Below are 52003 nucleotides of genomic sequence, written 5' to 3'. Positions count from 1 at the left end.
TGCGGGGTGCGGGGTGCGGGGTGTGCAGGAAGGAGGGGGGCGGGGGTGGTGGGTGCGGGGGCTGTCAATGAAGGGTGTGTCTGCATCTCTAACCGAGACGATGATGAGCAGGCTAGAAATCTAGGTCATGACTAGAAGCAGCTGGACGTGGAGGGTATCGATACTGCCCCAAAAAAATTTTTTCGCATCCCGATATGTACATAGTGAAGACCTCGACAACCGGTTGGGGTCATGAACAGAAAGTCGGGTATTTCCGATGATTACGACCTTCGCTGTCACTCTAGTGACCATCACTATGCACATCGTCTCCTACATGGCGGCGGCGACTGTCATGCACCTGTACGGCGCATCGATTCCTGAAGACCACCAGGCAGCTCTCAAGCACCTGATGGCGAGCGCGGTACTCTACACCTATCAGATGCCCCGCAAGCTGGCTGAGGCATATGTCCTGATGCCTAAGCGGCACTGGGAGTGGGTACTGCAGGAAGGTATCGACGCCTGCGTGAGCTTGGGGCAGCGTCCTGGGTTGGCGCTACTGCTAGTGGCGGTAGCTGTCCTCGGGGCTGTGCTGAGGTACTGGGTGCTGGTGCCTGTGGTGCAGTGGGAAATGGACACAGCTACGGCTACAGGGACACAAGACACAGCTGCGGTTGGGCGTGTGTGTCGGGTAGCTGTGGTGAGGTATCTACCTAGCGCTGTGGACTGGTTGTTGCCGGTGCTGGTTCAGCTGCTTGTCCTGATGGGATAGGCGCCTTGCCGCTGAGTTTCCTTGCTCCTGAGATAGGGTAGCGTGATAGCTCTGATCCCCTCTTCTTCTGTTAGGGGTTCGGGGCTTTCTCGTGCCCTGAAATACTGTAGAGGCTGTGGGTGTGGAGGCTATGAGCTGGTATAGCAGAGCCTCGGCAAGGCACTAATCAAGTGCGGCTGGGGGGGTGTCTTCTCATGATGACGGATGACAAACACAGCTTAACTATTATCTGCGGATGGGTGAAGGTTTTTGTGCGTAGCTGTCTGGGGTGTGTGGGTTGTAGAAGGTTTGGGTATGCCCTCGGGGAAGCTTACCGTGCTAGGCGACTTCCCCGAGGGCAAAAAGGCTGTGTGAAGCGGCTGTACGGGGTTATTTCAGTGTCAGGTACATCAGGAAGCGTGTGAGTCGGCGCAGATAGTACCAGAGGTTTTTAGGTTTGGGTGGTTGGGTGCTTGCCGGGATGAGGAGACATGTTGCTTGGGTTATGCGCTGGTATGTCGCTGCTTGCCGTGGGGTTAGTTGTGTGGCTGTTTCTGCACGTAAAAGGTACAGCACCAGCGCGTAGCGGATGGTAGCGGTAAGGGCTGCAAGGATGGTGATAGTAGCTAAGGTTGTGGGGTTATGAGCAACCAGCAGGGCGGTTTCGATGGTGGTATAGGTAATGAACTCCCAGTACGGGGTTGGTTGGTAGGCGCCGGTCTCTATGGTGGTGAGGGCTAGCTGCCGGTAGTAGAGGGCTGCTGTGGTTTTGAGGTAGGTGAGGGTGGCGGTTGTGTTGGGTGTGAGAATCCTGGTTTTACCGAGGGTGATGAGGATGATGGTAGCGGCGAGTGCTGAGGTTGCGTGTAGTGCCATCCAGAAGATGATGGTCAGGGGTTTGAGGATTTTGATGGTTGTCCACATTGCTATGGAGGCCTTTCGTTCGTGCCCCTTACTTTTGTTTCGGGGGTTCTACTGTTTCCATAGCAAGCTGTGTTGGTGGTGGGTTTTTTGGGTGGGGTTCCAGGCGCTGGCAAGCAAGACAGGGTGGTTCTTAGGTACTGTGAGCGCCGCTGTGGGCGTTTAGTATTGCCGATGCCCATTTATTCCTTCAGGTCGGGTAGCGGCCTTATATGGCGCATATAGGGCCGTATAGAAGGGTGGTTTGCGGGGTTTGCGTGAGTACAGGAGGGGTGATTGCTATCTTTCAAGAAGGAAGTGACCGGCAGGCAGTAGGCATGGCAAAGCCCCGGTATGCACCATGGGGTAAAGTGCATACCGGGTCTGCCATATAGGTCCTGTGCGCAGACGGTGATGATGGTGGGCGCCATATTGAAGCAATGGCGCAATTGGGTAACGCTTTCAGCGGTGTGGGGGCGGCGCCCTAATCCGCACGGTACTGTAGCGCAGGTGGCTGGTAGCAGCAGCACACAGTACACGACGGCACTGTTCCGGGGCGGGTGGGTCGGTTAGTTCCCACTGCTCAATGGAGGCATCTAGCTGCTCGTTCAGAGTCTGCTCCAGCTGGGTACGGCACAGCTCGATAGCTTCTGCAATGGTTTGCTCAGGGTAGCTATCCAAAGTGGTGTAGGGTCCTTGGGGCACATGACGTCGGGCGGTAGTGGTAATGATGTGTCCGGTGGCAGTCCAGGTACGGCCCCTATAGGTGCGCTCAATCGTGACTTCTTCGCCGGTGTCGGTGTCCCAGGTAACCGGAGATGCAAACTTACCTTCGATAGCGCCAATGTAACGGCGGTTGAAGTCAGCTGACAGTGCAGGCACGATATTCTCGGTGCTCTTATTCGTGGCCTTCTTCTTAGTGGAGAACGTGCTGGCAGGATCGAAGGGCCGGAAGAACATCTGAGTATAGCTGTAGTAGGGCGAGTTACCCGGGGCTTGCGAGTTCAGCTCGATGTGGCGCTTGTACAGGCTGAACCCTGAGGAGTCGTGCCCGGCAGCGTAGCGGTAGTGCGACTTTACATCCAGGTTCTTGAAGAGATACCAGGCAATGTAGTCAGTTTTCTGCTTGAGGTCTTCAACGCTGGAAATTTGTACATGCACGTCAACATTGAGACCAGCCTTAGCGAGCGCGGCGCGGATGTGCGTATCTAGGATGTCTTCGGCGGCGGTGATGGTGGTGTTGGCCGGTAGGTCAAGGGGGTTGATGAGGTGGTAGTGCAGCGAGCCCTGGTTGTTGTTTTGGGCGTGGTGCATGGCGCCGGTGGTGATGCCGTTAGAGTGCGGTTCGATGACACCGATGCACTCTTGACCCTTGGGCAGTTTGGCGGCTTTGATGCCTTTGAGTACTGCGTCCCAGATGGGCTTGAACTGGGTGGCGCCCATGATGCCGGGGATGGTGATCATGGCGCTGTGGGTGTTCATTTCCATGCGGCGTGAGACGGCTGCGACGCAGCGGTGGTGGATGGAATTTTGGCACACGAATTTGGGGCAGCTGGGGCTGTAACAGGGCTTCGGTGAGAGGAAGATGCCGTATTTGTCGCGGAAGGCGAGCGCTTCAGCCTGGACAGTGCTGGGGGTATTGCGTAGCGGGTACACGCCAAAGGCACCTGCTGCAGCTACGGTTTTCAGCAGATGGTTGTAGTCGTCCTCTGCTTGGTTGAGCAGGGTGAGTAGGGTGCGGGGGATATGGTTTTTGGGTGCTTGGTAGTAGGCGGTGATGTCGAGGGGTCCGATGCGGTTGATTCGGACGGTGTAGGAGTGGGTGTCGGGGGTGTTGGTGCCGGTCAGTGCGGTGTTTTTGGCGGCGTTTTGGTCGACTTTGTCGAGGGTGGCTAGGTGGTAGCCGCCTTCTGCCATGCGTTGGCGGAATCGGTGGTAGTCGGCTTCGGTGGGCTGTTCGGCAGGGGGTTGTTCGGTGATGGTGGCTGCAGCACAGAGTTCAGCGATGAGGTATTGCTGAATGCTGGCAGGCTCGGTAGCGACCTGTCGCGGGGTTGTGGATAGCGGATTTGGGTACGACAAATCCTCCCCATGTGCCATGGTGTGGGGAGGTGCAGCGTATTCGCTGTTGTTGCCTTCGGGTCGGTTTAGGTCATATTCGTAAGTAGACATCTGAAAAGGTTGGGGCCGTGGCCCCCGGTGCTCAGGTTCATATCACCCCGCTCCCCGCCTTTTTCTGTGTTCTAGTGCTCTTCATCGTTGGGGCTGTAGGTGTTGTTTAAGTTGCCTCAAGATTGAAGAGGGGGTTATGGGTTCTGAGCTTTGTGCCCATGATAGCAGATGGGGGTTATTGGTGGTGGGTGGTTGGTCATTTGGGTGGATGGTATGACGGGGCAGGGGTAGCGAGCGCGGCGGTTTACCGGCGGGGTAAGAGCAAGGAAAGGGGATGGGCGGGGTGCAGGGTGAGCGGGGTGGGCTAGAGATACTGGGTAGATTAACTACACGTTTTTCATATAACAGTGAACATGTGGTTTTTTATGTGCTCTTTTTATATAAGAACCGCCCACAACACGATACGATAAAGAGAAGGTCCCCGTGCAGGAAGCCCACCCTTTAAAAATCCACGCAGCAGGACGGCACAAGAGTAAGACTGATCTCTTCTTCGAGCTCACGGATAAGGTTGATAATGATGAGTCACGCATATCTGACCGCTGAAGAAGTAGGTCGCCCTGTTCGCGTCGATGAGCGAACGGTTAAGCAGATGTACAGCGCCGGTCTTATTGAATCAGCGACCTGTCGCCAGGGGCAGCCTGTATTTAGTCAAGAAGAAACTGACCGGTGGAGAAAATGGTATTTGAAGGATCCACGGAAGAACCGTAATGCTCCTTCCGTTTCGGCAAAGATTCTCGTCGGTATCTTTACCGCCTGCGCTTCAGTTGCGCTTATGCTCAGTGCAGCAGGAGTTTGGAGGCAAGCTATCCCGATCTTCCTTATCCTCTGCCTCACTCTTCCTGCTATTTTCGTACCCCCTATCCCCCGCCCCGGGCTACGGTTTAAACAGGTCGAAGTTGCAGTCGCAGGCGTGGCAGCCGGTCTTACTATTGCTGACCCTCTGGTCTCACTTTTTGGTGTTGAACATTCTGGATCAAGTGTCATTGGACTCTTCATGGGGCTCAACTGCCTCTTAGGGTACATCTTCGGGTACCCGGAAATGCGAACTATGGAAGGTCGATTCGTTATACCAGAAGGATCATATCTGTTCGTGATGTCCGGTGCTGGAGCCTTAATCCTAGCCTCGATAGGCCCCCGGCTAGGTGCTAACTTCGGTTTCTTCCCGTTAGCCGCTGTTGGCGCTCTGCTTTTTGGTGCGGCGGCACTGACTCAGCTCATAGAACGTAACTACTCGCTACAACGTACCTACTCGCATGTGTTCACTATCGTTGTTCCAGTAACTGCTTTCTTTGGCTGGGAACCTGCATTTATCGCTCTGCTACTCATCTGTGTACTCATGCTTGTCAGACGCCTAGTTCGCTTCTAGGCAGATTCCCAATATGCCGTGACATCCCCTGACCCTGCAGTGCATCATTAGCACCTTGCCCCTCAACTAGCTCATTACCAACCGCATAGAACGAGTAAGCCCCGCTACAGCTTCTAGCTTGAGCGGGGCTTCATGGTATCCACACCACACATAAAGGCAGAACTAGCGAGCGCACGGTGGGTGGGGGGTGGCAGGGTGGGTGCTGTGTAGGCGGTTATGCCCTGTAGGTGGCGACGTCTCCGCACAGGTGGCGGAAGTACAGTTCGGCAGCCCACCATTTTTCTTTAAGTTCTTCTACGGTGGGGTCGTAGCCTTCTTGCTGGCGGATTGCGAAGTCCTCTAGGTCATCAAGGGTGCTTAGGGTGCCTTCGGGGGCGGGGGTGATGGTGAGGGTTTGTGTCTTGGGGAGGTCGAAGGCTTGGGTGAGGAAGTCGTGGACCTTTTCGATGGTGAGCGGTTGGGTGGGGGTTTTTATGTCGTCGCGGGTCATCTGGCCCCATTCGATGAGTCCGGCGAGGGTGTCGGTTGCTTGGGCTGCGATTAGTAGGGTGTTGCCTTTTTCGTCGAGGCGGGCGACGGTGGCGGTGTAGGTGGTCATAGGGGTTCTTTCAGGGGTTAGGGTGCTTGGTTTGAGGATAGCATTTGTGTGCAGGTGGCTAGGTGCGGGGGCGGGGATAATGTAGGCAAGCAGTGTTGCTACTTAGTCCGTACGAAGGGGGAAGGAAATGGGTTATGGCGATTGAGCTTCAGGCGTGGGTGCGCCCTTATAGTGACCAGAAGCGTTACTACTTCAGCGATTGGCGAGAGGCGATTGGCCTTAGCCTCGACTTTTACAACACGGGTAATATCAGTAGCGCCAGTTTCAGGGGTGAGAAGATCAGTAATTCTAGGGCGCGGCAGATTCGGATGGCTTTGTGGTTTGACGAAGAGAAGAGTCTGCACATTGATTATTTCAGTGGTGGGCGGGGCGTCATTACCGAGGATGAAGTGCGCGCGTATGTTGCTGAGTATATTGCAAAGAACGGCGGGTTGGAGTTCGTAAACTAGCAGGTAGCGTCACGACGTATAAGAAAAAGAGAGAAGGGGTGTCCCGAGTGTTTCGGGGCCCCCTTCTGGAGCCTGTTATCCCCGCTTGTGCAGGGAACAATCGAAACCGACCATCGAAAAATGTATCGGCTCATCCCCACTAAAGCGTGGGGAACGTGCCTTCATTCTAATACTTAGCCAGGGTCGGAAGAGGATACAGCGGTCACCGACCAGCCACAGCACACAACGCATGAGCGTCACCACAGGTGCTGGTTACAGAAGACGTAGATCAACCCCGAGAGTAGAGCGGATCTGCATTACCGCGTTTAGCAGCCCTCGGTAGTCAGAGGCGGTTGCAGGAATGGTCACGCTCAGCCCCTGCCCTGAAGTGCCTGAACCCCAAATCTTATGGTGCCCCGAACCAGAGGCAGAGACAGCGAACCCTGCACGGCGAGCGCGGTTCAGTAGCTCGGTGGTGCTAGTTGGCATGGAGCCTATCGGGGTTCCGCCTGAGATGCGGCGGATGCCTTGCTGGTCGGTGCTGGTAAGGGTTCCGGCTGGTTCGATGGAGACGATTTGGTTTTTGGGTTCGTTGGCGAGGACGTCGTAGGTACCACGGTAGATGGTACGCATGTGCACTGCTGGGTAGGCTTGCGCGTCGTCGATGGAGTCTACGACAGCGGCAGGTGTGGTCTTTAGACGTTTGCAGTCATCCAGGGCATCGGGGGTGAAGTACCAATCATCCAGAGCGTCCGGGTCCAGGTCATATTCGACGCGTAGCACCGTGCATGTATGGGTGTCGATGGTGGCTCTGATGCCCCGGTCGACGTAAGCGTAGATGAGCCCAGAGACGCGCTCGCGGAAGGCGGTAGGTGATGTGAGCATTGCCTGGATGTCGTCGAGGGTGAGGTTCAGGTCGGTGGCGTACTCTTCGGTGTAGCTGGTCCAGGTCAGGTGCATGCTTCTGGTCTCGGGCTTCCTGTTTTGTGGTGGGGTCTTTCTCTATTGTCTTCGCTGTTGTTCTTATGCTGAGTGCGTCATATATATGGCTGCATCGTGCAGGTGCTTGGGTGTTTCCAGGCTATCACGGGGTCTGTTCTGGGCTGTGGGTGGGTGTTGTGTTGTCCATGCACGTGCGCGTTGTGGCTGGGAAGAGTGGGTCTGTGGTGGGTGTGGTGATTGTTTTTCACAGTAAAACATCGATTGTGAATATTGTCACAAATATTTTTTCTCGCACCTGAAACTACTCTACACCCCGGGGTATTTCGATTTTCTAGGCCCCACTGCCCAGAGAGACTATGTGATGTAGTCCGTCGCATAAATCTTCTAATGGCTTCATTATTTAATTTAATGCATTTTAATGCCTTTTGATTTTGCGAGAAAAAATGCGCTTTTTCGATTTTACGCACTCTTTTCGCCCCTGACAAGGAGCTCCGGTCACCAGGTTCCCACCTCACCAATTACAAGATGCAGTACATTAAATGGCACGACGAATTTCACCGTCGCATAAATCTTCTATCCCCCTTCGCACGAGTACACCTTCCGGACCCACTCTGAAGATCGATAGAACCAATAACCGATAAAGGAGGGCCATGCCTTCAAAAGAACCCCCAGACACTCTAGCCACTCTCACCCACTTCCCTACCCTACAAGTAGGCCCCGGCACCAACCTCACCACCTTGTATCGCTCACACGATGCCTACAACACTGACGGCACAGTGCGCGACCCCCGTTTCTTCTCGCCCAGCTACATCACCGGCACAGGGCAGCGACGGGGCGGGCGCTTCGATCTACAGCACCCCTTAGGCACCTGCAATACCGGCACAACAGCAGCGGCAGCCTTACACGAACGCCTAGCCCACAGCTACGCCGCCCTTTCCTCCGACCTGAAAGACGTGCGAGTGTCGAAACTGCGCCTCCGCCGCCGCCTAACCCTCTTGGATGCTCGCCGTGACGGACCCGGATACCGCGCTCGCGACATCAGCAACCGGCACCATAAGGCCACCGGCTACCACCTCACACAGCAGTACGCCCAGAAGGCATATGAAGCTGGAGCCGACGGCATCATCAGCACATCCAGCGTATGCCAGGACGACAACGTTTACTTGTTCAGCGAGCATGGCGTGCACGAAGAGCTCCTTGATGTGCTCGAAACCCGCCTCGCCCTAGAGGTCTACCGTGAGCTGCAGCAGCAGAACGTCCTTCTGCCTACGCTGTACGAGGTCCCCGGCACCTTCGGCTTTGCCTTGCGCGAGAGGCTGGAGGAGGACTAACTACGGTTCAAGGGGGCACTCTCCCCTGCCCCATCTGGAGAGCACACTCTACATGGAGGGTGGGCTCTATCGAGTACCCCCAACCCACCAATAATTATGTATGCCTTACTTTACAGTTAGGCTTTACATGAAATATGATGGTTGTATCCTGTTGCGCTCACCGCCTGTACCCTAGCAGCGGTGAACGCGGCGGGATACAACCATCTGACTAACTATCGAACAACCGCACCAACCAATCACATCATGAATACCGACGCCTTCCTCCACCGTGTCCTCACGCCGGTTCGCGAACACATCGAAGCGCTCATCAAGACTGGCAACATCACTGCTGATGAAGCCCGAGCCCACGATTTGTCCTTTACCCTTCTAGCAGCAGTGCAGAAGCACCTGAAGGATTACAAAGAACCGGAGTCAGCCCTATCCATCATCGGTGACCTCTACTCCACCGCCACCACCTGCGAATACTTAGGAGGCATCACCCGCCAAGCCCTCAACGACCGCATCAACAAGCACACCATCCTGCGCCTGAAGGACGGTGCCGGGCGTAACGGCTACCCCATCTTCCAGTTCTCTAACGGAACCGTAGACCCCCACATCCAGCAGATCGTCCAGACCCTTCTGGACGGCCACTTCAGTGAATGGCAGACAGCCTTGTGGATTACCAGCCCTTCCCTGATGTACAACGGAGCTTCCCCTCTGGAATATCTCAGAACATCGCCTAAGAACTTCGGGCAGGTTCTCGCGCACGCAGAAAACGACGTGAACAACCTGTACGCCAACTCCTAAAGACTGGAGGAATCATGACTCTCAGGACTTTTTTCAAGAACCTCTTCGTGCCCGATATTGCCCCTGACTCAGAAGTGAAGCCCCTGTCCACCCCGCTGGATTTGCGTCTGCTGGAGCACTACGAAACCTGGCAGAAGAACCGCGAGGAAAGCAAACAGAAAGACCGAGTCGAAAGAAATATACTGTATAGCGCCCTCTTTCAAGATACTGACCGTGAGGACGTACAGGAAGAAGAGGAACGGCGATTCTTTGACCATCTCATCACCCAGAGCACTTGCCTACGTGCTGCAACCGTTGAAGACTACGACGAATGGCTGATTGACTGGCTCCATACCGGTGAAAGCATCACCTACTACAGCGCAAATCCCTTCTCCACGTGGCAGCTTCACTATGTGCAGGACCCTGATACCTGGGTCAGCCTCATTCAAGACCGCCGCTACGGTGCCTCTTTCCCGGAAGGTAGCCAGTATCTGTTCATCATCCCGAAACAGTATGACTGTCGGGATTACCTTTCCGCATTCTGCGTAGAAAATAATGCCGTCTACGGCTGGAGCAACAACGAACCGGGGATCTACGGCAAAGGCTCTCCGTCTAACCGCGACAATCCCCATATTCCGGCTTTCACCGACACGGTAGACCAGCAGATGTGCCAGCGAGCGCAGGCTGCATTGGAGGAATGTGCTGAGGGTGAGCACCCTGAGGTGGATGCTCTGGATATTCGGGTGTTCCAGGAGCAGGATGCGTATATGCGTCGGCAGCGTGAGATGCTGGCTCGCCGTACGGCTCGAAGGACTTTTGAGGATCTGGAGCGTGCGCAGCTTATTGCGGCGGTTGAGGAGGCAGAGCGGTTAGAAAAGCTGACGTTGAGCCATGCCGATAGTGCGCGTGTTGCGACCTGTGCTGATTATGATCGGTGGTTGGAGGCGTGGGTGCGGGATGGGAACGAGATCTCGTACTATTCGGATAGTAATTTTAATGAGCAGGATCCCATCTATTACTACGTGGTTGATCCTGAGGCGGCGTTCTGTATCAGTGATAGGACCGTACGCCGCTTCATCATTTCTGAAGAGTACGACTGCTGGGATTACCTGTATAAATTCTGCGTCTCGCCTCAGACGGTGGTGTACGGATGGGACAACAATAAGCCGGTAATGTATGGGCAGAATATGCGTAACACTGCGGATAAGTATCCTCGTGGTTATGCCGATACCGTGGATGCTCGGTTGAGGCAGCAGGCCCGGCTGAAGTACCGTCAGGAGCAGTAATGGATGGCTTTTTCTTTCTGGCGCTGCTTTTCTATTTGATCTATCGTGCGGGGCGGTAGTCGTACCTTAGGGCACGAGGAACGGGGGCTGCCGAGCTACTTCTATGAGTAGTTCGACAGCCCCCGCTTGTCTTTCCTGTGGGTTGCTGAAGGTGCGTTTTATCGGCGGCGTGCTCGGCGAGCGTTCTTCACCCGAACGGAGTAGTCTGCGAAGATCATCAGCAGTGCAAGGATGCAGAAGAGGAAGATGACTCTCGGCGCGTCCAGTGCGATGCCCAAGTCTGGGCTAGAGACCAGAGCGTGCGTTGAGGTGGCTGCCTGGTTATTACTCTCTTCGGTGGTCTGCGGCAGGGTCGGCAACAGAATCCCTGTTGAGATGAACCAAGCTTTAGCCTGCTCCCAGAGGAGGGAAATTCCTGCACTGATAGCTCCGAAGGGGATCATGAAGGCAAGGACGACGGCAGTAATGACCTTGTCGGTCTCTCTATTCGAGGTGTGTTCGTTCATGCGCGTTCCCCCTCCTCTCGGGTGTAAGCTTCGATTTCTTCTTCGCTGCGTGCCCGGCGGATGTTAAGCGGCTGGTTCGGGCTCATGGTCAGAGAACCAGATTCACCGTAGACGGTGCGGTAACCCAGAATCGATTCACCACCGGAACCGAAGGGGTTCTTCAACAAGGAAGTAACGACGACCCACTCTCCATCGATTTCGACCAGATCGCTTTCCTGAAGAGTCTCTGCCCCCCCGTGATGTTCTTCTTCCCAGATGATCTCATCAAAGGCGTTTCCGTCAGGCTCCTGGTGGGAGACTTCAGGCTCCATAACCACTTCAGGGGTGACGACAGGCATGGTCAGCGTGTCCGGCTCAGGCTCGTGCTTCTCCTGTGCTTGAGCTTCCAGGTGCTTGAGCTCAATTTCAAGAGCCTCAGTGCGGATGAACTCGACATCAATCGGCTCATCGTCTTCAGCGAGAATGGGTGCTTCAAGGTAGTCATCCCAGGGGGTAAGTACTTCCTCAAACTCATCCGTCTTCTCGTTATGGACCTGAGTCTTTTCTTCCAGCTCCTTCACATACTTCATGGTGTACAGCTGATGCTGCGGAATGACCTGCTTGAGCTTGTCGATGTCGTAATCAGGGTGCTCCGGGTCAGGGTTAGGCGCGTACACCGTCTGAATCATGGTCGGCCTGCCATTATGGAAAGCCAACGCGCGGCCCTTCACCGGCGGAACAGCACATCCCACAGACGCATCAGACCACATCATCATGGACGATTCCTTACTAATCTGTCCCAGCGTCATACGAGCACCGTAGTTCTCACGGGTTTCACCACCCATGATTTCTGCGTTACCCTGCTGCAAACCAGAGACCATGTGAATCATGGACGAGCGGGACAGGCGGGCAATGGAGCCAAGCCACTTGTCCACCTCGGACTTTGCGGGCATGCCCTTGACCTTGTGGGAGTTGTAGAAGTCAGCAATGTTTGCTTTCAGCTGCGCCAGCTCATCGCCGATGAAGAAGATCGGGTCGTAGTCGATGACGCGGTATCGCTTTCCGCCGTTCTTGGCAGCGCGGACACGGCGCTTGTCGTTGCGTTCATGCATGATGTCGTGCAGAAGCTTGATGGCGCGAATCTGGGAAGGAACGGTGTCTGCAATCAATTCAACGTTGGGCCAGGATTCGTAACCCATGAGCTCAAACTGCTTACCATCACAGAGCCAGACGCGGTATCCGGCCTGGGTAATCTGCTGAATGATGTTGTGCAGGCTGATGGTCTTACCTGAACCGGTACCACCGACGATAAGCAGGTGGGGGTCACTCTTGGGGTGCCAGGTAGCCCACTCACCGTCCTCCGTCAGACCAAGCATGATCTTGAACTGGCAGTAGGCCTCATAGCTTGCCATCTTGTCGGCACGCTGACGCAGCGGCTGGGCATGCGCAGGCAACGTCACAATCGTCGGCATTTCCTTCCGACGGCTGAAGGTCAGCGTATCGTTCGGCAAATCCCAGTTACAACGGAACGCGCCAGGCAAACGAGTCAGCAACCAATTACTAGTATTGACCCTCAAGGAGGGACGCATACTGACTTCCATGCTCTTGGTGTGATGGACAGTGACCTTCGTGATGGCGCCGTCTTCATTGCGTTCAAAGTCAACGGTCGCAGTATCGCCCAAGGCTTTCTGAACGTCCTCGGTGAAGAGGCGCTCGCTCTTTTCGGCCTCGGTTTCGTTCAGTGCCTGCTGTTCGGCGGTGGGTACAGCCTTGAGGACGAGCTTCTTGCGAAGATCGTTGACGGAGTCGATCTTGAATTCCACGGTGCCGTCGGAGAGCTGGCTGTTGGCAAGCGCGAGGAGATTAGCAGTCCACTCGGGGTTGGTGACCTCAACGGTGCGGCCGTAGTGCACGGTCAGGCTTGAAGGATGTCCTGCTTCGGTGAGGTTGTGGCGCACAGTCGCCCCCACCCGGCAGGCTTTCGTCCAGGAGGCAGCACCAAGGCTCTTGACCTTCTGAGCGTTCAAGCGGGCGGGAGACTTAACGGTTTCCTGCGGTGCAGTATTGGTGTTGTCCACATCCGCAGTGTTCTCGGGCGCGGGCTCATTATCGGCAGCAACCTCCTGGCTGGTTGCTTCTTCCTGGCTCTTCCTCTTGCCTTCGTTCTCAGAGCCTTCAGCAGCCGGTGCCGGTAGCGGGGTGCGCTTCCAGCGTCCCGCACTGACCAGGTTACGGCTCAGGCCCTTCACCCTCAACAGAGGGTAGACGGCTTCAACGAAGTTATCGGTGCGCATCTCTCGCTCATCCTCATGACATGCCGAAGCGCTAAAGGCCAGGGCGATAGCGGCAGTCACAGCGGCGGCCAGGATGATGCTAATCAGCGGGGTTCCGGTCATCACCAGCCAGTCCACCACCATAATGGCCACGATAACGGCAGCGGCAGTCACGTGCTTGCCCTTGCGGACCTTAGCAGGCAGAGCGTGCTGCACCTCAGTGAGCAGCGGATCAAGAGTTTTAGGGGTGTTATCCCACCCGGTAACAGGCCCATCGGCGGGACGCTGCGCAGTACGTCGTGCACGCATAGGGGGGGCTCCTCTCACATCAGAAAATCAATAGGTATCTAGGCGGGCACTATCTAGTGATTGTTTCCCAACGCGTCGTAGTAATCAGCGACTTTCCACACCCCCGCTGCATCTCGAATCAGAACAATAGTCTTCACCTCACGCACCGCCTTCACAGCCTCCAGGGCATCCTCAGCATCACGACCAACCATCAGCGTGGCAGTCAGCTTCACCATCGGCGCACCCGAAGCGTCCGTACCCTGGCTGAAAAGAATGTACTCGCCCTTATCCTGCACGGTCATGGCGGTCTTTGCCTTCACGAGACGCTTCCACTCGCGGTCTTCGGCCTTCTGCTGCTGGGCCTGATCAATCATCTTCTGCCTAAATTCAGCGGTACTGAAGGCTCCGGCACGGAACGCCCAGTTCGCAGGGTCCGGATCCTTCCACGACTGCGAATAGTAGGCGGTCACAAACTCATGGGCACGCTCACGCGCACGCTGAATCTCCGCATCATCCAACCCTTCAGCTGAGGCTGAAGGTGAAGCCTGCGAGACGGCACCCTGGCTTGCAGGAGCAGAGGCCACAGCCGGGGCAGAGGTAGCCGCAGCATCTGAATGGGAAGCAGGCTTAGGCATCATCATCCACACAGCAAACACACCCAACCCGATGGCGCCAACAATCAGTGCGATAGTCACCCAATCCGACGAACGACGCGCACCAGCAGCCTGACCTGCGAGCGCGTCGGTAGAGTCGCTAGGGGTATTGGTGGGGATGGTGGGGTGTGCGCTCGCGTTCTGGTGTTCAGGGTTGGGGTTGTTGGGGGTGGTCATGGTGTTCTCCTTGAGAAAGGTTGGTGGGGGTTTGCCCCCTCCCCTATCGTTGGTGCCCTGTGCCGGTGGGCTGTTGTGTTGTTCTCAGGGTGGGGAGGGGGCGGTTATCGGTGGTGGTGGCTATTTTTTGGGGTGGACGATGCGGATGTATTCGGTGTCGCCTGCTCCGTTCCAGTTGACGTCGTGTTCGATGGTGCCTTCGTTTTGTCCCATGACAGAGTACATTTTGCCGTTTCCGGCGTAGATGCCGACGTGGGCGTAGTTGCCTTCGCCGTCTCCGACTTGGGCGACGAGGTCGCCCGGTTGGGGGTCGGTGGTGGTTTCACCGACGGTCCAGGGGGTCTGGCGGGGCAGCTCGATTCCTGCTTGGGTGTAGACCCAGTGCACGTAGCCGGTGGCGTCCCAGTTTTTGAAGTCGTTGCGGCCTTGGGCGTAGGATCCACCGAGGCCGTCGCGGGCTTTGGCGAGGATGGTGTCGCGTACCTGCTGCTCTTTGTCGGTGTGCACGCCATCGGCTTCAACGGTGAGCTTCTGAGGCTTGTCGGAGTCCTTAGAACCTTCGTCCTTGGAATCCTTATCGCCGTCGGAGCTCTTGTGGTTGTTGGGGCAGGACTGCTTACCGTAGCTGGTGTTGCCGTCCACACCGGAGAGTACGGAGTAGAGCTGACGAGCCGTGTTCTCCCACTTGGAGTACTCGTACGGGTACGCGCTGATCTGCACCATCTGTGCGGCTTCGCCTAGTCCCTTGGATTCCCAGCCGGGGTAGTCGAGCAGGCCGGGCGGGTTACCGTGGTTTGGGCCCTCGGGTCCACCGTAGAAGGCAGCCGCTGCGTATTTGGGGTCGTGGACCTGCTCGGCGGTACCCCAACCGGCAGACGGGCGCTGCTGGAACAAACCGACGGAGTCGCGGTCACCGTCCGGGGTGTTCTCCAGGGCGTTTTCCTGTAGTGAGGTCATCAGCGCGATGATGATGCCTCGCTCGGGTACACCCATGCCTTTACCGACGGCGATAATGTCGGCGGCGTTAGCGACGCGCTTTTCGTTCCAGGTGTACTTGCTGCCGCTGGGCAGGTCGGTCTCGATCGGGGTGAGATCCACCTTGGGGGACGGTGCCTCAGTCTTCGGTGCTTTGACCTCCGGGTTAGAGGGTGCGTCGGTCTTCTGCGTATCCGACACCTGATCCGGCGCACCCTGACCGAGGGTGATTCCACGCTCAAGCATGTACGGCTCCGGGTCCGTCGGGATACCCTTACCGTCCGGGTTGTTCGGGTCCGGAAGCATGATCTGGAAGTGCAGGTGAACACCGGTGGCGTAGCCGGTCATACCGGCACCTGCCAGTTCCTGACCAACTTCTACATGGTCGCCGGCCTTCACTTTCGCCGTACCAGTTGCCGCATGCCAATACCAATATCGGACACCGTCATCACCCTGAATAATGATGCCGTTACCACCGGCAGCACCACCAGAATCAACAACCAACACCGTACCGGCAGCCGCCGCATAAAACGGGGTACCCTCAGCCATACCAGCAATGTCAGTACCCGGATGATCCGTCAAATCAGCAAGCGTCGCACCCGGAATCGGGTTCTCTCGCAAACCAAAACGCGACGTAATCGTACCCACCGCCGGGTTAGCATACTTACCATTGGCCGCCACACGATTCACACACGAAGACGAATACTTCGACTCACGCTGCTGAACCAGAGCATCATGACTCGCCTTACCCATCACCATCATGGACGTAATCACAAAGACCCCGAACACAGGCACAGCAAGCAGCAGAAGCAGACAGCCGCAACCCCAAAACCGGGTACGACGCTTCTTCTTCTTCCGCTGCTTCTTCACCTCTTGCGTAGCCTTAGCCTGCGTCTTCTTCAAAAACTCAACGGCACGACCGGCGCTCTGATTCACACTCATCTATCAGGGACTCTCACTCCCCTCACCACCCCCCGTACTGAACAAACAGCACCACAAAGGAGGGGGTATAGGGGTTTCAGGTAGGGTAGATACTTCACTCCTATAAAGGCACCCACCCACCCGGGCTTTACCTCACAGATAACCCAAAAATTTTAGGAAAAAGACCCCACACCAAAGACCCCCACCTATCCCCTAGCATCCAAAGAACACACAACACCCACCCCCTGCAGACCCCACTCCTGCCCCGCCTGCGCTCGCCGCCCCCGCTGGTGAAGAGGACACACAAAAAAAGGGGGGTGGGGTGCCTGGTGGATTCACACCACCAAACACCCCACCCCTTATGGGACCCAAAACAAAAGGGAAATAGAAGAACCGCTAGTCGCTGCGGCGGGTATCAACAATACCCTTACCCTCAGCCTCATAAGCACCCAACTCAGGCACCCATGAAGCACCCCACGGGTTAGCCTCGACACGACACGAAACACGCACCGTAATCGTATTACTCTCAGCCGACAAGTCAGGACGACGACTACCAGCAGCATCAGCATTCAGCACCGTCACCTCAGACGGGCTACACCCGGTATCTTCCAGGTTCTTAGCTACCGCATCTTTCGCTACCTGCACAGCTCGTGAGGGCTCCGAGGTCAACGCCGCATCACGAGCAGCAGCAGCCGCTGCAGCGTCTACTGACGACTGCACATGGGCACGCACACCAAAGAACCATACCGCCGCAACAACCATCAGAAGTAGCGGCACCATGAACAGGAATTCAACGGACGCACTACCATCCTGCCCCCGGCCCTGGTCCTGGCTCTGCTTACGATTGAGCATGTACGCCCTCCTCTCTACAAGCACGTGAGACTATACCGAATTACTAAAGGCGGTGGTGGGTGCGGCACACTCACCAGCCACACCCACCACACACGCACATCACTTCACGTTGACCGCGTAACCATTCTGCACACGAATCAACTGCGTACCGTCCATCGGTTCTTCATGAATCAACACACCGGACTCGTCCCCGGCGGTCCATTCCACCCTGTACAGGATGGAGCTGCGCACCTGGTAAACGTCCTGCTTCTTAGCCTTCCACGAGCAGTTGGAGCCACCACGCGGCTCACCACCGTAAATCTGGCCAGCATCATCACACTGAATGAAACCCTGCGTACCGGTCTTCTGACCATCGAAATACACATTCATGGCCAAGAAACTGATCTTCAACTGAACGTGCGAGCCACCATCAGTCGCCTCAGAGACAAGCGGGTTACGCTTACTGGACGAGCGCGCCTTCGACGGCGGTACCCAAGCCCAGACGTACCCCTGCGTGAACACGAAAGCATCCGAACGCAGGTTCGCATCAGACGGCTGCGTACGCACCGTCAACTTCTCGAAATCGTAATCCGCGAGCGCGTCCTCCGCCAGCTGTGCACCCTTCTTCGCAGCAGTAGCACGAGCCTCAGCCTCACTGGTCGGAACCGTGATGTAGTTATTACTAGCTGCCCCCTTCAGCGAGGGCTGATCTCCCGCCGGAGCACACTCAAACCGGGTGTAATTCTTGGCTACAGCTCCAAAGTCAATCTTCTTACTCGCGTAACAAGAACCCGGCGCATAGAACCATGCATCGTCAGTCTCACAAGGAACCTCAACACCACCGGCAGCGATACAGGTCTGCCCCTTCATCGACGCCACAGGCTGAACCACCGGAGCATCACCCGCATCCCGGTTTTCATTCACCGCTACTGAGCTGTCAGAAGAATCCTGAAACTTATTCTGCTGAACCGCAACACGAGAGTTAGAAATGTTAACATTCACATCCGCGCTCGCTGGCGCAACCATACCAGAGGCCACAAGCATCGCAACCATGACAGCAGAACAAAAATTCTTGCGATATTTCATCTTCCACCCCTCCTCTACGAGGAAGCGCATCCCTTACCAAGAGAGCGTGCGCCGTTATAAACGTAACGACCATCCTGCAAACGAATCACCGACACCTCAACCGTAGTCGTCGACTCCGGGCCGGTCACAGCGCGCTCACCATCAGCAGTACGCAACTGCGTCCAGTCCGAGCAATACTTCACCCGCAACACGGAGTAGGGGTGAGAGGTACCATCAGGGTAATCATAGGAAAAGACATCCGTCACCGACATATCACGAGCGATAACCTCGCCCTTAAAAACACCACCGTTGTTCTTAATGTCATCACGGGTAACCTGAATATTTTCCTTGACCTTATCCAGCTTTTCCGGAGCCACAAACTTCAGCAACTCCTCATCACTGGTGTGCTCAAAATCCCCGTGCAACCACGCATTCAACATGCGGTTATCGTTCACCGCAACGCGCTTAGCCGCCTTAATCGCTGCTTCCTTTGCAATCGCGGCATCGGCATTCGTATCATCAGCCGCACGAACCTCAACCACCTCAGAACCCTTCGGATTCGCCGCCACACTTGCCGAAGCCGAAGCCTTCGCAGCAGAAGCCGAAGGAGTAGAAGCAGCAGACGCGCTCGCTGAAGCAGTTGCAACCGGGGCGTTAGACGCGGATTCGGAAGATTCGCTGGTAGCCTGTCCGCCACCGCATGCAGAAAGCGCAAGCATCAGGGCAACGGACATAGTAGCCAGACCGGTGCGGGTGTTCAGGGTCTTCATCGTGTTCTCCTTTGGAGGGTTCCCCTTTTGATCTGGTGCCTGGTATGTGTAGGCTCCAGTGGGGTTTTATCGGTTGGTTTCACCGTATCACACGGTCTCATCAGAACATCCATCAGACGGTTAGATGCTCAGGGTGACACCGCGTGCGATAGCGAGATTCCGGTAGCGTGCCATTTCGTCGGCAGTGTCGAAACCAGCGTTGGTGAGGTTTTTCAGGCGGGCGGAGACGGCATCCCAGCAGGCCTGTGCTTCGGCGGTGGTGGTGTCAGGGGCCTTAAGCTCGGCGGCGCATTCTCGACAAATCTTGCCGAGGATTTCTCCTCGGTGTTCGGGGCAGGTTGCCTTGGGCATGGTCACCAGAGGTACGGGTGCGGTAGCAATCCTGTGGGTAGGTGCCGGTGCGGTGATGCCTAGCAGGGCAGGCTCACGCACGATAGCGGTAGTGACCAGAGCCTGAGCATTACCGACCGAGCCGACACGACTGAGCACCCTGTCGATAGCAGAGCGCAGAGCACCATCCGATACAGCGCCTACCTGCATACCAGTGGCAGCTAATGCGGCACGTAGCTCCGTGATGTCCACACCCGCGTGGGCTGGGATAGAGACCACCTCAGGGGACGGAGACGCCGGGGCAGGAGGCTCAGGCTGTGATTTCTGACGTGCAGGGGCAGGGCGAGAGCTAGTGCGGCGGCTACGGCGAGCACTCCAGCCGAGCAGCTTACGATGCTCAGCACTCACCGGGGCTAGACGCAGACCACCGGGATGATTGCGAGAGCCCAGGTCATACTCACCGACGTAGACGGTCGAGTCAAAATCCTCGCCCAGGGGTGCAAAATACGCCTTAGTAGCCACGGACAGAGCGGAGCGAAACTGTTGGCGCCAGCGGCGCTCATTGCTCATGCGGCTACCGAACTGGGCGGCGAAGTCCGACCAAGGGATGCGTACCTCGCGGCGGACGCGGCTCATACGGCCTGCCAGCCACAGGTACACGTCACCAGCCAGAGCCTGGTGGGGGTTTTCGCTGACAATCTGACGCCATGAGTCCCGGAGTATACGCATGGTGCCGTGTACCGGGGAGGGGGCAGCCGCAATGCGGTCGAAAAATTCATCCGACAGGATGACGACGCTACGGTAGGCGTCATCGAGGACGCCGTCACGGTCAAAAACCAGGTCCTCGCCGGAGCCGACCAGGCATGCGCGCGAGGAGAGGTTCGTTCCGGAGCCATTCGCAGAGCGGTGCGAGACACGGACGCTCATGTTGAGGATGGCACGTAGCTGACGCTCCACAGCGCGCCGGTTAGCGGAGCTGTAGGGTATGCCCATGTCGCGGAGGAATCCGCGCCAGGTGCGAGAAATTTCGATGGTGGGGGACCCGCTCATCATGGCGGAGGTGACCAGGTACATGATGACCTCACGGGCGATACGTCCGGAGGGCAGGTGGTACTGGGTGGTGCCGTCAGCGTCTTCGTAGGGTGTGGCGGCGAGGATGACGGTGACGTCACCGTCGGTACGTTCCCACATGGTCTCTGAGGTAGCACGCAGCGGCAGAGAGTAGTTAACGAAAATCCAGGGGTAGGTGCTGGTGAGGTAGCTGTCGATGGCCAGCGGACCGGTGCTGTGGGGATGCTGCAGAGTGCCGCCGGTGGGGGCGGCGTGGTCAGCGAGGATGTCGCTGAGAGTCATGCCAGCGTCAGTGCTGGTGGGGGTAGTCCGGGTGGACTGAGGGTGCGCTGGTGCGCTAAAGTTGTTCATTGCGATGCCTAGTTTGTGTAGGTGTTGCCACGGCCCCGGGTGCGCTAACACCGCGGGGTCATTTTTTGTATCTGCACTCACACTAGACCCCGGACAGACGGGCTGTCAACCAGGGGATTTTCCGTCTTCATTGTCGCTGTCATCAGACGCAGTGCGAGTTTTCCAAAGCCATCGCGCACGCACGCGCGTCTGACGACGATAGGAGTCTTATAGGTATATCTTATAGGGGGAAAAATTTGAACACCGATTTTCCCTTGTGATTCCGGGGATTCTTAGGCGTTTTTACCATAGGTAGCGTACACAATTCATCCCAGGGGTGTACACAATTCATCCCGGGAGCGTACACCTTTCATCCCAAAGGCGTACAGAGTTGATCCCAGAAGCGTACACAATTCATCCCACCAGCCCACCTGATAGCCCCACTCAAAAATAAGTTATCCACATGATGCACATCACATAAAAATGTTTCCTGGTCACGCAAAATACCCCCTTATCTTGTCAGGGGTATCCCCTATGGTCATTACAAGAGATTTCCAAACAGCTTATCTCTATAGCTCGTGGAAGAGGAGGAAAGGCCATGGCTGAGAAAACCAGCACCGACGATGGTGTCCTGTACCGTGCCTACAAATTCCGCCTCGACCCCAACCAGGCACAGACAATCGCGCTAGAGCAATGCGCAGGCGCATCACGCCGCACGTACAACCTCCTCACCAGTTATAACCTTCAAATCCTCCACAACAAACAGGAATATCGGAGAACCCGTGCCGCCGAAGGTGTAGATCGCGAGACGATCAACGGCGAGCTTGATGAACTACGCAAGAAAGATCCGGCCTACCAGTTCCTCTATAAGGCTCGTGACAAATATACGCCTGGTTATAGGTCGCTGTATCTGACTCCTGAAGTCAAACGGCACCGTGCTGCAAGCAAAGCCATTGCTGCCGGCGCCGACCCCGCTGTTGTCTGGCCCGAGACCGAAGAGTATTCCGAACCATGGCTACATAACATTAATAGCCGAGTGCTCGATTCGGGTCTGCTGAATGCTGGAAAAGCCTGGAAAAACTATGAAGATTCCCTCAAAGGCCTGCGTGCCGGTGCCCGAATGGGTGTCCCTCGTCGCAAGCGTAAAGGTGTCAGCCGTGACTCTTTTACTGTCGACCGCGACCCGCGTAGTGACGAGGTCGGAGCCTACGGTACCCCTTACAAGCAGGGCGAGCCTGAGTACGTGCGTCGTAAGGCGCAACTTAAGCGCCGTAGCATTAAGGCCAAACCGACCATTGAGGACTACCGCCACGTGCGCCTGGCATCCTTGGGTGTTATTCGTACTCACAACACTACAAAGCCCCTAGTGAAGGCTGTGCGAGCTGGTGCTGATGTCAAATCATTCACTGTCTCCCGTGCTGCTAACCGGTGGTATGTCTCCATCCTCGTGGAGCTCACCCGCCCGTCAGCCACCCCTACCCGTGCGCAGCGTGCCGCTGGCGCCGTCGGTGTAGACCTGGGCGTACGCTACCTCGCCGCGCTCTCTGACGAGCAGGCACCCCAGCGCTTCGCACAGTACCCCTCCCTGGAGTTCACCGGTGACGGTGCCCCTACCCTGGCTAACCCGCGCTGGGCACGTGCCGCCGAGCGCCGCCTGGTACGCCTGCAGCGTGCCCTCGCACGCGCACAGAAGGGCTCTAATCGTCGTGCCCGCATTGTGCGGCAGATTGCACGGCACCACCACCTAGTAGCCTTGCGCCGTGAATCGGGGTTGCATCAGATTTCTAAGCGCCTGAGCACCGGGTATACCCTCATCGGGCTTGAAGACTTGGCTGTAGCGGGTATGACCGCTTCAGCTGCCGGTACCGTCGAGGCACCGGGCAAGCGTGTACGCCAGAAGGCCGGGCTCAACCGGTCCATTCTGGATGCCGCTTTTAGTACGCTGCGCCGCCAGCTGGAATACAAGGCCAGCTGGTACGGCTCACAGGTACAGATTATTGACCGCTTCTTTGCATCCTCTCAGACGTGTAGCGCCTGCGGAGCACGAGCGAAAACCAAGCTCGGACTCCACGTGCGTGTCTTTGAGTGCGCAGCCTGTGGTGTGCGGATTGACCGTGACGTGAACGCGGCACGTAATATCCGTGCGGAGGCTGTACGGATGTATGAGGCGCAACTCGCCCCCGGCACGGGGGAGAGTCTAAACGGACGCGGAGCTACTGACTCTGACGCTGCCGGTTCGGTGGCGTTGGGGGATGCGGCGTTGGATGCGTCAAGGCCAGCCGCCACTGGCGGCGGGTCACCGTAGGCAAGTAATTGTCTACTCATCCCCTTTATATACGTGTGGAAACTGAATATTTTTTTGGTCTTTGGCTAGGTATTGCGACTTGTGGCTGAGTGTGTTCCCCGTATGTGCGGGGATGAGCCGCATGCCAACGCATGTACTACATGTCCCCCAAAGTGTTCCCCGTATGTGCGGGGATGAGCCGACGATTGCCGACTAGCCCTTTCCCCTCCACCTGTGTTCCCCGTATGCGCGGGGATGAGCCGAACGTGGCCTCAACAAGGCGTAGGCACGCTTCGTGTTCCCCGTATGTGCGGGGATGAGCCGCTGGCCCATCAAATCGTCCCACGGGATGTAGGGTGTTCCCCGTATGTGGGGGTGAGCCTAGTACATGCGAGCGCGTCTGCACTGTGTGCAGAGATTATGCGGCTGTGGTGTTCGTGGGTTTTCGTTGGTGGGTTGGATCAGAATATGCTGCTGGAAGCCTTGGAAGCCTCCTGTGTCTTTTGTTGAGTGCTTTGGTGGACCTGCTTGTGTGTTCCATCTGCCGTGCTGAGTCTGTCGGTGTTAAGCTCAATACACCCGTCCTTTACATAGCTTGATGGTGAGAAAATCATGTCCTTCAATCGCCCACTCTGCAGCCCTCAAAGGATCACTCTAGTCCGGGAGCTTTACGGTATCCGTAAGAGTGAATTGTCGATGCGGTTGGGGGTGAGTGCTCGGACTATTACCTGCTGGGAGTTGGGTCTTCAAGTCCCCTCGGTGGGTGATGTTGCTGCGCTTTGCCGTGTCTTTGGGGTGACCCCTGAGTTTTTTGAGCCTCAGTTGGATGGGTTGCCTGTGGCTTCTGGTCTTCCGCATTTTAGGTCTTATCAGGCGGGAACGCAGGTGGCTTATCGTCAGGCGCAGGCTTATGTGCAGGTTACTCAGGATTTGGTGCGCACCCTCAGCGGCTATGTGGACTTTCCTGCGCTGCATCTTCCTGATATTTCGGCGGATCCTGAGCTTGCGGATTCGATTGTTCCGCAGATGGCGGCGCAGCAGGTTCGTCATGAGTGGGGTCTGGGTGATGGTCCTATTGGTCATCTTTTGCGGGTAGTGGAAGATCACGGAATCTGTGTTGTTTTTGCGCCTTTTGAGTTTGCTGGGTTGGGTTCGTATTCAGTCTTCAATGGCGGAAATCCTTTGATTGTTTTGGATCCGGCGAGCGGTAATTATTACCGGCAGCGTTTTAACCTGGCCCATGAGTTGGGGCATTTGGTGATGCATTCAGATGCGGAGCCCGGTAATAAAGTGATTGAAGCACAGGCAGATGTTTTTGCGGCTGAGTTGCTGGCGCCTGGCGATCAAATGTGTGCTGAGTTGCCTGCTCGTATGGGCGGGGCTGGCAAGGTCATACTCAAGGAGCTGAAGGAGCGTTGGGGCGTCGATATGAATGTGATTTTGCGTCAAGCTCATGTATCGGGTCGTTTGACGGATCAGGAGTACCGCAAAGGTTTAGATTTTCTTTCTCGGTCTGGTTGGAAGCTGTTGGAGCCGGGGGCTATTTCGGGGGTTGAGGAGCCCTCGCTGATCCCCCATACTCTTGAGCTTCTGGGTGACGTGGGGGTAAGCCCTGAGGAGGTCCGGGAGAGGTCACGTGTTCCACAGGGCTATTTCAGGGTGATGGCTGCGAGGCGTCCGCTTCTTCCCGTTAGGGCATAAGGGTGAAGGCTTCGGTGTTGGCATGGGAATCCATGTCGGTGCCGAAGCCTTTTGCTGTTCCCGCCCCTTTGTTTTTGGGGTGTTGGTGCTGTCGGGCGGGCCGCCCAATTAGTCGAAAAGTTGGCAAGTCGGCAAGTTGGCATATTGGAAAGCCAAAAAGTCGGCATGTCGAAAAGTCGGAAAGTCGGAAAGTTGGTATACTTATTTCCATAGTCCACCCCATAGAATCTGGAGAGCACACTATGAGCCTTATCATCGGTGTCATTAACGCTAAAGGTGGCGTCGGCAAGACCGTCACCAGCATCTACCTCGCCTGCGCCCTGCACGCCAGCGGACACGAAGTCGAGCTCTGGGACGCAGACCCTCAGGGATCAGCAACCGACTGGGCCCTCACCGCCGCAGAAAACGATTTGGAGCTTCCCTTCCCTGTGTCCTCGGTAAACGTTGCGCAGCTGAAGAGGTACCCTACCCGTTCCGAGATCACCATCATTGACTCTCCCCCGCTGAATGAGTCAATCATGAACGCCATTGCGCAACGAGCTGACGTCCTCATCATCCCGGCAGCACCGGCAGGCCTGGACATCACCCGCGTCTTCTCTACCCTTACCTCCATTCCTGAAGGTAAGCCCGCTGCTGTACTGCTCACCAACGCTAACCCGCGCACCATCCTCTACCGTGAGACCACGGAGCTGCTGAGCGAATCCGGCATCACCTTCCTGGACACCCCCATCCGCCCCAAGCAGTCCATCCGCGCCTCCTACGGTGCGGCACCCCACGACCTTGAAGGATATGATGAAGTAGCATCCCAGCTTCTCACCCTCCTGAACCTGCGAAAGGACTAACCCCCATGCCTCAGAAAAATTCAAAGCTCAACGTCACGGTATCTGACTCCACCGAGCAGGCCATCAAGAAGCGCCCTGGATTTGAGCAGGCTTTCAAGAACACGGCCAAGCCTGCCGAGCCGATGAAGAAGGTGACCGCCACCGTCCCGCTAAGCGCGCAGGTCCGCCTTAAGGTTCACGCTACCCGCACGGGTAAGACCATTAATGAGCTGATCCTCGAATACATCAACCAGCTGGAGGACTAATCCCCTCTGCCATAGCCGGAAGTCGCTGAAGAGATGAAGATGCCCCTCCCCTAACCCGGGGAGGGGCATCTTCATCTACTCACCAGTATCTATAGCGCCCGCCAAAGGCTACGATTTCTTGACGGCAATGCTATAGCGATTAAACAAACGCGTCACAATCGTTTCCTCCGGGCACCCCGGCTCAAGCTTATAAGAAGGTTGGAGGCCCCTTCCCCGGGTGAGGGAAGGGGCCTCTAGCGGCAATTATTGAAAGCGTGGACCTCGTTAGAAGAACAACGGCGCAGCAAGGCCAGCGAGCGTTACCACCATTGAGCCAGCAATGAGGTAAATATTAGGATCAACGCGCTTAGGCTGGCGTGCAGAAAGCCCGATACCGGACATCAAACACACAACGCCCAGACAGAAGATCGCGGCACCATACTCGCCGTAGAACCCATTAGCAGCAGCGGTGGCCAGCAGAAGCTTCAGATTCACCTTCTCCAAAAGGCCAGTTTCATACTTGATGTGCATTCGGTAAAACACCCAGACGACGAACGCGGTAGCAAACATCCAGCCGCCCTTTACCCCGGCGGCAGGTACCGGAGTGAAAAAGTATCCGTTGCCGCTGGCAGCCACCAACCCCAAAGCGATACCTCCCACCACGGAGGCAAGAGCATGCGCTTGAGGCTCCACATCAGAGATAGAGCCCACCAGGATGTACCGTCCGCACAGGATCAAAATAGCTGGCGGCAAAACATACGGGATGACTGAATCTGCAACCCCCATAAGCGTCAGCGCCCACGTGCAGACAGTAACAATCAGCCCAGTAAGTACATAACGGGCTAAGCGGTCCTCTCGCTGAGCATCTTCAGAATCCATGTAGCCGTTCCTCCTTTTCCTTATCTACACGAGCCCCTTGGGTTAGAGGGTGACATACCAAGTGATGTGGTTCCTCGTCTCTTCGAGGGAGCAATCATCGGTGTGCTGGTGTGGCTTCTGCTTCTTAGAATTCACCATCTGCTTCTGGAGGGGGCAGTGCCACTTCTCCCATCCTTCAATGCGCAGGTAATCATGGTCTCGGTCGGTTTCCTTCACCTGCACCTTATCAGGCATGATCGTGTGGTCGAGGTCAGCGTAGTAGCCAAGGCCCCGCTTCCACGTCTTCAGCAGTCCCTGACGCGTGAAGCTGGCAGCCAGCTCGTCCTCGATTTCAGGGGCTGTGCCTTTGATGTCTAGGTGCTCTCGCCCCTGAGTATCAGTCCACGTATGGCAGGTGGTGTCCAGAGGAATCTGCTGATCAACAGGCTTATCGAAAGACCACTGGTAACCGGCCCCGGGGTCATAATCCCGCTGGTAGATGATGTACATGCCCACTAGTACGACTAGATGCGCTACCAGAACGTACAGAATCACCGTTTCGGTGATGACGGCACGCACTGCTTCTGTGCTGAAGATCAGGCGAGCCAGATAGTCCGCACCGAGAAAGAAAGCAACAGAAGCTCCAACGGTGACCAAAAGGATGTTAAAGATTTTGTCAGTGTTATGCATGGATGCCCTTTCCTAAAGCAGGGGCGGGACCCACCTGGGTGGGACCCGCCCCTATTGATGGTGATGCACTACTAGTAGCTGTAGACCTGCGGACCATTCTTGACGTAATAATCCACCATCTCCGGAACCAACGTGGGATCTTCCACCTGGTACGATGCCACCGCTACAGCGTCGCTGTTTACGATCCACCAATCATCAGGCAGAGAGTCAATCCACGCCTCCCAATCCTCAGTACGCCAGTTGCAGAGACGGTCTTCGTACGACTCCCAGCTGCCACCGCCCATAGATTCCGGGAACGACGACAAATCTTCTTCAGGGTTCTGCACGTAGCCCTCCGGTCGGCCTTCATCCCAGCACTTAACGAACTGACGCCAGTTCTTCTTCGTAATGATGAAGGATTCCTCACCATCAGGGCCGAACTGCTCCAAGCCGCGCACATACGAGGAGGCCTCTACACGCTTCCAGAAGGTGGGGACGTCAATCTCACCACGCTGCAGCAGATCAGCCAGGAACTCAATACGGTCATGCTTGGGGGCAAACGCACCGTAGGGCAGACCCTCACCATAGGTCAGCAGATGACCGGCAAGGTAGTCATCCATATTGATGGTCTCCCAGGAGAAGCCGTTGATCTCCTCATACTGGTCTACTTCCAGGCAACGGTACCACTCGTTGTTGTAGACGTACATCAGCAGCTCAGCTGAAGCACGCTCACCCTGACTGGTAAAACGGTCCACCAGGCCAGCACGCACGTACTGTTCCTGTTCCTCGTTCAGGTGGTACTGACCGCCCTTACGGCGGAAGCCCAGATTCTTCGTCTCAGTACCGCGCTTCAGCTTCATCTTGTGAACCATGACGGCATGTTCAATCGTCTCCTGGTCCAAAGGCATGACATCCACCAGGTGGGTCAGAGTCTCGTAAGGGGTGACGATATTGAGCTTACGCAGCTCCTCTTCGCACGCGGAAGGAGAAGTGGGGTACATATCTTCCTTGATGAAAAGGAGCTTTTCTTCAAGGGGCATGACCGGAACTTCTTCACTCAGCTTCTTGGCGTAGTGAACGGCGGAGACATCATCCGGGTCTTCAGCTGCTTCTTCTAGAGCGGCCTGCAAATGCTGGTTGACGTATTCATCGATGTTGAAACGCTCAAAGAAACGTTCGAGAGCGTCGCAACGCTTCTGATTAATCTGCCAGCGTTCTTCCTCCAGCTTTTCGTAGTAATCCTGATCGTGCAGAATCTTCTGCTGCTCTTCGGGAGTGAGACTGTTCCAGTATGCTTCTTCAGCGATACGGTCCCGCTCATCCTCATCAGGGGCAGGCTGCTGCGGCAGACGGAGTGCACCAGGGTTTTCATACTGGCCAGTGCCGAACGCATCCAAAGTGATGGCACCGTGCTCCTTTTCACGCAGCGGGTGGTCGCTGTTGAGCCATGCACGTGCATCACCAAGATTGATGGGCTTGGTCAAACGGTAAAGACGTACTTCCTGGTTGAGGTCGTACAGGTGCAGCTTCTGGTTCTCAAAGGCTTCACGGGCTTCCTGCTCGTTCAGGTAGGTGAACATAGAGTCGCCGCATTCCTGCCAGTAAGGTGCGTCCAGGCGGGGGTCGTTCCAGGTGAGGATCTTGCCGTCCTTACGCTTGTACCACGGGCGACCCGCCGGAGGGTTGTTCAGCTCCTTACGGCCTCGGTTAACGTGCACCAGGTAGCCGTACACGCCAGGCTCACCCTCCAACTCATCGTTCAGAGTGATGTGGTCTCGTTCCTCAGGGCCAGGAACTACCCAGTGCTTCTCGTCGTTGAAGTACTCGATTTCCTCATCGGTCATATTGTCGAAGAGGGAGCAGTCAAAGAGCATACGCGGGTCGATAAAGAGACGCCCAGGTGCTTCGTCACCGAAAGCATTATGCACAGAGCGGGGAAGGTCCTTGGGCATGCCCTGGCGGCGCCACTTGAGAGGATGGATGCTCAGGTCCTTCTCCCAGGGGGTTTCACCGGTGACGCCGGGGGCACGGGTATGCATCAGCTCAGTGGAGAGGTCCTTACCCTTGACGGTGATGCGGTTATCCTTCTCCAGAGTTTCATAAGCGTAGCGAGCGCGAGCGTTTCGGTCAGCGTGGTACTGCTGCTGATATGCCTTGTAGTTGGCTTCGGATTCGGGGTTGCGGTCCATGGTGGTGGTTTCCTTTCTGTGGTGGTTTTTGTTGTGGTTCTACTGTAGGGGTTTTGGGGTGGTGGTTTGGTTGTTTTTTGGGGTTTGTCCTTTTGCTAAATTTGTTTATTTTTTGGCGGTGTTGGCCATGGTTGCGTATTGGCCGGGGCTGAGGTGGATGGTCTGGTTTTGGGGGGTTTTGATGGCGACCATGTTGGGGATTTTTGAGGGTTCGGTGCTGTAGTTTTTGCCGAGTTTGCCTGTCTTGGTGAATTGAATGGTGATGTATTCTTTTCGGCCTCCCTTGACGGTACGGGTTGCGCTGTAGCTGTAGTTTCCGTTGGCGGTGGTTTGGCGGGTGGGGTCTACGCGGGTGCTGTAGGTGAGGTTGCCGGTTTTTTGTTGGAGCTTGGACAGGTGTTCGTTGGATGCGTTGAGGGTCTTTTCTCGGCGGTCGGTAGCTGCTTTTTCCTTGTTGATCTGTGCCATCTTGCGTTCGGTGCGTGCGATGTTGCGTTCGGCGCGGTCCATGCCGCCGCCGTGATTACGCTTTTCGCGCCGGGTTTTGGGCTTGAGGCGGTCGTCTAGGGTCTCAAGGTTTGCTTTTGCGTCGCGCTCTACTTCTTCACGTTCTGCTTTCTTGCTTGCTCCGAATTGCTGCTCGGCGTAGTTGTTGATGGATTGGGTGCGGGCGTTCATGACCAGGTTGGTTAGGAGAGCGTCCTGGTTGGTGAGAACTTTTTTGATGTCATTTTTGGCGCCTGAAATGCTGTTGAAGCTGGTGTGGGCGTTGCTGTCTTTGACGAGTTGGCGGGTGAAGTTGTTGTGTTTTTGGCCTTTGTGGGTGGTGTTGATGAGGTTGTTGAAAGTTTTGCCTTGGGTGTACATTCCTTTCTTATTTTCGTTGTTGTATTCGCCGATTGCTTCGACGTTAGCTTCGTAGGCTGCTTTGTGCTCGGCGAGTTCTTCGTCGGTGAGTTCGTTGACTTCCTGGTAGTGCTCCCAGTCAGTCTTGCGGAGGCGTCCGCCGTCTCGTGCGGTATCGGCGGTGTCGCGGGTTACTGGGCGGTGTTCAGCGACCGCACCGACGCCGTAGAATCCGTCGTGTGCGGTTGAGTTGGGGATGAGGGTTCCGAGGTTTTTTCCGTTGTGGAAGACGGTGTACTCGACGGTGTAGCTTGAGGATCCTTTCTTTTTTTGGATGATGCGTGCTTGTAGGTCGACGTGGACGCGTTCGCCGGTGGGTAGTTCGAGGCGTACTTTTCGGGTGATGGTTGCTTCGCGGTAGATTTTGGGGTCGGAGGATTTTTTGAGTTCGTCCTCGAATCCATGTAGGGTGACGGTGCCGTCGGGGCAAGCTCGGTCCCACGTGTTCAGGTCGACGTCTTCGAGGTCTTCGGCGGTGTATGCGGCTTGGCTGAAGATGCCGCGTTCCAATGCGTTCTCGTTGCGGCGGGCTGCCAGTTCAGAGGCGAGTTTTGCTTGATCCCAGCGGTGGGCGCCGTCTACGGCCTGTTTTTCGAGCTGGTCGAGTTCGGCTTTGGCGTTGGCTGCATAGAGCTGTGCGTACTTATCGTTGGGGTTTTCGTCAAGGTATTTTTGGGCGCTTTCATAGTTTTCTCGGGCATAGTCGATTTCTTTGCCCAGCCACTTCTTACGGGCTTTGGGGGACATGTAGAACATGCGCTGGGCTGCCTGATAGTTCTCGAAGGCGGCGTTAAAGGCTTTCAAGTCTTCGTCGGTGAGTTCGCCTTCTTGTGCCAAGGCGTGGATGTTTTCGAGTTCTTCGAGGTATTTCTCGAAGGCCGCGTTGTAGCGAGGTTCGTAGTGGGTGAAGCAGCGAGGGCCGGGCTTCCAGTCGCACATGGTGGGTGCCTTTCTTGGTGGTTGGTTGTTGTGTTGTATCCGCCCCCCTTGTTGTTCCGGGGTGTGGTTGCCGGGGTGTGGATACGGGGTATTCATTCCTATGAAGGCACTTCATGATGCGGTGAAAACCTCACGTGGTGGTGGATTTTTTTGTGGGATGTCCCTGTGGTTCATTGTGCGGGGGGTGGCGGGGTTCCGCCTCCCCCCTTGTGGTGTGTGGTGTGGGTTTATGCCATCAGTGCGAGGGCGGTAAGGACGGCGGCTGCGTTGATGAGGGTGCCGGCTGCGAGGATCAGGTTGGGGTTGGGGGTCTTGTTGCGGTTGGCAATGAAGTCGCTGATCAGCACGGTGACCGGCAGGACGCAGGCAAAGGCGGCCCAACCTTCAGAGAGGAAGACGCCGGAGGCTGCTGCGGAGCCGATGACGAGCTTCGTGTTGAGGGTGTCCATCCAGGGTTCCTGGACGGTGCGGCGCAGCAGGTACAGTACGCCCCATCCGGTCAGGGCGGAGGCGAGCATGAATCCGCCGGTGATGGCTGACAGATAGTCAGGCAGGGTGAAGCTAAGGCCGAAGGGGTGGTAGCCGCCGCTGCACAGAACCAAGATTGCAGCGATGGTGCCCATGGTTCCCAGAAGGGCGGTGCCGGTGGTGGGGGTGGTACGGCGGGTCAGGGCCGGGGCGGCGGTGGCCAGGTACAGGGCAGAGATGAAGTACATGCCGTACTGTTCCCACTGTTCGGTCAGAATCAGGGCACCGGTTGCGGCGGCGGCGGCAAACCACAAGAACGTGTAGGCCTTGTAGCCGGGACGGGACGGGGATTCCGTGGATACGGAAGCGGTCGAGGGGGTCGTGGTGGTCATGGGGTTCATTCCTCTTTTCGGTTAGGGGGTTGGTTGTGCCGCCAGTTTAGGGTGCTGGTGGCACGGGTTGACGGTTCCGCCATCTACCCCGGGGTAAGCTGCAGGATGCAGGTTTGGGGTGATGGCTGTGCTGTCACCTCTACCCTGTGCCGCAGGGTAGACCCTGGCGGGCAGGTGAGAGGGGGTAGCACCCCTTCACTGCTATGAAGGCACTTCATTGTGTCCTTTTTCCCTCACCCTCTTTTGAAATTCTTTCCTTCTTGTCCCTTTCCTAAATGAGGGGAGGGGTACACCCGGTGGCAGGCATAGTAATGCCCCCAAGAACAGGTGTTCTTGGGGGCATTGAAACCGGTGAGATGAAGCTAGAAGAAAAGGGGGCGCACCGGCATAAAGAGCAGAACCAGTAGCGCGCCGGTAATGAGGAAGGGACCCATAGGCACGGTCTTCTCTCCCTTACGGCGGGCAATATAGGCTACGGGCAGGGCGAGGAAGTGCCCAAGGAACAAAGAACAAAAAGCAGCTTCAAATCCGTAGTATCCGGTAGCAAGGCTTAGCCCTGCCAGAAGCTTCACATCGCCCAGACCAACGGGGGCGAAGAGGGCAAAGGCGAAGAAACAGCCGGTGATAGCTAGGGCGATGATGAGCATGAGGGCACCGTGGGTAGCAGCACCCGTGGTGGGGGACCCGGTGAGGTTCAGGATCGGGTCGGTGACCAGCAGCCCGGCAGCCAATCCAACCTGTGCAACCGCCAACGGGTAGGTGTACGCATTCGGCAGCAGCTTATGGCGCATGTCCCAGGACATGAGGGGTCCTGCGTAGTAGAAGATGGTGAGGATCAGCAGCCACGGCATTACCTGCTGCCATAAGCCGGTGACTCCCAGGATGAGGGAGGCGGTGAAGCTGACGGCGGCAGCCCGCAAGAGCACGCCTTTGGCGATGTTCGGGGTGCGCGGTGCGGTGGTGTCGTGGCTGCTGGTCACAGTCATCTGGTGTTTCTTCTTTCGGTTAGGCGGCCAGGTTCAAAACCTTGGCTGCTTCCTCAGACGGTTCTACGTCCCAGGATTCCAAGTAGTCGAGGAACTGGGTCTTGAGCTGCTGAGCCTTCTGCAGGTTGTTGGTCAGGATTTCCTCATGGATTTCTGCCATCCAGAATGCGTCCTGGGTGCTATCAATCATGCGGGCGGCGCGGGCGATCTGGAGGATGAGGCGGTGGTCCTGAGCCTGCCGTGCACGATCAAGCAGTTCATAAGCGACGTCGATAATGCGGGTGCGCATTTTTTCACGGTCGTTTTCAGCCCAGGGATAGTGGGCGCTGCTACCGTCGAGCGGGACGCCACGAACCAGGCTAAATGCTGCCAGCAGGTGCGAGGTCGGACGCAGAGCCAAATCCCCATCGGTGAGGATCTGGAACAGGGCCCAGTCAGAGTTAATCAGCTCGGACAGGCTGTAGCGGCGGGATACCGCGCGCGGGAAGTACGGGTGGCGATCCTTGGTGGAGCCCAGCCACTGGCGAACCTTACCGGTGAGCTGGTTACGGCGGGTGTCAGCCTTAGTGGAACTGTGGTGCTCCCCCGGCCAGAACGCGGCGTGGTAATCCTCGGTCTCCACTCCAGGGTGCAGATGCAAGAACGCAGCCACAGCAGCGTAACGATCCATCAGCACGGTAGACACTTCATTCTTACCCTTGGTCAAAGGTGCCGGTCCCTGCGCGTTGAGCAGTCGCACCGGACCCAGCAGAGCCAGGAAGGGGTGCTCCAGGTTCGTCTCCGTCTCATGGGTGAGGGCGCTACCGTCCTTCACCAAAGCATCGTACAGGTCGGTCTCACCGAAGATGTGGGCGAAGACCTGCTGGGTTTCGGCACGGATCTCCTCAGGGCTCTTACCCTCCTCATAGCAGGCAGGTGCGAGCGCGGTGGGTGCTTCCGTTTCGGGTGCGGGTGCTTCGTCAGCGGCAAGCTCATCGGTGGTCTCTTCCGGTGCCGTAGCTTCTTCCGGTGCCGGGGTTGCTGCTTCCTCGGGGGTGGTTGCGGTGTCGATACCGTAGGTGGTGTCGATGCCGTAACCGGTTGCGGTGTCGTAACCGTAGGAGGTGGCGGTATCAATACCGTAGGCAGTGTCGATGCCGTAGCTGGTGGTTTCTGCCGGTTCGGGGGCAGGTTCAGGCTCGGGTGCGGTTTCGGGTGCTTCTTCTACCTCAAGCTCACCGGTGGTCTCTGCCGGTTCCGTAGCTTCTTCCGGTTCCATGGCTTCTGCCGGTGCGTCCACCACAGCCGGGGATTCTTCCGGTGCCAGGCTCTGATCCTCAGCGGGGCTATCGGTTGCGGTGGAGGTGACCTCGGGGAAACGCAGAACCTTCTCCGGTGCGTCGGTGGGTTCGGCGGCTGCTTCTTTCAGCAGAGCCAGGATGGCTTCTTCCTCGTCCTTGGTCAGATAACGCGGAATCAGGGGCATACGGACCGGCTGCAGCTCCAGCATGGTCTCAGAGATGTCACCGTGGGGGGCGCGGGTGACGGTCAGGCGGTGGGTGCGGGAGCTCGGGTCGAGGTCTTCGGCAGCGTCTTCGTGGGAGATGACGGCGATAGCGACGTTGGGCATGGTGCGCACCAAATCGAGCAGGTCGGAGTGGTCCATCTCGTCGATGGTGTCAGAGACGATGACGATATGGGCGGGGAAAGACTCGGCTCCTGCCATGCGTGCTTCGTGCACAGAGTTGTAGCCCTCGGACTCCAGGAAGTTCTGCAGGTCCTGTGCTTCAGCGGTGAGGTCGTTGAGGCATTCCTCGCTCTGATCGGCAGTATAGGTGGTGATGCGGTCAGCAGAGAGTGCGTTCAGGAAGGCGTCGTCAAGGCCGAGCAGGCTCAGGTGCAGGCCTTCTGCCCAGGGGTTGAGCAGCAGCTCAGCGGCGATGGAGCCAATGATCTGGTTGATGGTGTTGACCTGGCCGGTGCCCTGGAAGGGGTCGTGCAGCTGCAGGGTTCCGACGTATTCGAGGTTGAGCATCAAAGCTGCGCCCTGAGTGTCATCACCGACAGTGATCAGGGCAGGGTAGGGTGCGGAAATGTCCAGCGGTTCGCTGGTGTCCAGGGATCCGAACGGCAGGTTCCACAGGTTGGCGTCCATGGTGCTCTGGAAGGGTGCGGGCAGATCCAGGATGTCCTGCTCGAAGTACAGGTTTGCCTCGGTGGCGCTAAGTGCCAAGTACTTCAGGACCGGGACGGGGGTTTCGGTGTCGCGGCAGTGCTGTGCCAGCAGACGCAGGCCGTAATCAATCTCAGCCAGGGGCGCGGTGGCGGCCTCGGCTTCAAGAGTGGTCAAGGTGGTGGCTGCTTCAGGGGTGAGCTGGTAGGTCTGGCCCGGCTTGCGGCGGCGGCGCTGGTGCCAGCGGCGGGCGGCAAAGACGGAGAGCAGACCGGCGGCCAGCAAAGCGCCACCAGTGAGAGGCAGGGTGTAGTTGTTCTCCTCGTCTTCAGCGGAGGCGACGGTAGCGTTTTGGGTGCTGCCGGCGGTTTGTACGTCGTGGGTCTGCACGCTGCTGGTCTTGTCGGTTTCGCCTGCCTGCTCGGTGGTTCCGGTCTTCTCGGCAGATTCGGTAGCGATAGTGCCGCCGGGGATAGCGGAGGTAGCACCCTGCTGAGCAGCAGGGGCCGGAGCCTGTGCCGGGTTCTGCGCAGCCGCTGCAGCCGAAGGCGCGGCAGACGCGGCGGGAGCAGCCGGAGCGGTAGAGGTGCCAGCTACAGCAGCAGAAGAGGCGGCTGAGGTGGCAGCCGGGGCGGTAGTGGGCGCGGCAGTCGCGGCGGTGGTGTGCTGGCCCTTAGGTGCTCCGTGCGCGCTGGAGGAACCGACGCTTGCGGCAGCCTCATCAGCAGAAATAGCAGAAGATGCCGCCGAGGTAGTAGTCGGGGCGGTAGTGGGCGCGGCAGATGCGGCGGTAGACGCACCAGCAGCAGCGGACGCGGCAGGGGTTGCCGCCACAGGTGCAGCTGGAGCACTAGAAGCAACCGGCGCAGCAGATGCAGACGCAGCAGCAGAGGGCGCCTGCGTAGAAGCACCAGCAGAACCAGAAACACCCGAAGCAGAGGAAGAACCAGCAGACGGTGCGAGCGCGGTGGAAGAGCCCGCGTTGCCGTTGGAAGAGCCTGCGTTGCTGTTGGTCGCCGGGGTGGTGGGTGCGGTGGGGGTGCCGGGCATGGTGAATTCCCAGCCGGGCTGGATGAGGTCGGCGTCCTGGATGGTGGTGCCGTCGGGCTGGGTGGTCTTGGAGGCTGCGCCTGCGATGTAGTGGTAGGCTTCCATGTCGCCGTAGTTTTCAAGCGCGATTTCGGAGAGGGTGTCACCGGGCTTGATGGTGACGGTGCCGTTACCTGCGATCGGCTGAGGAATCTTGGCGTCTTGGGGCAGGGTGAGTACCCAGCCGTCGTGTAGGAGCTGGTTGGTGGAGAGCAGGGCGGTGCCGTCCTTCTGTACGACGCCCTGGTTCAGGTTGAAGATTTCGATGTAGCGGCTGCCGTCGCCGAGGGTGGTTTCAGCGATGTCCCAGAGGGTTTCGTGGCCGTTAATCATGTAGGAGGGGCCGGTCTGGGAGGCCTGTGCTTTCTCTGCTGCAGTGGGTGCGCCGTACTGTGCCTGTACGGTGGCGGGGGCGGAGACGGTCTGGTTCGGGGTGACCGGCACTCCTGCGGTGCCGCCGGATTCGATGGCGGTTGCGCCAGAGATACCGGCGGTAGAGGCCAGGATCATGCCGATGAGGACGGCGGCGACGTTCTGCTGGAAACGCAGTACGCCGGGTAGCTTCACGGATTCGCCGTGGCGAACCTGTACGGCTGCCTCAATGATCAGGGGGATGACGAGGGAGGCCCACCCGATCCAGGCAATGATGGGGATGAAGACCTGCAGCAGGAAGGTGAGGGCTCCGTCGACGGAGGCGATGACGCCACCGACCATATCGAGGGATGCGAGGGGGTTGCCGGAGACAGTAATCAGTAGCACCGGGATTCCAAGGATGATGAAGAGCACGGCGATCAGGGAGAAGACCCTGAGAATCTGAGTTTTCACGGGATGAAGCCCCTTTGCGTGTGGTCGATATGGTCGGTGGATGATGCGCCTTAGCGCAGGGCCTCTTCAGAGGGGCCCTGCGCTTGGCGGGTGATCGTCATGGCGGGAAGGAAGGGCGGCGCACCTGAAGAGGTGCCCGTTACGGTGACCGTTGTCTGGTCTGCATCCCGTTGGACCTCAACGTGGGCATCTTTGAGAGTAGATGTTGCGTTGAGGCGGTGCTGGGCTTGTTCCACTCCGTCCTCTGGAGTGCCGCCGATGACGCGGGCTGAAAAGTAGCCTGCGTCAGCGGCATTTTGTGCTTCAGAGTTAGCAGCTAGGTATGCGCCCAGCTGAAGAATGAAGACAATGAGACCCATCAGAAAGGGGAACAGGAGAAGCCATTCAATGGCGTAGGATCCAGACTCGGAGGATGAGTCATCTGGTGATTGACTCAGCACCGTTCGTTTCATGGCTGCAGGTTCCCTTCTAGTGTTAGATGGAGAACGTCAGGGAGCCCAGCTGACCTTCTACGAAGGCCTTTACTGCAACAGCGATCAGGCCGACGATGGCAACGCCAACGACGATGAGCAGGACGTATTCGACTGCGCCTGCGCCGCTTTCGCGCTTGGCGTCCAGTCGAGCGTTCATCTTGTTGTAGGCGCCCGAAATGTAGAGGCAGAGATTGGTGTACAGCGCGTTCATGCTGATTTTTCCTTTCAAATTATCGGCGTGGTGTGCTCTCGACACCAGCCCTCATATCTCTATGAAGGCACCTGCCCTGGTGGCAGATGCGTCATGAAATAGAGCACATTTTCATTATTCTAAGGCTCCGGGGTGGTGCCCTATGAATTCTTAGGGGCAGAGGTCTCTGCGACGCGTGCCTTCTTGGCTAGCCTCTGCAGATCTGCGGGTGGGACGTAGAGCCCCATGCTGGCAATGTACTGTTCGAGGTTTTCGGCTAGATGCTCCTTGGTCGGTGGCATCATGTCGTGCTGGTCCAGCCAGATACGTAGCGCGGTTGCAAAATAGCGGCTTCGAGAAATACCTAGCTTCTTCGCAAGGGCATCTACATGAGCAACGTCTTCCGGGGGGAGGCTGGGAGAAGCTGCTACCGCGTGCCGATTACCCAGGAGTACGGTGACTTTAGGCAGCTCCGGTACGGTGCTGAGATTGCGGCGGTAAGCATCGAGATAGCGTTCGATGTCCTTTAGGGGCACTTCTTCAACGGCTACGAGGTAGATATAGCCCTGCTTGTAGACGTACCCTGTCTCCTTTTGGACCGCCCACCTAATGCGGGGAATCAAATCCTGATCAATAGACAGGTTGAACTTCTTGTTAGGGGATTTCCCTTTTGCCTTGTTGGCTGAGCCGTCGTGGGCAGGAAGAGGTGGGGACGACGGGATCTGCTCAGTCTCAGGCTTCTTTTCCGTGGGGGGTTCCTCAACGCGGGGTCGAGAATTCTTCACCGGCACTTCAGATAGGACACTTGCCTTCTGAGGCGGCTCAGAAGCGGCTTCGGGTTTCTTTTTCTTTGGCTCAGCAGCCGAAAGGGTCGGCAAATTAAACGTCAGGGACTGATCATTCGGCGCGGGCGTCATCTCATCGCTCTCCTATAGGTGGGGGCTTCCTCCAGGGGAGGTTCACTCCCTATTATAAATCTACACATATACACGAATATGTGCAATGTTATATGAGTTTTTGTGGTATTCTCAATGTAGGAGAAACTGTTTTCACACCACCAACCACACCCCACCCCACTTCTTGCATTAGGAGATGCCATGGCGTTTTCGCTTTTCCAGAAAAAAGATCAGCTTGTTACTTCTGGTGCTGATGAATCAGCAGAGAAGTATGAGTTTCTGAACCCGATTCAGTCCAAGAGCAAGACCCGCCGGATTACAGCTTTGGGTGCAACGCTGACTGCTGTGGGCATTCTGGGCTCCTACGCTGTAGCAACCAATAGTGCACCGGAACAGATTGTGACGGTCACGCAGGACATTCCCCGTGGCGCAGTAATCGAAGAGTCCCAGCTGGGCACGATGAACGTTCTGAACCCTCCGGCTAAGGCTGTGTTGTACAAGAAGCGCTCTGAGGTGGTGGGCAAGAAGGCTACCACTGACATTTCCTCCGGCCAGGTGCTGCTCAGTAGCAATACGGCACCGAACCTGCCCAGCGCTGAGCAGGGTAAGGAAATTGTGGGTCTTCTCCTTCCTTCTACGAACATTCCGGTACGTCCGCTCAAGGCAGGCGACCGTGTCATCCTGATTCCGGCGAACGTGGGTGCAAACAATAATTCCCCTAACGTTGAGGGCGCTATTAGTGGCACGGTTGATACGGTCACGAAGGTCAACGGAGACACGAAGATTGACGTGTTGCTACCCGAAGGCGCCTCAAAGAACGCTGCGTTCATGGATGCAGTCCTTCAGAAGAAGGTCGTTGTCACCATTGAGGGGGCCCAGTAAGCCATGGCGATTATTGCCCATTTTTCAACCCACGGCGCCCCGGGTGTGACCATGTCAACGCTGGCTCTGGCTCTTCAGTGGCCGCGCCCTGTCTTGCTGGTGGAAGCGGATACCGCCTCCCCTTCGTCGATTCTGGCAGGCTTTATGCGTGGCCGCGTCGTGTACGAACGCAACATGACGCAGCTGGCTAATAATATGAAGAAATTTGGTCAAACGTCGAAGACTGTTTTTGATCAGATGATTCCCCTGGCTCAGGACCCTGCACGCTATGCTGAGGATAAGCAATACCGCAAGCACCTGCTGCCGGCTTTCCCTTCTCCTCGCGCGGCAACCGGACACAAAGCCTTCTGGCGTGACCTGCTCATCGCCACCCGCGCCTTCGAGAAAGCAACCGGCTACGACGTCTTTTTCGACATGGGGCGTATTACCACCCGAGAGACGGAACGTATGGCCCTGGTGACGAATGCCGACTTGGCAGTTGCTCACCTCTCAGCAACATTCATTGATACCTGGGCAGCCCAAGAGAATATTGAGCGAATCTACCAGCTGATGGATGAGCAGGGTCACCCGGAAGGACTGTGCTCGGTATTTCACCAAAGCCCCGCAGTGAATTTTCCCGCCGGTGAGCTGGCCTCCCTCATCCCCTCCGCTCCACTTCTGACGACGCTACCCCATAGCCCTGAAGCAGCAGCAATTTTCAGCCACGGCGCTGACATCCCCACCTCCGCCAAGAAGCTCGACAAGAAACTGCGCGCCTACCGAACAGCAGTGTCCACCTACAGCTCCAAACTTCAGGTCCGACTGAAGAATGAAGCTGACTACCTCAACCCTTCCCGATAAATCACCCCTTCCTCTGCTCTACAGAGAACGCAACCTTAAGAAAGAGATAGACGATGAGTGCATCTGAGAATTCTCAGCTACGGAGCATCATGAATTCTCCCCTGCTGCGTCAGCACACCCAGCAGAGGAACAAGGAAAACTCTGCATTGACTCCCCCTGCACCCGCGAGCGCGGCGCAGAGCGTTGGTTCTGTTGGGTCGGTTCCGGTGGAGGTGGCTCCGTATGGGTTTGATCCGGCGGGTCCTACGCCTCCGGTGGTGCCGGTGGTGAGTGCTGTTGAGTCTTCGGTGGGTTCTGCTGCTGTTGTGGGTGAGGCTGTGGCGCCGGCTGCCACTGCTGGTGAGTCCTCCCCTGCTGTTGGTGCGTCTTCTTCCTCTGGTGAGCCGGTTATTCCTGAGCATTTGCTTCAGTTTTGGGCTGATGTGGAGACGATTCAGGAGCAGGTGTCTAATAGCCTGTCTTTGGAAGAGGACCGGATGCGTGAGCTGAGTATTCAGGAGCAGCAGGCGAAGACTCAGTCCATGATTTTGCAGGCGCTCGATGCTTATACTACGGCGCTGGTTGAGGTTGATGGTGACCGTGACCGGTGGACGGATGAGTACAGCGAGAAGGTTCAGCAGCAGGTGTATGACGTGCTGTATCGTCTGGGTCGTTTTCAGGCGCTGATTGATATGCCGGAGGTGGAGAATATTCACATTGCCGGGTGTGATCAGGTGTTTTTGAAGTTCTCTGATGGTCGTACGGAGCGTGCTGAGCCGATTGCGGCGACGGATGCTGAGCTGATGCAGATGATCCAGAATATTGCCTCGAATCAGGGTGATGCTTCGCGTCCGTTCTCTACGACGAATCCTGATTTGGATATGGACTTGATCAGCTACGTGCGTCTGGCGGCGATTGCGCCTCCGGTGGCGTCGCGTCCGTCGTTGGTGATGCGTATTCACCGGTATGTGAGTATCACGTTGGAGCAGCTGGAGCAGCTGGGTACGTTGACTACCCAGATGCGTCGGTTCTTGACTGCCGCGATCAAGGCGCGTAAGTCGATTGTGATTTCTGGTGAGCCTGGTGACGGTAAGACCACGCTGATGCGTGCGCTGGCTTCCTGCATTGACCCTATGGTGCAGGTGGTGACCATTGAGAAAGAACGTGAACTTCACCTGAATCAGCAGCCGCACCGCGTGCTGCCGGTTATCGACTTGCAGTATCACCCTGGCAGTAGTGAGCGTGATGCGTCGGGCCGCCGTATCGGTGAGTACAGTCTGGAGCAGTGTGTGGAGAAGGCTCTGCGTCTGAATTCGGCGAATATTATGGTCGGTGAGGTGCGCGGTAGTGAAATCATTGCGCTCATTGAAGCCATGCAGATTAACGGTGGTACATTCTGCACCCTGCACGCTCACGAACCGGAGCAGGCGATTGACCGCCTGGTAGGTCTGGCTTTGGAGAAGGGTTTGACGCGCGAGTATGTGTCTGGTCAGGTTGCTGAAAACCTGGACTTCATCGTGCAGATGAAGAAGATTAAGGATCCTGAGACCGGTAAGCCTCGCCGTGTGGTCACGCATATCTGTGAGGTGTTGCCTGCTGAAGGTAACCGTCAGGCCACGACGCACAATATTTTCTCGTTGAAGGACGGGCACCATGATGCGTCATTTGATGAGGCGCCGTCGAGCCCGAAGATGCTACATGATTTGAAGGAAGCAGGGTGGGAATCCCCCACCGCCGCGTAGGTAGGAGCAAACAGATATGAACCTCTTGATGTTGCCTATATCGGTAGCGGTGGTGTGCATTGGCGTGACGATGATGGTCTATGCCCGTTTCATTTCACGGCATGGTCAGTGGAAGCCGATTACTGCCCCCACCCGCTTTAGCCGCCTCACCTCTGATGTTCAGGGGTTGTTGGGTGCGGTCAATCGTAGGGCTCTGCTGCTTGCTGTGGCGGGCACGATCATCTACTGGCTTCTGACCCGTTGGCTGCTTGCTCTGGTCATTATTCCTGTACTCATCATCATGGTTCCTAAGCTCTTGTTGCCGAAAGATACGGGTGTGCAGAAGCTTGATGAAGTGGTGGCGTGGCTGGGTATCCTGATTGGTCGTGTGAAGGGTGGTGCGCACCTGGAAAGCGCTATTAAGTCCTCTTATACGGTTGCAGGTGAAAATTTGAAGCTGCCCTTGCGTCGTCTGACGGCTCGTTTGAATGCTTCCTGGCCCACGGGTAAGGCGCTCGATGCTTTCGCGCAGGATCTCAACGATCCGACCATTGACCGTGTGATTTTCTTGCTGAAGATTGCGGCGAGGGAACGCGGTGAGGGTTTGTCTACGGCGCTGGCGGGTATCAATCTTGAGATTCGTCATGAGATTGAGGTGCGCCGCAAGGTGGATGCTGCGCAGGGTTCAGCACGTCAGACGGTGTTGATGCTTAACGTCATCATTTTCTCGGCGGTGGTGCTGGCTGCTCCGCAGACTCCTATCTACCGCACCCCTGCTGGTGAGCTTGTTTTCATGCTTCTATTTACTGCTTTGATTGGGGTGATGGTCGTGATTCGCCGGTCGGTTGCTCCGCGTCCTGTCCCCCGTATTCTGGGTTCTACTAGTGTGAACCCGCAGCCTCAGATGGACGCTAAGGGCGTTTTGAAGAATGCTGTTTCTCATGCTGTAGGAGGTGAACGCCGATGATGGCTCTGGTCATTGGCTTAGGTGTTGTGGTGGGTGTAGGCCTGACCTTGCTGATTTCGCCACTTCTGCCTCATCAGCTCAGCGTTAAGTCCGCTATGGCGAACCTGAAGACGACGGACTCGCAGAAGCTTCAGCAGCGTACCCGAAAGCTCAGCAGTGAAGAGCTGATCGGTTCGTGGGTGATGGAGCATCTTCCTGAAACGAAGTACCTGACGAAGTTTTTCACTGTCGATGTTCAGAACCTGAATATTCTGGCGATCCCTGAGCTGTCCTACTGGTACCGTCGTTTCAACTGCGCGGTCGTCGGGGCTGCAGCACCGCTCGCTATCGCTATCGCCTTCGCTCTGAGCGGGGATTCTATCTCTGTACCGCTCCTGACGATTTTTATTGGTGCCGGGGCAGGATGGATGCTGTACAACAGCTACATTGAATCCCGCGCGAAGAACGCCCGTGAGGAATTCTCCCGAGCTATCGCCACCTACCTGGAAGGCGTTGCGATGCGCCGTAGCCAGGGCGCTAACACCTCCACCGCCGCCGCGAGCGCAGCAGAAGTTTCTGATACCTGGGTGTTCACCAGGATCAAGAATCGTATGACGATTGCGCATCATCAGGGAAAGCAGCCCTGGGATGCGCTGTATGATCTGGGTCAGGAGCTCCAGGTGAAGGAGCTTTCTGATTTGGCGGCGATTTTGAAGCAGGCGGGCGAGAACGATACCCAGATTTATGAGTCGTTGCGTAATCATGCGGAGCTGATTAATGGTCGTATTCTCAATGATCAGCATGAGAGGGCGAATGCGGCGACGGAACGGTTGAACTTGTTCTTCCCGCTGGTGGCTTTGGTGGCTATCGGTATGCTGCTGTTCCCGGTGCTGGCGTCTTTGGGTACTAAGATGTAGCGTCGAGTAGTCTTCCCCTGCTGTTTGGTGGGGGTGGGCGTATGACCTGCCGGGTGGGTTCCTTGGCTGGTTTCGGTTGAGGATTCAGACAGCTCCCCCGGTTCTTTCCCTGCTGTTTGGTGGGTGAGGTAGGTGGTGGCACCTTGTGCGTCAGCAAGGTGCCACATACGCCAAATAGGGAGGGTCCCGCGATCCGTGATGGATTGTGGGGCCCTCCCTTTTTGTGTGCCGGTGCTTTGTTCGTGTGTGCTGTGGCCGGTGGGGTCTTCGGGTTGTGGCTCATGGTGAGTTGGGACAGTTATGTCCTTTTGCTAAATGGGGGGTGTGCCGGGTGGTGTGCTCTGGTCGCAGCTCTTGAGCGCTCTCCCTTAGGGGTGGTGGTTGGTGTGGTTGGTGGTGGTTACCGGCAGCGCCCGTACACCTGATTCTGGGATTTCTCGCGTGGTCTGCTTGCCCTGGGTGGGGGCGGGAGTGTGCCCCTCCCCTCTTCTTTGCTTCTTGCCGGTTTCGGGGGGGTCCAGTGCGCCGGAGCTTAGGGATCTATACCTGGGGTTTTGACAGTTATGTCCCTTTGCTAAATGGGGCGGGGGGGTATAACCTTGCTGGTCATACCCCCCCGCCGGGTGCCCCCCTGGCGTGCAGGGGGACGGTGTAGGGGTTAGGCGGCGGCGTTGTTGGCAATGCGGCGGATGCGGCGCCGTGCCCAGAAGGGGAAGGGGTTATCACTGAAGACCTCTTCAGGGGTCGCCTTCGGGATGATGGAGCCGGTCGGAAGCCCGTAGCGGCGCTCCAGTTCGGCGGTTGCCTGTGCGGTGATGGTCGGGGTCTGGCTCATCAGGTGCTGGCGGAATTCCTCTAGTCGCTGCGGGTCCTCGAAGAGGGCGGCGGGCACCTCGGCGGCAAAGTCGATAAATGAGAGGTGCGGGCTCAGGTCGGCGGGCTTGCCGGGGCTGAATCGGCGGCCCATGTGGGTGGTGAGCCAGTGCCAGATAGGTTCTTCCTGTGGGGTCTGGATGCAGACGCACAGGGTGGCACGAACGACGTAGCGGACGTATCCGGGCTGGTTGGAGGCGGTGGAGTAGTGGGTGGGAATCAGTGCCAGGCGCCAGGTCGTATTTCCTGCTTCGTCCGTATGTCCTAGCCTCTGAATTGCCTGAGTGAACCGCTCACGGGCGGGGACGATAGCCAGGTTATCGGGGTCTTTCCACACCGGACGGAGGATAGGAATAATGTCCTGTGCGGTGGGCTCTTCTGGGATGTTGAGGGTAATTCCTCGCCTGGTTGCCTGGTGCGTGATGATGCGGTCCAAGGATTCGAGAATCTGGCTCGGGGTACCGTTCGGGCGCACCTGCACGGTCCTCACTGTGCCGTGGATATTTTCGCCGGTGTAGGTGAGGGCGTAGGCGTTCTCAGCCGGTACGGCAGTAGGGTGAGGGTTCTGCGGGTCGGTGATGGGGGTGAGGGTGGGCAGGTCGCTCATGGCGAGCCTCCTTGACGTTTCTTAGGGGTTGGTTGATGCCTTCAGTGTCTCGTTTTTGGGGCGGTGCTTTTGGGTTTCGACAACGTTTGTCCCTTTGCTAAATGAGGGTGGCTGCTTCAGGCTGCGGGGCACCTGAAGGGCTGTTTTTTGACCTGTTTCAGGTGCCCCGGCTCTGCTACCGGGTGGGGGTTAGATGGTGCGTAGGTCTATCCCGGTGTACGAGCGGATGAGCATGATGCTGTTGAGCATGGAGCGGCAATCTGAGCTAGTGGAGGGCACTGTGATGCTGAGCCCGGTGCAGGGTTCGCCTGAGAGCCAGATGCGGGGGTGTCCAGAGCCGCCGCGGGTTATTGGTAGCCCAATCTTTTTACAGCGTCTTAGTAGGTCTTTCGTACTGCTGGGCATGGAGCCTTTGGTGTGGGTTTTGCGTGCTGTTTTGGTCATGATGGGTTTTCTTTCGGTCGAGTTTTCTTTACGGGGGTGTACCGGTTGGGTACGCTCTTATCTTCTAAGTTTTTCGGGGTCTCATTTGAGGTTTTGATGCTCTTGTCCCTTCCCTAAATTGGCTGCGCCGAAACCCCTTGAGGGGGGTTCAGCTCAGCCGGGGGTGCTATAGCGCTCGGGGCGGGTATTTCGGGTATTTGAGGTACACGCCTGCTACGGTGGGGCTCACCTTCAAGTACGCGGCGACGCGGTCCACCAGTAGGTGGAGCATCTGAGCTGAATCACCCGCTACGGACGCTTCCAGGCACGCACAGTAGAAATCTTCATGCCCTGCAAGCTCTTCTAGAAGCTTCATGCCGTCCCCGCAGAAGCTCATCAGCGGCGATGAATTCCCGGGTAGAGGAATGACCTCCATGCGGATAGGGACGGTCACCGGCTCGCTCTTACACGCCTGTGTGGGGGTGACGGGCATATCCATCACGTCGAAGAAATAGGGCACCGGGTAGAAGGTCTCACCGGCGGGAAGACCCGAACCGGTCACCGGGCGGGTTTGAGGTGTATCAGTCATGATGTGCTCTCCTTACGGTTGCTTGTTGTGGGTCTATCGTCTCGATTTTTCGGCTGCTCTTTTGATAAAAAACAGGGCTTGTCCCTTCCCTAAATTGGGCATGAAGAAGGGGGCATCTCAGCTCTGAGATGCCCCCCTCCCCCTCTGCGGCAGCGAGCGCGCCCGGTGCGGCCTCTAGCCTTCCAGTTCCTGGCGGTATGCCTTCAGGGCTGCGTCGAGCTTCTGGCGGGTCTGCTCGATTCGCTTCTCCAGAATCCCACCGGGGCGGTAGAAGTCTTCCCCGGCCTGAATGACCTTTGCCCATTCCGCCTCATAGGTTTCAGGGTTTCCGGTGAACGGGTCCTGCTCGAATGCCGGGCGGTACGCTGTGCGGTGGTTATCGTTGATCGGGGGCCAGCGGTGCATGTAACGGGCTGATTCCTGTGCGAGGACTTCAGCGAGCGTCTTCAGCGCTTTATCGTGGGTATATTTGTTGTCCGCTTCTTCGAGGGTTGCCCCGATAATATGCGAGACGGGCACTTCAAAATCTCGGCTTTGATAAAGGCTGAAGTAGCTCAGCTTGGCCATGTCGCCGCCAATGAAAGACATGGGGTGCAGCTTTCCGTCGTTGAAACGTACTGAGGCGCTACCGTCAGCCGGGTTAAGGGATTCGACCTGGCCTACCCGAAAATCAGTCGTGCGGCCATGAAACGTGATGCCCACTCCCACCTGAATAATGGAGCCGACCTGCACCTGAATGGTGTTGGTCAAAGGCATAGAGGGGCCGGTCAAGACGGGGGAACCGTAGTGAGGCAACGGTTCAATTAGCCGCCCCATAAAAATGTCGGTACGTTCTTTCCCCTCCTTGGTGATGTAGTTATAGAACCTCTGGTTGTCCTCGTACATTTTCCGGGCGTTTCGGGTAAAGAGCCCCTTCATGCTACGGGCGCGGCGGCGGTTTTCGTCGAGGTCATCGAGGAAGGGGCGGGCTGCGTTCCACCTCTTGCTCAGCTCAACGTCGCCGGTAGGGACCAAGGTACCCCGCAAGAAGGTGTCAGTAGCCAGCAAGTGGTTCAGCGCTTCACGTGCGCTCTGGTGGTGGTCCATGATGATTCCTCTCTCTGAAATGTCAGGTCATGGCCTGTCGGTATCGACAGGTTCATCTTCTCGATTTTTCGCCGCCTCCAGATATATATTTTCGGGTTTGTCCCTTTGGTAAATATGGGGTCCAGAAGAGACAGACCCCCGGGTTAGGCTGCATCACCCCAGGGGTAGGCCATGATCTTACATGCCTGCCCTTGTGCAGCAGCACCCCACCTAGAGCTCCTTGCTACGCCGCTGAGAGCACCTTATGCCCAAAGGCTACTATGCCAAACAGGTCAGAAGAGGAAGCGAGCGCCAAGGCCCGCTGATCTGGAAGCTGTTAAACAGATGATGGCCGCACACCTAGATTGGGGGTACGACCATCAAGGGGTTGCCCTGGAGCAACAAGAAGACACGTGATGCCCAGTTACTTACTCTTCTTCTGAGCCTTAACCTGGTTGATAAGATATTCGGCAATCTCAGCTGGCGCACAGATAGATTTCCCTGTAGCCTCCCAAACCAGAACACGTAAGGCTTCCTTTTTACGAACCTCAAGAATCATATTCCGCACCTTCAAAGGGACCCCCTGATTAAGAGCCATATGCCTATCTATAGTGTCCTCATACAGCGGCACAGAAGATCCATAGTATATGGCCTTACCGTCACGATCCCAGCCATACAGCGCATTATGTACGCTGCAGAAAAGACCACGGTACTTCTCCACATCATACATACGGCTAAGCACAAAATTTTTCGCCAAGGAACCACCCATCACAGCCAAGGGAAGAGACACCAAGTGTGGGTTACTTTCAATACATACAAAATCTTCAACCCCATTACGGGAGTACACATTGGTAGGGGCACCCCCCTGCAGGAGATAGTCTTTCAACCACGAGTTATAAGAGGTCGCCCTTTCACTACTTTTAATGTATAAATCGGGGTTACTCAGTACCTCACTGATACGTTCCTTATACACATCCATGCTTGATCATCCTTTCTGAGATGGAGTCTACAACGTTTTCACTGAGTTTGTATCGGGTGCGGTCAGGTGAACCACCAGCGGTGAAGCCCTAGATCTAGGTGCCTGCTGCTGATGGTTGGACTCACGGGGGCACCAGGTATCACCCGGTGCCCCCCTTGCTGTGTGCCAGGGTGGCTACTGGCGGGCGTTATACCAACGCACAAATTCCTTGAAGACCTCACGCGCGCTCGCACCCCGGGCCTTGGCGCGGCTCTCTCGATCGGTGATGTGCCCGTAGCAGCTGTCCAAGTCGGTCACGGCAAAGAACGCATTGTTATCCCAGTTGCTACGTTCAATGGTGCCAATCACCATCCAGTCTGCACGGATGGTGTAGAAGTCGGGGTCGGTTTCCTTGCAGGTCTTTCCCTGGAAGTGATACACCGGCTCTTCCCTCTCCCCTACAAAGTGCGTGGCTTCTTCCAGCAGCTCCAGAAGGTGCACCGAGTCGTTGAGGCTGAAGTTATCCAGGAACGATTCGGGGGCCTGGCACAGGGCGGTACGCTGTGCGTCCTGTGCCTTGTCGAGGAAGCCGTCGCCTAGAGCGTCTAAGAAGGATTCGAGGGTGACGGCATCTTCCTGCTGGCTCATCTGCTGACCGATCTGGGCGAAATAGTGGTAGGTGCTCAGCAGCGGGCCGATTCCTTCCAGATGGTCAAGCCGTAGCGACAGGGGGTTTTCGGCGAGGTGTTCACGGATGCGCCGGGACCAGCCCATCAGGTCGTTCAGGTAGTCCTCTGCTTCGTAGTTCTCATAAGGATCAGCGGGGTACCACATAGCGGTTTCTCCTTTTCTTCTCGTGTTGTTGGTTCCATCATCTTTGATTTTTGGACCCCTCCCCTAAGATTCGACATGGAATGTCCCTTTCCTAAATCCCCCTCTCCGTGCTGCTTGAAGCACCCCACCGGCGGCGAGCGCAAGGCGGGGCGGGCTCTACCCACCCGCCCCGCCTTGCGCTCGCCGCTGGTGGGGTGCCGTGCCGGGTGTTTGTTGGTGCGGCACCCCGTATCTTGGGGGGTTAGGCGCTTTCCTGCTCGGTGCTTTCCTGTGCGGTGTTTTCCTGCTCGGCGGCGGGGTAGGTGAGGGCGGCTTCGTAGAAGAAGCCGAGCATTTCGGCGGCGGAGCTTACGCCAAACAGTTCGAGGAACGCCTCGGGGGCGTAGCGGATAGCGTGCTCGATTGCTTCGTTCAGGTCGTCGGCAAAGGTTGCCCCGAGCAGGTGCATGAAGCGTTGCGGGCTTTCGGGGTCGGTGTTTTCTGCGCGGATGCTGGTCTGGATGACGTGGTGGCATGCGTCCATCAGAGGGATGATGGCGGGGTGCTGGTCGGTGCTGATTTTGGGGGTTTTCTGCTCCAGAAGGTAGCCGAGGTGTGCCGCCCAGCCGTAGAAGCCTGCGAGGTAGTCGTCGTCGTCGAATTCGGCGTAGGGGTTAGGGGGGTTCCAGGACATGTCTTGTTTCCTTTCGAGATGAGGGGGGTTAGCGGTTGATGAGGTGCGCGGCTTCGGCTTCGGCTTGCTGTTCGGTGCGTGCAGAGAGCAAAGCGACGGTGACCCAGAAGAGGGCGAAGAAGCTTGCGGCGGCAAGCATGATGAGCATGGGCTCAAGGATTGCCAGGGGGTTCATGGGTACTTCCTTTCGTAGGTGTCGTGTTGTGGGTCTATCGTCTCGATTTTGGGGCGGCATTTTTGGGTTTCGACCTCGTTTGTCCTTTTCCTAAATAGGGTGTGGCTGCGCCCCCTATCCCCTACCCCGCCCCCCTCTATGGAGGGGGGTGAGGTATTACCGGATAACCCGTAGGGGGTTAGCGGCGGCGGAACAGGCGGCGGAACAGTGCCGAACAGCGGTAGGCGAGAGTGCTACGGCGGGCATCCTCTTCGAGCACCGCCCGCATATCAAAGCCGCCCCCGTTCTTGAACCGGGTCGTACAGCACACCCCGGTATCGTCAGGAATATCTGTAGATATGACGTTGAAATGCTCGACGGGCATTTTAGAACAGGTGCAATAGGTAACGCGGTAACTCATTTTTTCCTCCAATTAAGACTTCGGTATAGGGGGTTATCCGATATGGTTATCGTCCCATTTTTTAGCGCACCGAATTATTGATTTTACCTACTTGTCCCTTCCATAAATGAGTGTTTTCAAGACATAAAACAAAGGGGGTGTGAAAAATGTATGTACATACATTCTTCACACCCGGCAATCAATAGCTTTTCACTGCTGCTTCTTCTCAGTACAGGATAGGGTATCGTAGCTTCGAGCGGCCTTCAGCAGAGAGCGCATAGGTCTGCTCTTCCACGTACTTAAACGTGCTCTGCTCAATGGGGACGCCAGCCGGGTGCTCAATCAAAATTTCGTAGTTGCCACAGAAATCTGAACCACTCTCCAGGTCAGAGAAATCCCACCGGATAGCCCACCGCTCACGCTCCAGCTCAGGGACCTTCTCACCCTTCACAATGCCGGGCACCCATTTCACGTTTTCACAGAACGCCCACCGGCCGAAGCCCGTAAAACCGACGCTCACACTGGTGCCTTCATCATTGGGCCATTCGTCATCACCCCACCTAAAATCCGTGAAATACGTGAAACCCTTACTCATGGGCTTCAGTGCCTCCATCAGCAGCTGAACCACCTCACGGGTATCCGCCTCGAACGTCGCATAGCCTGATGCCGTGGAGATATTAGCCATCTCAAAACCTCTTCTATCGGTGCTTGTAGGTACACCTCTAGAATCCCGCTTCACCCCACCCCCACACCGCACTATAGGGGCTCATGTCCCACCCCTAAAGATCCGCAAAAAAGCAGCCACACAAACCACCCCTAGCAAGCTACACAGAGACCATACACACACGGCAACAGCGGCGAGCGCCGGGCAAAAAGGCCAGCGGGTGCAGCGTATGAGTGGGCGGGTGATTCGCTAGGGGTGGTGTGGGTTAGGTGGTGTGGGTGTCGGGGAGGCGGCGCCAGCCTAGACGGCTCAGGGCGGCGGTGAGTTCGGCGGTGGTTGCGGGGGGCTGATCGAGAGTGCGGGAAATGGTGAAGGGGGTATCTTCGCCAAGGGCCGGGTAGTTGCGTAGCAGGACGGTGAGGTGTCCTTCGTGGGGGTCTGGAGTGATGACGTGGTAGGTGGGTGACTGGAAGAAGTAGCCGTCAATGCAGGCGGGTTTAGTTTCGGTGATGAGGGTGGTGCGAATGGCTGCTAGGGCGGCGTCAATGATGGCTTCTCGCATCACGGGGGCGGGGGTGCTCATAGGGGCTTTCTTTCTGTGTGGGGGTGGGGTTTTCGGTGGAAAGGCGGGGTACTTCTGGGATTTCGACAGGTATGTCCCTTTGGTAAATGAGGCTGCTGCGCTGCTGAACTCTACCCCCTGAGCCGGGG

The 52003-nt window shown here is 56.9% G+C and carries 47 protein-coding genes and 1 CRISPR repeat array; of the genes, 15 read left to right on the top strand and 32 right to left on the bottom strand.

All coding sequences use genetic code 11. The annotated features are described in order from the left end of the window. Positions 1 to 256 precede the first annotated feature (256 nt). Positions 257 to 748: a hypothetical protein gene (locus tag RQ593_RS08660; protein ID WP_311450387.1), complete on the top strand. Its 492-nt coding sequence runs from the start codon at positions 257 to 259 to the stop codon at positions 746 to 748. A 369-nt stretch (positions 749 to 1117) separates the two neighbouring features. Here RQ593_RS08660 and RQ593_RS08655 read toward each other — a convergent pair whose 3' ends face one another. Next, the gene (locus tag RQ593_RS08655) at positions 1118 to 1651 is read right to left on the bottom strand and encodes a hypothetical protein (RefSeq protein ID WP_311450386.1); all 534 of its coding nucleotides are present in this window, start codon (positions 1649 to 1651) and stop codon (positions 1118 to 1120) included. A 438-nt stretch (positions 1652 to 2089) separates the two neighbouring features. Then, on the bottom strand, positions 2090 to 3799 hold the full coding sequence (locus RQ593_RS08650; protein ID WP_311450385.1) for a hypothetical protein: 1710 nt from the start codon (positions 3797 to 3799) through the stop codon (positions 2090 to 2092). A gap of 514 nt (positions 3800 to 4313) precedes the next feature. On the opposite strand from RQ593_RS08650, the gene RQ593_RS08645 reads away from it, so the two are divergent. After that, a complete protein-coding gene (locus RQ593_RS08645) occupies positions 4314 to 5165 on the top strand; it encodes a hypothetical protein (RefSeq protein ID WP_311450384.1) in 852 nt (283 codons plus the stop codon). A 214-nt stretch (positions 5166 to 5379) separates the two neighbouring features. Here RQ593_RS08645 and RQ593_RS08640 read toward each other — a convergent pair whose 3' ends face one another. After that, positions 5380 to 5763 (bottom strand): hypothetical protein, encoded by a 384-nt coding sequence (locus RQ593_RS08640; protein ID WP_311450383.1) that lies wholly within the window; start codon positions 5761 to 5763, stop codon positions 5380 to 5382. 134 nt (positions 5764 to 5897) lie between these two features. Here RQ593_RS08640 and RQ593_RS08635 point away from each other — a divergent pair, with 134 nt between their 5' ends. After that, positions 5898 to 6212 carry a hypothetical protein gene (locus RQ593_RS08635; protein ID WP_303985987.1) on the top strand — a complete coding sequence of 105 codons (315 nt, stop codon included), beginning with the start codon at positions 5898 to 5900 and terminating at the stop codon, positions 6210 to 6212. A 252-nt stretch (positions 6213 to 6464) separates the two neighbouring features. Here the strand turns inward: RQ593_RS08635 and RQ593_RS08630 are convergent, their stop codons facing one another. Then, positions 6465 to 7151, bottom strand: coding sequence for a hypothetical protein (locus tag RQ593_RS08630; protein WP_311450382.1), 687 nt, complete (start codon positions 7149 to 7151; stop codon positions 6465 to 6467). 632 nt (positions 7152 to 7783) lie between these two features. Between RQ593_RS08630 and RQ593_RS08625 the strand changes: the two genes are divergently transcribed. From RQ593_RS08625 to RQ593_RS08615, 3 genes are all read left to right on the top strand, one after another. Further along, positions 7784 to 8464 carry an RES domain-containing protein gene (locus tag RQ593_RS08625; RefSeq protein WP_311450381.1) on the top strand — a complete coding sequence of 227 codons (681 nt, stop codon included), beginning with the start codon at positions 7784 to 7786 and terminating at the stop codon, positions 8462 to 8464. A gap of 351 nt (positions 8465 to 8815) precedes the next feature. Beyond that, positions 8816 to 9250, top strand: a complete 435-nt coding sequence (locus RQ593_RS08620; RefSeq protein WP_311450380.1) for a hypothetical protein — start codon at positions 8816 to 8818, stop codon at positions 9248 to 9250. A gap of 14 nt (positions 9251 to 9264) precedes the next feature. Then, positions 9265 to 10515, top strand: coding sequence for a hypothetical protein (locus RQ593_RS08615; RefSeq protein ID WP_311450379.1), 1251 nt, complete (start codon positions 9265 to 9267; stop codon positions 10513 to 10515). 158 nt (positions 10516 to 10673) lie between these two features. Here RQ593_RS08615 and RQ593_RS08610 read toward each other — a convergent pair whose 3' ends face one another. The 8 genes from RQ593_RS08610 to RQ593_RS08575 all read right to left on the bottom strand — a co-directional run bounded on the left by RQ593_RS08610 (position 10674) and on the right by RQ593_RS08575 (position 20705). Then, positions 10674 to 11021 (bottom strand): hypothetical protein, encoded by a 348-nt coding sequence (locus RQ593_RS08610; RefSeq protein WP_311450378.1) that lies wholly within the window; start codon positions 11019 to 11021, stop codon positions 10674 to 10676. Further along, positions 11018 to 13582 carry an FtsK/SpoIIIE domain-containing protein gene (locus tag RQ593_RS08605; protein ID WP_311450377.1) on the bottom strand — a complete coding sequence of 855 codons (2565 nt, stop codon included), beginning with the start codon at positions 13580 to 13582 and terminating at the stop codon, positions 11018 to 11020. The genes RQ593_RS08610 and RQ593_RS08605 overlap by 4 nt, the downstream gene beginning before the upstream one ends. Positions 13583 to 13635: 53 nt before the next feature. Then, positions 13636 to 14391: a hypothetical protein gene (locus RQ593_RS08600; RefSeq protein WP_311450376.1), complete on the bottom strand. Its 756-nt coding sequence runs from the start codon at positions 14389 to 14391 to the stop codon at positions 13636 to 13638. Between the two features lie 120 nt (positions 14392 to 14511). Continuing rightward, positions 14512 to 16308: a peptidoglycan DD-metalloendopeptidase family protein gene (locus RQ593_RS08595; protein ID WP_311450375.1), complete on the bottom strand. Its 1797-nt coding sequence runs from the start codon at positions 16306 to 16308 to the stop codon at positions 14512 to 14514. Between the two features lie 375 nt (positions 16309 to 16683). Next, the gene (locus RQ593_RS08590; RefSeq protein WP_311450374.1) at positions 16684 to 17139 is read right to left on the bottom strand and encodes a pilus assembly protein; all 456 of its coding nucleotides are present in this window, start codon (positions 17137 to 17139) and stop codon (positions 16684 to 16686) included. 99 nt (positions 17140 to 17238) lie between these two features. Next, entirely contained in the window at positions 17239 to 18204 is a 966-nt protein-coding gene (locus tag RQ593_RS08585; RefSeq protein WP_311450373.1) for a hypothetical protein, read from the bottom strand. A 14-nt stretch (positions 18205 to 18218) separates the two neighbouring features. Beyond that, complete coding sequence (locus RQ593_RS08580; RefSeq protein WP_311450372.1) at positions 18219 to 18953, bottom strand: hypothetical protein; 735 nt, start codon at positions 18951 to 18953, stop codon at positions 18219 to 18221. Between the two features lie 120 nt (positions 18954 to 19073). Then, positions 19074 to 20705, bottom strand: a complete 1632-nt coding sequence (locus RQ593_RS08575; RefSeq protein WP_311450371.1) for a replication protein RepA — start codon at positions 20703 to 20705, stop codon at positions 19074 to 19076. Positions 20706 to 21282: 577 nt separating this feature from the next. Between RQ593_RS08575 and RQ593_RS08570 the strand changes: the two genes are divergently transcribed. The 4 genes from RQ593_RS08570 (at position 21283) to RQ593_RS08555 (ending at position 25756) form a co-directional block, all read left to right on the top strand. Further along, positions 21283 to 22989 carry a transposase gene (locus tag RQ593_RS08570; protein WP_311450370.1) on the top strand — a complete coding sequence of 569 codons (1707 nt, stop codon included), beginning with the start codon at positions 21283 to 21285 and terminating at the stop codon, positions 22987 to 22989. Between the two features lie 91 nt (positions 22990 to 23080). Next, a CRISPR array of direct repeats spans positions 23081 to 23353; the repeat unit is 29 nt; unit sequence GTGTTCCCCGTATGTGCGGGGATGAGCCG. A gap of 227 nt (positions 23354 to 23580) precedes the next feature. After that, positions 23581 to 24669: an XRE family transcriptional regulator gene (locus RQ593_RS08565; RefSeq protein WP_311450369.1), complete on the top strand. Its 1089-nt coding sequence runs from the start codon at positions 23581 to 23583 to the stop codon at positions 24667 to 24669. Between the two features lie 242 nt (positions 24670 to 24911). Continuing rightward, positions 24912 to 25511 (top strand): ParA family protein, encoded by a 600-nt coding sequence (locus RQ593_RS08560; RefSeq protein ID WP_311450368.1) that lies wholly within the window; start codon positions 24912 to 24914, stop codon positions 25509 to 25511. A gap of 5 nt (positions 25512 to 25516) precedes the next feature. Further along, on the top strand, positions 25517 to 25756 hold the full coding sequence (locus tag RQ593_RS08555; RefSeq protein WP_311450367.1) for a hypothetical protein: 240 nt from the start codon (positions 25517 to 25519) through the stop codon (positions 25754 to 25756). 264 nt (positions 25757 to 26020) lie between these two features. Here RQ593_RS08555 and RQ593_RS08550 read toward each other — a convergent pair whose 3' ends face one another. From RQ593_RS08550 to RQ593_RS08505, 10 genes are all read right to left on the bottom strand, one after another. After that, on the bottom strand, positions 26021 to 26614 hold the full coding sequence (locus tag RQ593_RS08550) for a hypothetical protein (protein ID WP_311450366.1): 594 nt from the start codon (positions 26612 to 26614) through the stop codon (positions 26021 to 26023). 42 nt (positions 26615 to 26656) lie between these two features. Beyond that, complete coding sequence (locus tag RQ593_RS08545) at positions 26657 to 27283, bottom strand: hypothetical protein (protein ID WP_311450365.1); 627 nt, start codon at positions 27281 to 27283, stop codon at positions 26657 to 26659. Positions 27284 to 27354: 71 nt separating this feature from the next. Further along, entirely contained in the window at positions 27355 to 29451 is a 2097-nt protein-coding gene (locus RQ593_RS08540) for a hypothetical protein (protein WP_311450364.1), read from the bottom strand. A 105-nt stretch (positions 29452 to 29556) separates the two neighbouring features. After that, a complete protein-coding gene (locus tag RQ593_RS08535) occupies positions 29557 to 31296 on the bottom strand; it encodes a hypothetical protein (RefSeq protein WP_311450363.1) in 1740 nt (579 codons plus the stop codon). A gap of 227 nt (positions 31297 to 31523) precedes the next feature. Further along, entirely contained in the window at positions 31524 to 32156 is a 633-nt protein-coding gene (locus RQ593_RS08530) for a hypothetical protein (RefSeq protein ID WP_311450362.1), read from the bottom strand. Positions 32157 to 32518: 362 nt separating this feature from the next. Beyond that, positions 32519 to 33142: a prepilin peptidase gene (locus RQ593_RS08525; protein ID WP_311450361.1), complete on the bottom strand. Its 624-nt coding sequence runs from the start codon at positions 33140 to 33142 to the stop codon at positions 32519 to 32521. A gap of 19 nt (positions 33143 to 33161) precedes the next feature. After that, positions 33162 to 37208: a hypothetical protein gene (locus tag RQ593_RS08520; RefSeq protein ID WP_311450360.1), complete on the bottom strand. Its 4047-nt coding sequence runs from the start codon at positions 37206 to 37208 to the stop codon at positions 33162 to 33164. Positions 37209 to 37258: 50 nt separating this feature from the next. Then, positions 37259 to 37660 (bottom strand): pilus assembly protein, encoded by a 402-nt coding sequence (locus tag RQ593_RS08515; RefSeq protein ID WP_311450359.1) that lies wholly within the window; start codon positions 37658 to 37660, stop codon positions 37259 to 37261. Positions 37661 to 37682: 22 nt separating this feature from the next. Next, positions 37683 to 37892 carry a hypothetical protein gene (locus tag RQ593_RS08510; RefSeq protein WP_070505598.1) on the bottom strand — a complete coding sequence of 70 codons (210 nt, stop codon included), beginning with the start codon at positions 37890 to 37892 and terminating at the stop codon, positions 37683 to 37685. 140 nt (positions 37893 to 38032) lie between these two features. Further along, complete coding sequence (locus RQ593_RS08505; RefSeq protein ID WP_311450358.1) at positions 38033 to 38788, bottom strand: hypothetical protein; 756 nt, start codon at positions 38786 to 38788, stop codon at positions 38033 to 38035. 180 nt (positions 38789 to 38968) lie between these two features. Between RQ593_RS08505 and RQ593_RS08500 the strand changes: the two genes are divergently transcribed. The 5 genes from RQ593_RS08500 (at position 38969) to RQ593_RS08480 (ending at position 44052) form a co-directional block, all read left to right on the top strand. Next, positions 38969 to 39649, top strand: coding sequence for an SAF domain-containing protein (locus RQ593_RS08500; RefSeq protein WP_070505594.1), 681 nt, complete (start codon positions 38969 to 38971; stop codon positions 39647 to 39649). Positions 39650 to 39652: 3 nt separating this feature from the next. Continuing rightward, entirely contained in the window at positions 39653 to 40489 is an 837-nt protein-coding gene (locus tag RQ593_RS08495; RefSeq protein ID WP_311450357.1) for a hypothetical protein, read from the top strand. Positions 40490 to 40578: 89 nt separating this feature from the next. Next, a complete protein-coding gene (locus tag RQ593_RS08490) occupies positions 40579 to 42210 on the top strand; it encodes a CpaF/VirB11 family protein (RefSeq protein ID WP_311450356.1) in 1632 nt (543 codons plus the stop codon). A 16-nt stretch (positions 42211 to 42226) separates the two neighbouring features. Then, positions 42227 to 43156 (top strand): hypothetical protein, encoded by a 930-nt coding sequence (locus RQ593_RS08485; protein ID WP_311450355.1) that lies wholly within the window; start codon positions 42227 to 42229, stop codon positions 43154 to 43156. Further along, positions 43153 to 44052 (top strand): hypothetical protein, encoded by a 900-nt coding sequence (locus tag RQ593_RS08480; RefSeq protein WP_311450354.1) that lies wholly within the window; start codon positions 43153 to 43155, stop codon positions 44050 to 44052. The genes RQ593_RS08485 and RQ593_RS08480 overlap by 4 nt, the downstream gene beginning before the upstream one ends. A 658-nt stretch (positions 44053 to 44710) precedes the next feature. Here the strand turns inward: RQ593_RS08480 and RQ593_RS08475 are convergent. From RQ593_RS08475 to RQ593_RS08430, 10 genes are all read right to left on the bottom strand, one after another. Then, positions 44711 to 45532, bottom strand: a complete 822-nt coding sequence (locus RQ593_RS08475; RefSeq protein ID WP_311450353.1) for a hypothetical protein — start codon at positions 45530 to 45532, stop codon at positions 44711 to 44713. 610 nt (positions 45533 to 46142) lie between these two features. Beyond that, positions 46143 to 46544 carry a hypothetical protein gene (locus RQ593_RS08470; RefSeq protein ID WP_311450352.1) on the bottom strand — a complete coding sequence of 134 codons (402 nt, stop codon included), beginning with the start codon at positions 46542 to 46544 and terminating at the stop codon, positions 46143 to 46145. 174 nt (positions 46545 to 46718) lie between these two features. Further along, entirely contained in the window at positions 46719 to 47630 is a 912-nt protein-coding gene (locus tag RQ593_RS08465; protein WP_311450351.1) for a hypothetical protein, read from the bottom strand. 403 nt (positions 47631 to 48033) lie between these two features. After that, positions 48034 to 48588, bottom strand: coding sequence for a hypothetical protein (locus tag RQ593_RS08460; RefSeq protein WP_311450350.1), 555 nt, complete (start codon positions 48586 to 48588; stop codon positions 48034 to 48036). Positions 48589 to 48762: 174 nt separating this feature from the next. Next, the gene (locus tag RQ593_RS08455) at positions 48763 to 49401 is read right to left on the bottom strand and encodes a hypothetical protein (RefSeq protein WP_311450349.1); all 639 of its coding nucleotides are present in this window, start codon (positions 49399 to 49401) and stop codon (positions 48763 to 48765) included. 241 nt (positions 49402 to 49642) lie between these two features. Continuing rightward, on the bottom strand, positions 49643 to 50074 hold the full coding sequence (locus RQ593_RS08450) for a hypothetical protein (RefSeq protein WP_311450348.1): 432 nt from the start codon (positions 50072 to 50074) through the stop codon (positions 49643 to 49645). A gap of 28 nt (positions 50075 to 50102) precedes the next feature. Then, positions 50103 to 50249: a hypothetical protein gene (locus RQ593_RS08445; RefSeq protein WP_311450347.1), complete on the bottom strand. Its 147-nt coding sequence runs from the start codon at positions 50247 to 50249 to the stop codon at positions 50103 to 50105. Positions 50250 to 50427: 178 nt separating this feature from the next. Then, complete coding sequence (locus RQ593_RS08440; protein ID WP_311450346.1) at positions 50428 to 50649, bottom strand: hypothetical protein; 222 nt, start codon at positions 50647 to 50649, stop codon at positions 50428 to 50430. A gap of 205 nt (positions 50650 to 50854) precedes the next feature. Continuing rightward, the gene (locus RQ593_RS08435; RefSeq protein ID WP_311450345.1) at positions 50855 to 51313 is read right to left on the bottom strand and encodes a hypothetical protein; all 459 of its coding nucleotides are present in this window, start codon (positions 51311 to 51313) and stop codon (positions 50855 to 50857) included. A gap of 244 nt (positions 51314 to 51557) precedes the next feature. After that, positions 51558 to 51875 (bottom strand): hypothetical protein, encoded by a 318-nt coding sequence (locus RQ593_RS08430; RefSeq protein WP_311450344.1) that lies wholly within the window; start codon positions 51873 to 51875, stop codon positions 51558 to 51560. Positions 51876 to 52003: the final 128 nt, after the last annotated feature.

This window comes from uncultured Rothia sp., assembly GCF_963507905.1.
In the GTDB taxonomy this organism is placed as follows: Bacteria; Actinomycetota; Actinomycetes; order Actinomycetales; family Micrococcaceae; genus Rothia.
This window is presented reverse-complemented; position numbering and strand designations above follow the sequence as displayed.

Bases quoted from the DNA above. Each gene is read 5' to 3' on its own strand.
- RQ593_RS08660 (WP_311450387.1), top strand. From the start codon at position 257: ATGATTACGACCTTCGCTGTCACTCTAGTGACCATCACTATGCACATC.
- RQ593_RS08655 (WP_311450386.1), bottom strand. From the start codon at position 1,651: ATGTGGACAACCATCAAAATCCTCAAACCCCTGACCATCATCTTCTGG.
- RQ593_RS08650 (WP_311450385.1), bottom strand. From the start codon at position 3,799: ATGTCTACTTACGAATATGACCTAAACCGACCCGAAGGCAACAACAGC.
- RQ593_RS08645 (WP_311450384.1), top strand. From the start codon at position 4,314: ATGATGAGTCACGCATATCTGACCGCTGAAGAAGTAGGTCGCCCTGTT.
- RQ593_RS08640 (WP_311450383.1), bottom strand. From the start codon at position 5,763: ATGACCACCTACACCGCCACCGTCGCCCGCCTCGACGAAAAAGGCAAC.
- RQ593_RS08635 (WP_303985987.1), top strand. From the start codon at position 5,898: ATGGCGATTGAGCTTCAGGCGTGGGTGCGCCCTTATAGTGACCAGAAG.
- RQ593_RS08630 (WP_311450382.1), bottom strand. From the start codon at position 7,151: ATGCACCTGACCTGGACCAGCTACACCGAAGAGTACGCCACCGACCTG.
- RQ593_RS08625 (WP_311450381.1), top strand. From the start codon at position 7,784: ATGCCTTCAAAAGAACCCCCAGACACTCTAGCCACTCTCACCCACTTC.
- RQ593_RS08615 (WP_311450379.1), top strand. From the start codon at position 9,265: ATGACTCTCAGGACTTTTTTCAAGAACCTCTTCGTGCCCGATATTGCC.
- RQ593_RS08610 (WP_311450378.1), bottom strand. From the start codon at position 11,021: ATGAACGAACACACCTCGAATAGAGAGACCGACAAGGTCATTACTGCC.
- RQ593_RS08605 (WP_311450377.1), bottom strand. From the start codon at position 13,582: ATGCGTGCACGACGTACTGCGCAGCGTCCCGCCGATGGGCCTGTTACC.
- RQ593_RS08600 (WP_311450376.1), bottom strand. From the start codon at position 14,391: ATGACCACCCCCAACAACCCCAACCCTGAACACCAGAACGCGAGCGCA.
- RQ593_RS08595 (WP_311450375.1), bottom strand. From the start codon at position 16,308: ATGAGTGTGAATCAGAGCGCCGGTCGTGCCGTTGAGTTTTTGAAGAAG.
- RQ593_RS08590 (WP_311450374.1), bottom strand. From the start codon at position 17,139: ATGCTCAATCGTAAGCAGAGCCAGGACCAGGGCCGGGGGCAGGATGGT.
- RQ593_RS08585 (WP_311450373.1), bottom strand. From the start codon at position 18,204: ATGAAATATCGCAAGAATTTTTGTTCTGCTGTCATGGTTGCGATGCTT.
- RQ593_RS08580 (WP_311450372.1), bottom strand. From the start codon at position 18,953: ATGAAGACCCTGAACACCCGCACCGGTCTGGCTACTATGTCCGTTGCC.
- RQ593_RS08575 (WP_311450371.1), bottom strand. From the start codon at position 20,705: ATGAACAACTTTAGCGCACCAGCGCACCCTCAGTCCACCCGGACTACC.
- RQ593_RS08570 (WP_311450370.1), top strand. From the start codon at position 21,283: ATGGCTGAGAAAACCAGCACCGACGATGGTGTCCTGTACCGTGCCTAC.
- RQ593_RS08565 (WP_311450369.1), top strand. From the start codon at position 23,581: ATGTCCTTCAATCGCCCACTCTGCAGCCCTCAAAGGATCACTCTAGTC.
- RQ593_RS08560 (WP_311450368.1), top strand. From the start codon at position 24,912: ATGAGCCTTATCATCGGTGTCATTAACGCTAAAGGTGGCGTCGGCAAG.
- RQ593_RS08555 (WP_311450367.1), top strand. From the start codon at position 25,517: ATGCCTCAGAAAAATTCAAAGCTCAACGTCACGGTATCTGACTCCACC.
- RQ593_RS08550 (WP_311450366.1), bottom strand. From the start codon at position 26,614: ATGGATTCTGAAGATGCTCAGCGAGAGGACCGCTTAGCCCGTTATGTA.
- RQ593_RS08545 (WP_311450365.1), bottom strand. From the start codon at position 27,283: ATGCATAACACTGACAAAATCTTTAACATCCTTTTGGTCACCGTTGGA.
- RQ593_RS08540 (WP_311450364.1), bottom strand. From the start codon at position 29,451: ATGGACCGCAACCCCGAATCCGAAGCCAACTACAAGGCATATCAGCAG.
- RQ593_RS08535 (WP_311450363.1), bottom strand. From the start codon at position 31,296: ATGTGCGACTGGAAGCCCGGCCCTCGCTGCTTCACCCACTACGAACCT.
- RQ593_RS08530 (WP_311450362.1), bottom strand. From the start codon at position 32,156: ATGACCACCACGACCCCCTCGACCGCTTCCGTATCCACGGAATCCCCG.
- RQ593_RS08525 (WP_311450361.1), bottom strand. From the start codon at position 33,142: ATGACTGTGACCAGCAGCCACGACACCACCGCACCGCGCACCCCGAAC.
- RQ593_RS08515 (WP_311450359.1), bottom strand. From the start codon at position 37,660: ATGAAACGAACGGTGCTGAGTCAATCACCAGATGACTCATCCTCCGAG.
- RQ593_RS08510 (WP_070505598.1), bottom strand. From the start codon at position 37,892: ATGAACGCGCTGTACACCAATCTCTGCCTCTACATTTCGGGCGCCTAC.
- RQ593_RS08505 (WP_311450358.1), bottom strand. From the start codon at position 38,788: ATGACGCCCGCGCCGAATGATCAGTCCCTGACGTTTAATTTGCCGACC.
- RQ593_RS08500 (WP_070505594.1), top strand. From the start codon at position 38,969: ATGGCGTTTTCGCTTTTCCAGAAAAAAGATCAGCTTGTTACTTCTGGT.
- RQ593_RS08495 (WP_311450357.1), top strand. From the start codon at position 39,653: ATGGCGATTATTGCCCATTTTTCAACCCACGGCGCCCCGGGTGTGACC.
- RQ593_RS08490 (WP_311450356.1), top strand. From the start codon at position 40,579: ATGAATTCTCCCCTGCTGCGTCAGCACACCCAGCAGAGGAACAAGGAA.
- RQ593_RS08485 (WP_311450355.1), top strand. From the start codon at position 42,227: ATGAACCTCTTGATGTTGCCTATATCGGTAGCGGTGGTGTGCATTGGC.
- RQ593_RS08480 (WP_311450354.1), top strand. From the start codon at position 43,153: ATGATGGCTCTGGTCATTGGCTTAGGTGTTGTGGTGGGTGTAGGCCTG.
- RQ593_RS08475 (WP_311450353.1), bottom strand. From the start codon at position 45,532: ATGAGCGACCTGCCCACCCTCACCCCCATCACCGACCCGCAGAACCCT.
- RQ593_RS08470 (WP_311450352.1), bottom strand. From the start codon at position 46,544: ATGACTGATACACCTCAAACCCGCCCGGTGACCGGTTCGGGTCTTCCC.
- RQ593_RS08465 (WP_311450351.1), bottom strand. From the start codon at position 47,630: ATGGACCACCACCAGAGCGCACGTGAAGCGCTGAACCACTTGCTGGCT.
- RQ593_RS08460 (WP_311450350.1), bottom strand. From the start codon at position 48,588: ATGGATGTGTATAAGGAACGTATCAGTGAGGTACTGAGTAACCCCGAT.
- RQ593_RS08455 (WP_311450349.1), bottom strand. From the start codon at position 49,401: ATGTGGTACCCCGCTGATCCTTATGAGAACTACGAAGCAGAGGACTAC.
- RQ593_RS08450 (WP_311450348.1), bottom strand. From the start codon at position 50,074: ATGTCCTGGAACCCCCCTAACCCCTACGCCGAATTCGACGACGACGAC.
- RQ593_RS08445 (WP_311450347.1), bottom strand. From the start codon at position 50,249: ATGAACCCCCTGGCAATCCTTGAGCCCATGCTCATCATGCTTGCCGCC.
- RQ593_RS08440 (WP_311450346.1), bottom strand. From the start codon at position 50,649: ATGAGTTACCGCGTTACCTATTGCACCTGTTCTAAAATGCCCGTCGAG.
- RQ593_RS08435 (WP_311450345.1), bottom strand. From the start codon at position 51,313: ATGGCTAATATCTCCACGGCATCAGGCTATGCGACGTTCGAGGCGGAT.
- RQ593_RS08430 (WP_311450344.1), bottom strand. From the start codon at position 51,875: ATGAGCACCCCCGCCCCCGTGATGCGAGAAGCCATCATTGACGCCGCC.